This window comes from Campylobacter sp. CFSAN093229, from assembly GCF_011068225.1.
In the GTDB taxonomy this organism is placed as follows: domain Bacteria; phylum Campylobacterota; class Campylobacteria; order Campylobacterales; family Campylobacteraceae; genus Campylobacter_D; species Campylobacter_D jejuni.
Genome location: NZ_JAAMXB010000002.1, coordinates 56,285 through 113,955, shown reverse-complemented (window position 1 = coordinate 113,955; position 57,671 = coordinate 56,285). Strand labels below are relative to the sequence as shown.

General features: G+C 30.4%; 57 protein-coding genes and 2 pseudogenes (2 of these 59 running past the window's edge). 30 read left to right on the top strand and 29 right to left on the bottom strand.

Annotation, left to right across the window (positions count from 1 at the left end):
* The 6 genes from FBE93_RS00915 to FBE93_RS00890 form a co-directional block, all read left to right on the top strand.
* Positions 1–645 carry the 3' portion of a hypothetical protein gene (locus FBE93_RS00915; protein WP_165434081.1) on the top strand. The gene continues 354 nt to the left of window position 1, outside the view, so the window shows 645 of its 999 coding nt (coding positions 355–999); its start codon lies beyond the left edge, outside the window; it ends in the stop codon at positions 643–645.
* A complete protein-coding gene (locus tag FBE93_RS00910) occupies positions 642–932 on the top strand; it encodes a hypothetical protein (RefSeq protein ID WP_002854689.1) in 291 nt (96 codons plus the stop codon). Before FBE93_RS00915 ends, FBE93_RS00910 begins: the two co-directional genes overlap by 4 nt.
* Entirely contained in the window at positions 919–1,548 is a 630-nt protein-coding gene (locus FBE93_RS00905; protein WP_002933106.1) for a type III pantothenate kinase, read from the top strand. The genes FBE93_RS00910 and FBE93_RS00905 overlap by 14 nt, the downstream gene beginning before the upstream one ends.
* A gap of 118 nt (positions 1,549–1,666) precedes the next feature.
* A complete protein-coding gene (locus tag FBE93_RS00900) occupies positions 1,667–3,013 on the top strand; it encodes an FAD-dependent oxidoreductase (protein ID WP_165434080.1) in 1,347 nt (448 codons plus the stop codon).
* A gap of 48 nt (positions 3,014–3,061) precedes the next feature.
* Positions 3,062–4,504 (top strand): pyruvate kinase, encoded by a 1,443-nt coding sequence (gene pyk, locus FBE93_RS00895; RefSeq protein ID WP_002933104.1) that lies wholly within the window; start codon positions 3,062–3,064, stop codon positions 4,502–4,504.
* 97 nt (positions 4,505–4,601) lie between these two features.
* Entirely contained in the window at positions 4,602–5,237 is a 636-nt protein-coding gene (locus FBE93_RS00890; protein ID WP_002860276.1) for a hypothetical protein, read from the top strand.
* A gap of 30 nt (positions 5,238–5,267) precedes the next feature.
* Here the strand turns inward: FBE93_RS00890 and pflB are convergent, their stop codons facing one another.
* Genes pflB through der form a run of 5 tightly spaced genes read right to left on the bottom strand, consistent with a single transcriptional unit; the run spans position 5,268 to position 11,808 of the window.
* The gene (gene pflB / locus FBE93_RS00885; protein ID WP_002933949.1) at positions 5,268–7,730 is read right to left on the bottom strand and encodes a motility protein PflB; all 2,463 of its coding nucleotides are present in this window, start codon (positions 7,728–7,730) and stop codon (positions 5,268–5,270) included.
* A 9-nt stretch (positions 7,731–7,739) separates the two neighbouring features.
* Positions 7,740–8,975 carry a serine--tRNA ligase gene (gene serS, locus FBE93_RS00880; RefSeq protein ID WP_002933950.1) on the bottom strand — a complete coding sequence of 412 codons (1,236 nt, stop codon included), beginning with the start codon at positions 8,973–8,975 and terminating at the stop codon, positions 7,740–7,742.
* A gap of 10 nt (positions 8,976–8,985) precedes the next feature.
* The gene (trpS, locus tag FBE93_RS00875) at positions 8,986–9,945 is read right to left on the bottom strand and encodes a tryptophan--tRNA ligase (RefSeq protein ID WP_002933952.1); all 960 of its coding nucleotides are present in this window, start codon (positions 9,943–9,945) and stop codon (positions 8,986–8,988) included.
* Positions 9,942–10,439, bottom strand: coding sequence for a shikimate kinase (locus tag FBE93_RS00870; protein WP_072225852.1), 498 nt, complete (start codon positions 10,437–10,439; stop codon positions 9,942–9,944). Before FBE93_RS00870 ends, trpS begins: the two co-directional genes overlap by 4 nt.
* Positions 10,426–11,808, bottom strand: coding sequence for a ribosome biogenesis GTPase Der (gene der, locus FBE93_RS00865; RefSeq protein WP_002933956.1), 1,383 nt, complete (start codon positions 11,806–11,808; stop codon positions 10,426–10,428). The genes FBE93_RS00870 and der overlap by 14 nt, the downstream gene beginning before the upstream one ends.
* Before the next feature lie 101 nt (positions 11,809–11,909).
* Here der and FBE93_RS00860 point away from each other — a divergent pair, with 101 nt between their 5' ends.
* The 7 genes and pseudogenes from FBE93_RS00860 (at position 11,910) to FBE93_RS00830 (ending at position 16,710) form a co-directional block, all read left to right on the top strand.
* The gene (locus FBE93_RS00860; RefSeq protein WP_002933958.1) at positions 11,910–12,842 is read left to right on the top strand and encodes an EamA family transporter; all 933 of its coding nucleotides are present in this window, start codon (positions 11,910–11,912) and stop codon (positions 12,840–12,842) included.
* Entirely contained in the window at positions 12,839–13,654 is an 816-nt protein-coding gene (kdsA, locus tag FBE93_RS00855) for a 3-deoxy-8-phosphooctulonate synthase (protein WP_002933960.1), read from the top strand. The genes FBE93_RS00860 and kdsA overlap by 4 nt, the downstream gene beginning before the upstream one ends.
* Entirely contained in the window at positions 13,651–14,115 is a 465-nt protein-coding gene (gene ribE / locus FBE93_RS00850) for a 6,7-dimethyl-8-ribityllumazine synthase (protein ID WP_165434079.1), read from the top strand. The genes kdsA and ribE overlap by 4 nt, the downstream gene beginning before the upstream one ends.
* Positions 14,115–14,513 carry a transcription antitermination factor NusB gene (gene nusB, locus FBE93_RS00845; RefSeq protein ID WP_002854405.1) on the top strand — a complete coding sequence of 133 codons (399 nt, stop codon included), beginning with the start codon at positions 14,115–14,117 and terminating at the stop codon, positions 14,511–14,513. The genes ribE and nusB overlap by 1 nt, the downstream gene beginning before the upstream one ends.
* Positions 14,510–15,187 (top strand): annotated as a pseudogene (pyrF, locus tag FBE93_RS00840) (orotidine-5'-phosphate decarboxylase); the annotation flags it as partial. The gene nusB and the pseudogene pyrF, both read left to right, overlap by 4 nt.
* A gap of 57 nt (positions 15,188–15,244) precedes the next feature.
* Positions 15,245–16,138 (top strand): protein-methionine-sulfoxide reductase catalytic subunit MsrP, encoded by an 894-nt coding sequence (gene msrP / locus FBE93_RS00835; protein WP_002857634.1) that lies wholly within the window; start codon positions 15,245–15,247, stop codon positions 16,136–16,138.
* The gene (locus FBE93_RS00830) at positions 16,138–16,710 is read left to right on the top strand and encodes a sulfite oxidase heme-binding subunit YedZ (protein ID WP_002857273.1); all 573 of its coding nucleotides are present in this window, start codon (positions 16,138–16,140) and stop codon (positions 16,708–16,710) included. Before msrP ends, FBE93_RS00830 begins: the two co-directional genes overlap by 1 nt.
* Here the strand turns inward: FBE93_RS00830 and FBE93_RS00825 are convergent.
* The 8 genes from FBE93_RS00825 to rpsU all read right to left on the bottom strand — a co-directional run bounded on the left by FBE93_RS00825 (position 16,675) and on the right by rpsU (position 23,245).
* Complete coding sequence (locus FBE93_RS00825; RefSeq protein ID WP_002933965.1) at positions 16,675–18,387, bottom strand: ATP-binding protein; 1,713 nt, start codon at positions 18,385–18,387, stop codon at positions 16,675–16,677. The two genes, FBE93_RS00830 and FBE93_RS00825, sit on opposite strands and share 36 nt — an antisense overlap.
* Positions 18,387–19,211, bottom strand: coding sequence for a hypothetical protein (locus FBE93_RS00820; RefSeq protein ID WP_002933966.1), 825 nt, complete (start codon positions 19,209–19,211; stop codon positions 18,387–18,389). Before FBE93_RS00820 ends, FBE93_RS00825 begins: the two co-directional genes overlap by 1 nt.
* Positions 19,212–19,221: 10 nt before the next feature.
* Positions 19,222–19,698, bottom strand: coding sequence for a hypothetical protein (locus FBE93_RS00815; protein ID WP_002933969.1), 477 nt, complete (start codon positions 19,696–19,698; stop codon positions 19,222–19,224).
* Between the two features lie 8 nt (positions 19,699–19,706).
* Positions 19,707–20,198 carry a YajQ family cyclic di-GMP-binding protein gene (locus tag FBE93_RS00810; protein ID WP_002933971.1) on the bottom strand — a complete coding sequence of 164 codons (492 nt, stop codon included), beginning with the start codon at positions 20,196–20,198 and terminating at the stop codon, positions 19,707–19,709.
* Positions 20,188–21,123, bottom strand: a complete 936-nt coding sequence (locus FBE93_RS00805) for a D-2-hydroxyacid dehydrogenase (RefSeq protein WP_002933972.1) — start codon at positions 21,121–21,123, stop codon at positions 20,188–20,190. Before FBE93_RS00805 ends, FBE93_RS00810 begins: the two co-directional genes overlap by 11 nt.
* A 3-nt stretch (positions 21,124–21,126) precedes the next feature.
* Positions 21,127–22,296 (bottom strand): glutathionylspermidine synthase family protein, encoded by a 1,170-nt coding sequence (locus tag FBE93_RS00800; protein WP_002933974.1) that lies wholly within the window; start codon positions 22,294–22,296, stop codon positions 21,127–21,129.
* A gap of 9 nt (positions 22,297–22,305) precedes the next feature.
* Entirely contained in the window at positions 22,306–22,911 is a 606-nt protein-coding gene (locus FBE93_RS00795; RefSeq protein WP_002933987.1) for a UPF0323 family lipoprotein, read from the bottom strand.
* A 121-nt stretch (positions 22,912–23,032) separates the two neighbouring features.
* Positions 23,033–23,245, bottom strand: coding sequence for a 30S ribosomal protein S21 (gene rpsU, locus FBE93_RS00790; RefSeq protein WP_002780697.1), 213 nt, complete (start codon positions 23,243–23,245; stop codon positions 23,033–23,035).
* A 159-nt stretch (positions 23,246–23,404) separates the two neighbouring features.
* Between rpsU and ccoG the strand changes: the two genes are divergently transcribed.
* From ccoG to cmeC, 5 genes are all read left to right on the top strand, one after another.
* Positions 23,405–24,781 carry a cytochrome c oxidase accessory protein CcoG gene (gene ccoG, locus FBE93_RS00785; RefSeq protein ID WP_002922530.1) on the top strand — a complete coding sequence of 459 codons (1,377 nt, stop codon included), beginning with the start codon at positions 23,405–23,407 and terminating at the stop codon, positions 24,779–24,781.
* Positions 24,768–25,400, top strand: a complete 633-nt coding sequence (gene cmeR, locus FBE93_RS00780; RefSeq protein WP_002933995.1) for a multidrug efflux system transcriptional regulator CmeR — start codon at positions 24,768–24,770, stop codon at positions 25,398–25,400. Before ccoG ends, cmeR begins: the two co-directional genes overlap by 14 nt.
* Positions 25,401–25,493: 93 nt before the next feature.
* Positions 25,494–26,597, top strand: coding sequence for a multidrug efflux RND transporter periplasmic adaptor subunit CmeA (gene cmeA, locus FBE93_RS00775; RefSeq protein ID WP_002922538.1), 1,104 nt, complete (start codon positions 25,494–25,496; stop codon positions 26,595–26,597).
* Positions 26,597–29,719 carry a multidrug efflux RND transporter permease subunit CmeB gene (gene cmeB / locus FBE93_RS00770; RefSeq protein ID WP_165434078.1) on the top strand — a complete coding sequence of 1,041 codons (3,123 nt, stop codon included), beginning with the start codon at positions 26,597–26,599 and terminating at the stop codon, positions 29,717–29,719. The genes cmeA and cmeB overlap by 1 nt, the downstream gene beginning before the upstream one ends.
* Positions 29,712–31,190, top strand: coding sequence for a multidrug efflux transporter outer membrane subunit CmeC (gene cmeC, locus FBE93_RS00765; protein WP_002933998.1), 1,479 nt, complete (start codon positions 29,712–29,714; stop codon positions 31,188–31,190). The genes cmeB and cmeC overlap by 8 nt, the downstream gene beginning before the upstream one ends.
* Before the next feature lie 22 nt (positions 31,191–31,212).
* On the opposite strand, the gene cmeU is transcribed toward cmeC, so the two are convergent.
* Entirely contained in the window at positions 31,213–31,464 is a 252-nt protein-coding gene (gene cmeU, locus FBE93_RS00760) for a CmeU family protein (RefSeq protein WP_002857293.1), read from the bottom strand.
* Between the two features lie 128 nt (positions 31,465–31,592).
* On the opposite strand from cmeU, the gene FBE93_RS00755 reads away from it, so the two are divergent.
* Entirely contained in the window at positions 31,593–32,939 is a 1,347-nt protein-coding gene (locus FBE93_RS00755) for a coproporphyrinogen III oxidase family protein (RefSeq protein ID WP_002933999.1), read from the top strand.
* On the opposite strand, the gene hemJ is transcribed toward FBE93_RS00755, so the two are convergent.
* The 4 genes from hemJ to FBE93_RS00735 form a co-directional block, all read right to left on the bottom strand.
* Positions 32,936–33,388, bottom strand: coding sequence for a protoporphyrinogen oxidase HemJ (hemJ, locus tag FBE93_RS00750; RefSeq protein ID WP_002857597.1), 453 nt, complete (start codon positions 33,386–33,388; stop codon positions 32,936–32,938). The two genes, FBE93_RS00755 and hemJ, sit on opposite strands and share 4 nt — an antisense overlap.
* Entirely contained in the window at positions 33,372–33,842 is a 471-nt protein-coding gene (lspA, locus tag FBE93_RS00745; RefSeq protein WP_002934000.1) for a signal peptidase II, read from the bottom strand. The genes hemJ and lspA overlap by 17 nt, the downstream gene beginning before the upstream one ends.
* The gene (gene glmM / locus FBE93_RS00740; RefSeq protein WP_002934001.1) at positions 33,835–35,172 is read right to left on the bottom strand and encodes a phosphoglucosamine mutase; all 1,338 of its coding nucleotides are present in this window, start codon (positions 35,170–35,172) and stop codon (positions 33,835–33,837) included. The genes lspA and glmM overlap by 8 nt, the downstream gene beginning before the upstream one ends.
* A gap of 93 nt (positions 35,173–35,265) precedes the next feature.
* A complete protein-coding gene (locus FBE93_RS00735) occupies positions 35,266–36,291 on the bottom strand; it encodes a cytochrome-c peroxidase (protein ID WP_002934002.1) in 1,026 nt (341 codons plus the stop codon).
* Positions 36,292–36,492: 201 nt separating this feature from the next.
* Here FBE93_RS00735 and plsY point away from each other — a divergent pair, with 201 nt between their 5' ends.
* From plsY to FBE93_RS00710, 5 genes are all read left to right on the top strand, one after another.
* On the top strand, positions 36,493–37,101 hold the full coding sequence (plsY, locus tag FBE93_RS00730) for a glycerol-3-phosphate 1-O-acyltransferase PlsY (RefSeq protein ID WP_002921511.1): 609 nt from the start codon (positions 36,493–36,495) through the stop codon (positions 37,099–37,101).
* On the top strand, positions 37,086–37,403 hold the full coding sequence (locus FBE93_RS00725; protein WP_002934003.1) for a dihydroneopterin aldolase: 318 nt from the start codon (positions 37,086–37,088) through the stop codon (positions 37,401–37,403). The genes plsY and FBE93_RS00725 overlap by 16 nt, the downstream gene beginning before the upstream one ends.
* 78 nt (positions 37,404–37,481) lie before the next feature.
* The gene (gene hsrA, locus FBE93_RS00720) at positions 37,482–38,153 is read left to right on the top strand and encodes a homeostatic response regulator transcription factor HsrA (RefSeq protein ID WP_002857553.1); all 672 of its coding nucleotides are present in this window, start codon (positions 37,482–37,484) and stop codon (positions 38,151–38,153) included.
* A 112-nt stretch (positions 38,154–38,265) separates the two neighbouring features.
* Positions 38,266–38,511: a YfhL family 4Fe-4S dicluster ferredoxin gene (locus tag FBE93_RS00715; RefSeq protein WP_002854647.1), complete on the top strand. Its 246-nt coding sequence runs from the start codon at positions 38,266–38,268 to the stop codon at positions 38,509–38,511.
* Positions 38,511–39,971 carry a Ppx/GppA phosphatase family protein gene (locus FBE93_RS00710; protein WP_070233653.1) on the top strand — a complete coding sequence of 487 codons (1,461 nt, stop codon included), beginning with the start codon at positions 38,511–38,513 and terminating at the stop codon, positions 39,969–39,971. The genes FBE93_RS00715 and FBE93_RS00710 overlap by 1 nt, the downstream gene beginning before the upstream one ends.
* Here FBE93_RS00710 and FBE93_RS00705 read toward each other — a convergent pair.
* The 9 genes and pseudogenes from FBE93_RS00705 to FBE93_RS08395 form a co-directional block, all read right to left on the bottom strand.
* Positions 39,968–40,765, bottom strand: a complete 798-nt coding sequence (locus FBE93_RS00705; protein ID WP_002868919.1) for a hypothetical protein — start codon at positions 40,763–40,765, stop codon at positions 39,968–39,970. The genes FBE93_RS00710 and FBE93_RS00705 overlap by 4 nt on opposite strands.
* Complete coding sequence (fliN, locus tag FBE93_RS00700) at positions 40,766–41,074, bottom strand: flagellar motor switch protein FliN (protein ID WP_002824739.1); 309 nt, start codon at positions 41,072–41,074, stop codon at positions 40,766–40,768.
* Positions 41,074–41,496 carry a chemotaxis protein CheX gene (locus tag FBE93_RS00695; protein ID WP_002934004.1) on the bottom strand — a complete coding sequence of 141 codons (423 nt, stop codon included), beginning with the start codon at positions 41,494–41,496 and terminating at the stop codon, positions 41,074–41,076. Before FBE93_RS00695 ends, fliN begins: the two co-directional genes overlap by 1 nt.
* 70 nt (positions 41,497–41,566) lie before the next feature.
* Positions 41,567–42,316 carry a tryptophan synthase subunit alpha gene (gene trpA, locus FBE93_RS00690; RefSeq protein ID WP_002934005.1) on the bottom strand — a complete coding sequence of 250 codons (750 nt, stop codon included), beginning with the start codon at positions 42,314–42,316 and terminating at the stop codon, positions 41,567–41,569.
* Complete coding sequence (gene trpB, locus FBE93_RS00685) at positions 42,309–43,487, bottom strand: tryptophan synthase subunit beta (RefSeq protein ID WP_002934006.1); 1,179 nt, start codon at positions 43,485–43,487, stop codon at positions 42,309–42,311. The genes trpA and trpB overlap by 8 nt, the downstream gene beginning before the upstream one ends.
* Positions 43,484–44,083 (bottom strand): N-(5'-phosphoribosyl)anthranilate isomerase, encoded by a 600-nt coding sequence (locus FBE93_RS00680; protein WP_002934007.1) that lies wholly within the window; start codon positions 44,081–44,083, stop codon positions 43,484–43,486. The genes trpB and FBE93_RS00680 overlap by 4 nt, the downstream gene beginning before the upstream one ends.
* Complete coding sequence (trpD, locus tag FBE93_RS00675) at positions 44,070–45,671, bottom strand: anthranilate phosphoribosyltransferase (RefSeq protein WP_002934009.1); 1,602 nt, start codon at positions 45,669–45,671, stop codon at positions 44,070–44,072. Before trpD ends, FBE93_RS00680 begins: the two co-directional genes overlap by 14 nt.
* Positions 45,668–46,918 carry an anthranilate synthase component I family protein gene (locus FBE93_RS00670; protein ID WP_002921530.1) on the bottom strand — a complete coding sequence of 417 codons (1,251 nt, stop codon included), beginning with the start codon at positions 46,916–46,918 and terminating at the stop codon, positions 45,668–45,670. The genes trpD and FBE93_RS00670 overlap by 4 nt, the downstream gene beginning before the upstream one ends.
* A 163-nt stretch (positions 46,919–47,081) precedes the next feature.
* A pseudogene (locus FBE93_RS08395) lies at positions 47,082–47,207 on the bottom strand (hypothetical protein).
* 121 nt (positions 47,208–47,328) lie between these two features.
* Here FBE93_RS08395 and FBE93_RS00665 point away from each other — a divergent pair.
* From FBE93_RS00665 to FBE93_RS00655, 3 genes are all read left to right on the top strand, one after another.
* Positions 47,329–48,114, top strand: a complete 786-nt coding sequence (locus FBE93_RS00665; RefSeq protein WP_165434077.1) for a sulfite exporter TauE/SafE family protein — start codon at positions 47,329–47,331, stop codon at positions 48,112–48,114.
* A gap of 72 nt (positions 48,115–48,186) precedes the next feature.
* A complete protein-coding gene (uvrA, locus tag FBE93_RS00660; RefSeq protein ID WP_002934017.1) occupies positions 48,187–51,012 on the top strand; it encodes an excinuclease ABC subunit UvrA in 2,826 nt (941 codons plus the stop codon).
* A gap of 4 nt (positions 51,013–51,016) precedes the next feature.
* Complete coding sequence (locus FBE93_RS00655) at positions 51,017–51,460, top strand: YqaA family protein (RefSeq protein ID WP_002880488.1); 444 nt, start codon at positions 51,017–51,019, stop codon at positions 51,458–51,460.
* Here FBE93_RS00655 and FBE93_RS00650 read toward each other — a convergent pair.
* Both FBE93_RS00650 and FBE93_RS00645 read right to left on the bottom strand, forming a co-directional pair.
* Positions 51,416–52,423, bottom strand: coding sequence for a nucleoside hydrolase (locus FBE93_RS00650; protein WP_002934019.1), 1,008 nt, complete (start codon positions 52,421–52,423; stop codon positions 51,416–51,418). The genes FBE93_RS00655 and FBE93_RS00650 overlap by 45 nt on opposite strands.
* Positions 52,420–53,781, bottom strand: coding sequence for an MFS transporter (locus FBE93_RS00645; protein ID WP_059110892.1), 1,362 nt, complete (start codon positions 53,779–53,781; stop codon positions 52,420–52,422). Before FBE93_RS00645 ends, FBE93_RS00650 begins: the two co-directional genes overlap by 4 nt.
* A gap of 161 nt (positions 53,782–53,942) precedes the next feature.
* Between FBE93_RS00645 and polA the strand changes: the two genes are divergently transcribed.
* The 3 genes in view from polA to motB are tightly spaced (at most 15 nt apart) and all read left to right on the top strand, a layout consistent with a single transcriptional unit that may run on beyond the window.
* The gene (polA, locus tag FBE93_RS00640; RefSeq protein WP_002934029.1) at positions 53,943–56,582 is read left to right on the top strand and encodes a DNA polymerase I; all 2,640 of its coding nucleotides are present in this window, start codon (positions 53,943–53,945) and stop codon (positions 56,580–56,582) included.
* Between the two features lie 15 nt (positions 56,583–56,597).
* Entirely contained in the window at positions 56,598–57,374 is a 777-nt protein-coding gene (gene motA / locus FBE93_RS00635) for a flagellar motor stator protein MotA (protein WP_002854170.1), read from the top strand.
* Positions 57,375–57,376: 2 nt separating this feature from the next.
* Positions 57,377–57,671 carry the 5' end (the start) of a flagellar motor protein MotB gene (motB, locus tag FBE93_RS00630; RefSeq protein ID WP_002934031.1) on the top strand. 449 nt of this gene lie beyond the right edge of the window, so 295 of the gene's 744 nt are visible here — the first part of the coding sequence; it begins with the start codon at positions 57,377–57,379; the stop codon falls past the right edge of the window.

Below are 57,671 nucleotides of genomic sequence, written 5' to 3'. Positions count from 1 at the left end.
AATGGAGATGATTTAGCCCTTGTACTTGCAAACAATACTATAGTTCTTGCAAATCGTTCTTTGGGTATTAAATTCAGTCAAACCCTAACCTCAGCTCCAGCCCAAGACAGTCGTACCGCTAATCCTATATTTTTAGACAATATCATCGTTTATCCAACACTAGATGGTAAAATTTTAATTCTTTCAAGAAACAATCTTCAAATCATTAAAGATGTGGTTATTTCAGCAGAAAATTTTTTCAACAATGTAATCCATCTAAGTGTAATCGGAGATAAACTTATAGCAGCAACAGCTAAAAAAATCATTGTTGTAAGCCCTGCTAGAACTCTTTATCTTGACGCTGACATAAAAGATATTGCACTTAGCGATGATGGTATTTTTATACTAGAAAAAGATGGCACTATTATTAAAACTGATTATAACTTAAGAAAAATTGCGGAAAAAAAATTTGAATTTGCTATTTTTGTAAAAAGCAATATATACAATAATTATTTATATATTTTTGAAAAAACAGGCTATCTTATCAAAATGAATCTGAATTTAGATAATGCACAAGTATTTAAACTTTCAGAAGCTGTTGATAAAATTTCTTTCATGGGAAATGGTAAATTTTACTACGGAGATAAAATTTTAGATTTGCTATGATAAAAATTTTAGAACAAACAATAAAGGCTTTAAAATTAAATTTAAAGCCCTATGACTTAAGTATGTTGACTAGAAAAAAAAGTTATATTTGCGCTAAAGATCAAAATAACATTCTTTTTATGTATACAGGAAAAACAAAATTTTTAATGAAAGATGCCTTATTTTTAGAAAATCTAGCACAGCAAATTAACATAAATAACAAATATTTTTTTAGCATGGCTTCTCTTTGCTCTAAAGCAAAAAATCATCTAGAAATGAAAGGATTTAATATCTATGCTGCTCTGTGATATTGGGAATTCAAATGCTAATTTCCTAGATGATAACAAATATTTTACTCTTAGTATAGATCAGTTTTTAGAATTTAAAAATGAACAAAAAATTTTTTATATCAATGTCAATGAACATCTCAAAGAATATTTAAAAAATCAAAAAAATTTTATCAATCTTGAACCTTATTTTTTATTTGATACAATTTATCAAGGATTAGGAATCGATCGCATAGCAGCTTGTTATACTATTGAAGATGGAGTTGTTGTAGATGCAGGTAGTGCTATTACAATTGATATTATTTCTAATTCTATACATCTTGGTGGTTTTATCTTGCCAGGTATTGCAAATTATAAAAAAATTTATAGCCATATTTCACCACGATTAAAAAGTGAATTTAACACTCAAGTTAGTCTTGATGCATTCCCACAAAAAACCATGGATGCTTTAAGTTATGGTGTTTTTAAAGGAATTTACCTACTGATAAAAGATGCCGCTCAAAATAAAAAGCTTTATTTCACTGGTGGAGATGGGCAATTTTTAGCAAATTATTTCGATCACGCAATTTATGATAAACTTTTAATCTTTCGAGGAATGAAAAAAATTATAAAAGAAAATCCCAATTTACTTTATTAAAAATGTTACAAAAATTCTCATTGATATCAAACCTTAATGAAATTTAACTTTTTGTAAAACAAATTCAATTAAACTTCTATTTAGAAAAAAGTTTATTAAAATAAAAAAAGGAAAAACAATGAGTCAACAAGAATTTGATGTGCTTGTCATCGGAGCTGGAATTTCAGGAGCAGCATTATTTTACGAGCTTGCAAGATATACAAATATTAAAAATATTGCTTTGATAGAAAAATATAATACAGCTGCAACATTAAATTCTAAGGGAACGAGTAATTCTCAAACCATTCATTGTGGAGATATTGAAACCAATTATACTTTAGAAAAAGCGCGAAAAGTAAAAAGAACAGCTGATATGATAGTTAAATATGGACTCATGCAAAATGCGCAAAATAATTTCATGTTTTCTCATCAAAAAATGGCTCTAGCTGTTGGAGATATAGAATGTGATTATATGAAAAAACGCTATGAAGAATTTAAAGAACTTTATCCTTATATAAAATTTTTCGATAAAGCAAAAATCAAACAAATTGAACCCAAGGTTGTTTTAGGAGAAGATTGCAATCAAGATAGACCTGAAAATATCTGCGCCATGGGTGTTGAAAGCGGCGAGGTTTTTACAACTGTAGATTTTGGGAAAATGAGTATAAATCTAATAGAACAAGCCCAAAAACAAAATAAAAATACTTTCGTTGCCTTTAATCAAGAAATTATTCACATAGAAAAAAAGGATGATATTTTTATATTAAAAACCTCAAATCATCAAGAATACCATGCCAAAAGCGTAGTTGTCAATGCTGGAGCACACTCTTTATATTTAGCACATAAAATGAACTTAGGTATGGATAAGTCTTGTTGGCCTGTTGCAGGAAGTTTTTATTTAACCAAACAAAAACTTTTAAATGGTAAGGTTTATATGGTGCAAAATCCTAAACTTCCATTTGCAGCTCTTCATGGAGATCCTGATTTGCTTGCTGATATGAACACTCGCTTTGGACCTACCGCACTTGTTATTCCAAAACTAGAACGTTATCATGGTCTAAAATCAGTTCCAGAATTTTTTGAAGCGCTAAAACTTGATAAAACTGTTTTAAAAGTAACTTTTAATATGTTTAAAGATGCAACAATTAGAAATTACATCTTTTATAATTATCTTTTTGAACTACCTTTTGTTAATAAAAGCTTATTTGTTAAAGATGCCAAAAAAATAGTCCCAAGTCTTAAAGCAAGCGATATTTATTATGCGAAAGGTTTTGGAGGCGTAAGACCGCAAGTTATTGATAAAACTAAAGGAGAATTAATGCTAGGTGAAGCAAGCATCACAGAAACCCCTGGTATTATTTTCAATATGACTCCAAGCCCTGGAGCAACAAGTTGTTTAGGAAATGCCGAAAGAGATGCAAAGCTTGTATGTAATTACCTAGGAATGGAATTTAACGAAGATAAATTTTCTTCAGAATTATTGTAATCATTTTGTTTCTATTTTTAGCTACAATAATTTCAAAAGGAGTTTACCATGCTTAAAAAAACAAAAATTGTAGCCACAGTAGGTCCAGCAAGTGAAAAGGAAGAAATTCTACGCCAAATGATTATCAATGGTGTAAATGTTTTCCGTTTAAACTTTTCTCATGGAACACATGAGTATCATAAAAAAAACTTAGATACCATAAGAAGAGTAGCTAAAGAATTGCATACTCGTATTGGAATTTTACAAGACATTAGTGGTCCTAAAATTCGTACAGGTGAACTTAAAGAACCATTTGAATTAAAAAAGGGTGATAGACTTGATTTTTATCGTGAAACAATTTTAGGGGAGAAGATTGCTCAAAATCATTATAAAATCAGCATCAATCAAAAATCCATTTTAGATATGTTAAAAATTGATGAATATATTTATCTATATGATGGATCAATTCGTGCTAAAGTAGTAAGCATAGATGATCAAAAAATTGAAACCATTATAGAAAATGATGGTTTTTTAAACTCAAATAAAGGTATTAATTTTCCGAATACTAAAATCAATATTGATGTTATTACACAAAAAGATAAAAATGATTTACTTTGGGGTATAAAAAATGAAGTAGATTTTTTAGCAATATCTTTCGTACAAAATGCGCACGATATTGATGAAGTTCGTGAAATTTTAGCACAAAATAACGCAAAAATATCTATTTTTGCAAAAATTGAAAAATTTGATGCAGTAGAAAATATTGATGAGATTATTAAATCTAGCGATGGTATAATGGTTGCAAGAGGAGACTTAGGTATTGAGGTACCTTATTATAAAGTTCCTAATATCCAAAAAGAAATTATACAAAAAGCAAACAATGCCTCTAAGCCTGTTATTACTGCGACTCAGATGCTTTTTTCATTAGCCAAAAGCAAAACCGCCACAAGAGCTGAAATTTCAGATGTTGCAAATGCTGTTTTAGATGGAACAGATGCAGTAATGCTAAGTGAAGAAAGCGCCGTTGGTATAGATCCTGCAAACGCTGTTGATATAATGTGCCAAACTATAATAGAAACAGAAAAACGCTATCCATATAACAAATTTAATGATTTTAATGATTTAGACAATACAGATAAAATCATGCGTTCTTCAGCTCATCTTGCAACAGATCTTAATGCTAATGCTATTTTTTCTTTAACAAGTAGCGGAAAATCTGCTATTAAGATTGCAAGATATCGTCCAAATATAGAAATCATAGCAGTAGGGCATTCTGAAAAAACCTTAAACTCTTTAAGTATAGTTTGGGGAGTTAATCCTGCGATCTTGGTTAACAAAAGTAATGAACTTACAGAATTATTAAAAGACTCTGTAAGATCAAGTGTTGAAAAAGGTTTTATGGATGAAGACAAATGCTATCTTCTAACTGCAGGCTTTCCAACAGGAGTAGAAGGTACTAGCAATCTTATCCGCATTCTCAATAAAGAGCAAGTTGCTTATTATCTACAATAAAACATTAAATTCCTTTGAAAATAAGGAATTTAATGTCCTTATAAATTTTTTAAGTCAAAAGTCGATATAAATTAAAGCCTCACACAAAGGAGCAAATATGCAAGTGAATACTTTTTCAAATATCGCTAGCATGGCACAAACACAAGTTAGCAATAAGAAGGCAGATGATGCTAAGGAAAACACAAAAGACAAAAATGTTCAAAGTGCTAATTCTAGCAAGGATGTAGATAAAAATACCCTTGAAAAATTAAATGCACTTGGTGGAAAGGGCATTACACAAATTTACCTAGTTCAGTTTCAACAGCAAACAATGAATGCTGTAATAGGTTCGAGCAATGCCCAAACTGGACTAGATAGTCTTTTAAATGGTGCCAATTTAGATACTGCGAAATCTATACTTACAAATATTGATTTTGCATCCTTAGGCTACAGTGGCAAAAATCCACTTGATATGAATACAGATGAACTTCAACAACTTGTAAGTGAAGATGGTTTTTTTGGAGTGGAAAATACAGCCAATCGCATCGCGGATTTTGTTATTAAAGGCGGTGGCGACGATGTTGAAAAATTGAAAAAAGGTCTTGAAGGTATGAAAAAAGGATTTGAGCAAGCAGAAAAAATGTGGGGTGGAGAACTTCCTCAAATCAGTCAAGATACAATAGATGCGGCACTTAAAAAAGTTAGCGATCGCATTGATGAACTAGGCGGAAAAACTCTAGATCTTCAAGCTTAACTAAAAATGCTTAGAAATTTCTAAGCATTTTTAGTTGTTATTAATATCAAAAGTAAAAAATTCACTCTTAAAATTATTAGGTAAAGTTTTATACTGAGATATCGCAGCTTCATAGTTCTTTACTTCCTGATACAACATACCAAGAGCTGCTTTACTTTCTTTGTTATTTTTATCTGTAAGTTTAGAAAGCTGCAAAAGCGCTATAGCTGAATTTGGATTATTTGCGCCTACGGCTGCTACGGCTGCTAAAAATAAAGTTTTAGTATCTTTAGCTCCATAATCATCAATCAAAGAATTGTAAAGCGCATAAGCCTCCTCGTATTGCTGTGCAAAAATATCCAAATAAGCTAAAGTTTGCAAAATACCCTCATCTTTTGCTCCTGAAACATTAATCAACTCTTTAAATTTCTGTCTTTCTAAATTTAAAAGCCCTGCAATATGCATTAAATTAACATAAAATTCCCTAGCGATACTTGGCCCACCAAAAACACTACGATAATCAAGTTTTAAATTTTTAAAATGAATTTGAGCATTTTGAGCATATTCTTTAATATTTAAATTTGAATTTAAAGAATTAAAATACAAAATATTTGCCAAAATATCTTCAGGCAACTCTGAACGCAATTTAGCAATTTTCACATCTACTTGATTATTAAGGTTATTATTTTTAGCAACAATAGCTTCAAAAATCAAACTCAAAGGCGTGTCTTTTTTTGTTTCATCTAAATAAGGAAGCATAGAAATATAATTATTATTAACTAAAAATAACATACTTTTTTGCATATTAGCTTTAAAATTAGAATCAGCAGCTATATTATCAAGAATTTCATTGTAAAGTTTAGTTGTATCAATATCAATTAATTTTGCACAAAACATAGCAAAAGCACCTGCTAAGTAATTTTTAGGATTAAGATGATATGAACTTGAAAAATGCTTATAAGCAAGTTCATAATTTTGCATTTGGGCATAAGTTAAAGCCAAATTATAATGTAAAATACTATGTTCTGGATAATCCTTGATAAGTTTTTGAAATTCTTGGTTAGCAAGGCGTAACTTCTGATTTAATGCATAGTTAATAATATTGGCAATTTTTACATTGGTAGATGAAAGAGCTTTGCTTATATTAAGATAAATTCCCGCATCAGTACTATCATCTACGAAATCTGCAACATTAGCTTTTTTAATATACAAAGCAGCCTGCTTACTATCAAACACTTGATAAGGTGCAAAATAAAAAAGCAAATCGAATTGATCTTTTTGTTTTTTTAACAAATCTTTTGAAAAAGAATTTTGAGCAACTGCTATATTAAAAAGATCCTTATTTAAACGAACTTGAATTTTATAAGCATCTAAAATCTTATATCTATCTTTATCATTATCATAAGAATTTTGCAAGCGCGCTAACATATCTTGATAATTTCCTGTTTTAATATCAACCAATGTTAAAGCCGCCAAACTCTGATTAAAATCTCTTTCAATTTTCATCGCTGTACTTAAAGCGACTTTAGCTTTAGCATATTCTCCTATTCTAGCGTATAAAAGACCTAAAGATAAACTAGATTCAAAATTGCCTTGAGAATTTAATTGCTGTATAGCCTTGGAATCAAAGTCCATTTTTGCATAAATTTTAGCAGACAAATACTTTGCAACATCAGAATACGGCTCCACATCTGTTCTTTGTAACATTTGTAAAGCCTCAGGGTAATATCCTTTGTAATAATTAATCAAGCTTAAATAATAATCATATAATTTTGATTTTCCTTCTTTTGGAAGATACACTTGAGCTAAATCAATATAATATCTAAATTTTTCCTTATCATTAAGCTTTAAAGCACAAACAGCAGCATTGATAGCAGCTACACTTTGATTTTCTCCATTGGCTATAGCTTTCTTGAAGCTTTCAAAAGCTTCTTGGAATTTATTCTCATTCATTTGAGAAACGCCTAAATTATAATTAGATAAAGATTCATTATATACGGCAACTTGCTCATAAACTTTTAAAGCCTGTTCAACCTCACCCTTTAAATATAAAGCATTTGCTTTTTGGATCATACCATCAATTCTTTGCATATCATTGTATTTATATGATTCATCAGGCATAACAACAGGTTGTTCTAAAGGCTTAGAAGCTATAATATCTGGTTTAATTTTTCCTTCACTAAAAGTTAAATAAAAAAGTGTAAAAACTAAAATACAAATAATCCCCAAAGATAAACCCACAAGAGACATAAACTTACGATCTTTATACCAAGGCGTAGGCTCTTGACTTTCAACTTCTTCAAAAGTTGATACATCTTCAGGCGCACTTTCTCTTGTAAATTTAAAACCACTTTCACTATTTTCTTGAGGTAATTCTTCTGGCAATGATGCAAATTCTTCATCTTCTGGAGCTTGCCCCTCTTGCCCCTTAAATCCCTCTAAACTCTCATCAAGCCTTGGTTGATTTAAGCCATCTTCGGGTTTTTCTAGTATTATATCTTCTTGCTCAGCCATTTATACTCTTTAAAAATATTTTTTCAAAGCATCAGGAATATGAATTTTTCCTTCTTTATCTTGATAATTTTCCATAATCGCTACCAAAGTTCTTCCTACTGCCAAAGATGAGCCATTAAGAGTGTGAACGAGCTCATTTTTTCCTTGTTCATTTTTATAGCGAATTTTAGCACGTCTTGCTTGAAAATCACGACAATTTGAAACCGAGCTGATCTCACGATATTTATTTTGTCCTGGAAGCCACACTTCAAGATCCACAGTTTTTGCTGCACTAAAACCCAAATCTCCAGTGCAAAGCATCAAATGTCTATGCGCTAAACCTAAAGAACTCAGCAAATCACTTGCACACTCAAGCATTTCATTAAACACGCTATCACTTTGCTCAGGTTTAGTAATACTTACAAGCTCTACTTTTTCAAACTGGTGTTGTCTTATAATACCTCTTGTATCACGCCCTGCACTGCCTGCTTCTTTTCTAAAACAAGCGCTATAACAAGTCATTTTTATCGGTAAAGTTTCACTCGCTAAAATTTCTCCACTATAAAGATTGGTTACTGGAATTTCAGAAGTTGAGATCAAATACAAATCCTCATCATCTACCTTATACATATCTTCTTTAAATTTTGGCAACTGACCTGTCCCAAACATAGTAGCACCATTTACCAAAAAAGGCACATTAACAAATTCAAATCCACGACTTCTATTAAAATCTATCATATAATTTACCAAAGCGCGGCTTAATAAAGCTCCTTCGTTTTTAAGCACACAAAAACGACTTTGTGAAATTTTTACCCCACGCACAAAATCAAGCCAATTTAAACTCTCACCTAATTCAAAATGTTCTTTTAGAGTAAAATCAAAGCTAGGTGGATTTAAAACTTTTTTAAGCTCCACATTTTCATCTTCGTCTTCACCCACAGGCACACATTCATCAGGGATATTTGGGATGGCATGAGCGATTTCTTCAAGCTCATTTTCTAAAGCATTTACTTTAGCGCTTTGCTCATTAATTTTACTTTTATTTTCGCTTAATTTTGCTTTTAAACTTTCTTTATCTTCGGCTGTAGCAAGTTCTTTACTGAATTTATTTTGAAAAGCTTGAAATTCTTCTAAAGCTGTTTTTTCTTTTTTTAAACTTGCAAAAAGTTCAGCAAGTTTTTTTAAGATATTTTCATCAACTTTTTTATTTTTTAACTTTTTAGCCACTTCATCAAAATTATTTTGCAAATTTTTTAAATCTAGCATTTTCTACTCCTTAAAGTCCGATTTTTTCATAAATTTTTTGCATTTTTTCTTGGGCGATTTTTCTTGCTTTTGTCGCACCAAAATCCAAAATTTCTTTCAAATGCGAAGGCTTTTCTAAAAGCTCATTATATTTTTCTCTTGCTTCTTTAAAATAAGCATTTACAAGCTCGTTTAAATACATTTTAAAATGTCCATAACCCTCACCACCTTTTTCATAGCGTATTTGTAATTCTTTTTGCCCTGATTCATCTAAAAAAAGCTTTGCGATTTTAAAAATATTGCAGTTTTCATGATCTTTTGGATCTTCTAAAGCGGTGCTATCTGTAACTATGGAAGAAATTTGTTTTTTTAAGGTTTTTTCACTGCTAAAAATATCTATAGTATTTTGATAAGATTTACTCATTTTTGTCCCATCGGTGCCTACAACTACAGCTACTTCTTCATTAACTTTAGCCTCTGGAAGGGTAAAAATTTCACCCCATTCATTATTAACTTTTAAAGCAATATCACGTGCGATTTCAACATGTTGGATTTGATCTTTTCCCACAGGAACAATTTGTGTATCAAAAAGTAAAATATCAGCTGTCATTAAAACAGGATAAGAAAAAAGCCCATGTGAAGCACTAAGCCCCTTAGCAACTTTATCCTTGTAACTATGCGCACGCTCTAATAAACCCATAGGAGTAAATTGCGATAAAATCCAATAAAGCTCCATAACTTCCTTAACATCACTTTGCAACCAAAAAACGCTCTTTTGCGGATCTATACCAAGGCTTAAAAAAGCCGCAGCAGCTTTTAAGGAATTTTGTTTAAGTTTTTCTCCATCTTGAGAAGAAGTCATGGCATGATAATTAGCAATAAACATAAACATTTGGCTTTTTTCTTGTGCATCTACCATTTGCTTAATCGCACCAAAATAATTACCTATATGCAAATCACCACTTGGCTGAAGGCCTGTTAATACTCTCATTTTATCACCTTTTTAATCTCGCTTAAAAGCTTGTCTATATTTTTATTTTCTATATTTAAAACAAAATTTGCCTTTTGTTCATACTTGCTTAAACGCTCATTATATAATTTTTTTGCTTTAATTTCATCATAAAACAAAGGTCTTTTAGAAATTTCATTTTCATCTAAACGCTTTTTTAAATATTCAAAATCTGCTTTTAAATAAATACAAAAACCTACTTTTTCTAAATTTGAAACATTAACAAAACCCCCGCCTGTAGCAATACAAGTTTTCTCACAAGAACTAAAAAAATCAGCCATTTTTTGCTCTTGTTCTCTAAAAAAAATCTCGCCTTTTTGTGCGAAAATTTCACTGATTTTTTGATTAAATTTTTGTTCTATTAAAAAATCACTATCTAAAAAAACAAGATCTAAATCCTTAGCCAAAGCTCTTGCTAAAGTACTTTTTCCAGAACCCATAAATCCTATAAAAACAATATTTTTAGCTTTCATCATTTTCTTTACTGCCCTTTTTACGCGAAGCAATCACTAAAGGCACACCTTCAAAATTAAATTCTTTTCTGATTTGATTTTGCAAATAACGCTTGTAACTAAAATGCAAAGCCTTAGGACGATTCATGATAAGCGCAATTTTTGGCGGTGCTAAGTCATATTGTACTGTATAATAAATTTTAACCAATTTCCCATAATCATGCGGCAAAGGATGTGCTCTTGTGGCATTTTCTATCAACGTATTAAGCTTAGAAGTTTGGATTTTTTGAGTGAAATTTTCAAAAATTTGCAAAATTTTATCGAGTAAAACATGCACCCTTTTTCCACTTAAAGCTGATACACTAATCACGGGTGCGTAAGCTAGAAATTTAAAACGATCAAGACGCAATTCTTTTACAGTCTTATCAAAATCCATCTCACTTTTATCCCATTTATTTAAAACAATAATCACACCCAAATAATGCTTAGCCACAAGCCCAGCAATGCGTTCATCAAGCTCGTTAAAGCCCTCATGCGCATCTAAAACCAAAAGTGCTATTTGAGAATGAGATAAAATTTTTTCCGTGCGATTTAGGGCAAAGCGTTCGAGTCCTTGAATTTTACCCCTTTTTCTAATACCTGCAGTATCAACAAATTCTATCACTTTATCTTTATGAACTACACTTTCATTAACAGGATCTATAGTAGTTCCTGCGATAGAACTTACAACACTGCGTTCTTGTTTAACCAAAGCATTTAAAAGACTTGATTTTCCAACATTTACACGCCCTACAATACCCACTCTGATATGATTTTGATCGACTTCTTTAAATTGAAATTCTTTTCCTTCTTCATAATGCTCTAAAAAATCTTCTAAATTTTCTTCTTCATCGGGGATTAAAAACTCTTCATGTAAAAATTTTTCAAGCCATTCATAAAGTTCATCTAAGCCTACATTATGGGTTACTGAAAGATTAAAGATTTCCTTTACGCCAAAATTTGCAAACTCCCAAACCCTTTCTTCATCTTTTTTATTATCTACTTTATTAATCACTAAGGCTATAGGTTTTCCAAGTTTTTTTAAAGAATAAAAAAACTGTCTATCCTCATCATCAGGCGCTAATTTTCCATCAACTAGATAAAGTATGATATCGCTTTCTTTGGCTACTTTTAAAGTGTTTTTTTTCACATTTTTAAAAAGTTCATCACTTTCATCAAGCCCTCCACTATCAATAAGCATGGCTTTTTTTGAATGAATATGAATTTGCGTTTTATTTGTATCTCTAGTTGTACCTGAAATATCACTTGTAATAGCTATTCTTTGTCTTGCCATTCTATTAAAAAGACTTGATTTACCAACATTTGGCTTGCCTATAAGTATGATGCTTTGCATTTTTTTCCTAGAAAATTATATTTTTAAAATTATATAAAATTTGGCTTAATATTAAGCAAAAAAAGACTAGAATTAACCCAGATTTTAGTCAAGGAAAAAAAATGCTAAAAGTAATCAAGCATAATTTAGGAATTTATTTCATGATTTTAGCATGTTTGGATTTTGCACTTATGGGAGCTTGTGCAAAAATTCTTAGCAAGGAAATGAGTTCTATAGAAATTATGTTTTTTAGAAATATCATAGGAATTTTTTTCATAGTCTATCTTTTAAAACGATCTAAGGCACATAAAGAAGGGGGACATTTTTGGCTCTTGGTATTTCGTGGAGTAGTAGGCACGCTTTCACTATATATGTTTTTCTATAATGTTTCAAATATTACACTAGGTGGAGCTTTTGCTTTTCAAAAAACTGCTCCTATTTTTATTACTTTAATAGCTTTTGTTGTTTTTAAAGAAAATATTGGCATCAAAGGCTGGATAGGAATTTTAATAGCATTTGGTGGAGTGCTTTTAATCGCTCAGCCTTGGGCTCATAATTTAAATCATTCAGGCTTTGATTTAAAAAATTCAGTTATAGGTATCACGAGTGGATTTTTAGCTGCTTTAGCTCTTACAAGTGTAAGAGAACTTAGAAAATCTTACACTACAGAACAAATTGCCTTTTCTTTTATCCTTTTAGGAACCTTAATGCCTTTAATTTCTATGATCAGTGCTGAATTTTTTGAACCACAGCATCTTGATTCGTTACATTTAGATTTCATTCTAGCACCTTTTGCGATGCCAAGTCTTACAGCTTGGCTTATCATTGCCATTATGGGAACTTTAGGCACCATTTATCAAATTCATGTCACTAAAGCTTATGGTATCGCTAAACAAGCAGGAATAGTTGCTGGAGTTAGTTATCTTGATGTAGTATTTAGTATGATAGTTGGGATAATTTTAGGAGATAATTTACCAAGTACTATGGTTTTTTTAGGTATAATAGGCATTATTTTTGGTGGATTAATTTTAGTTAAGAACAAAGGAAAAAAATGAAAAAAATGATACTCATTGCTGGTCCTTGCGTGATAGAAAGCAAAGATTTGATTTTTAAAGTTGCTGAACAGTTAAAAAACTTTAATGAAAATCCAAATATAGAATTTTATTTCAAATCAAGTTTTGATAAGGCCAATCGCACAAGTATTAATTCTTTTCGAGGTCCTGGTCTTGAAGAAGGATTAAAAATTTTACAAAGCGTAAAAGATGAATTTGGTATGAAAATCTTAACCGATATACACGAAAGCAATCAAGCAAACCCTGTAAGTGAAGTAGCTGATGTCTTGCAAATTCCTGCTTTTTTATGTCGTCAAACCGATTTACTTGTAGCCGCAGCAAAAACTAAGGCAAAAGTTAATATCAAAAAAGGACAATTTTTAAACCCAAGCGATATCAAATACAGCGTTAAAAAAGTTCTACAAACCCGTGGCATAGAAGATGAAGGCTATGAAGCTGCTCAAAAAAATGGTGTTTTTGTAGCTGAAAGAGGATCTAGCTTTGGCTATGGAAATCTAGTAGTAGATATGCGTTCTTTAGTTATTATGCGTGAATTTGCTCCAGTTATTTTTGATGCTACCCATAGTGTACAAATGCCAGGGGCTGCAGGTGGAAGTAGCGGAGGGAAAAGCGAATTTGTAGAACCTTTAGCAAGAGCGGCAGCAGCCGTAGGCATAGATGGCTTTTTCTTTGAAACACATATTAATCCTTGCGAGGCTTTATGCGATGGACCTAATATGCTTAATCTTACACGCCTTAAAAATTGCGTTAATACATTACTAGAAATACAAAATATCATAAAGGAAAACAAATGAACATTGTTGAAGGAAAATTATATTTAGACTCAAATACAAAAATTGCTATCATTAATGCAAGATTTAATCATATCATCACAGATCGCCTTGTAGAAGGAGCAAAAGATGCTTTTTTAAGACACGGAGGCAAAGAGGAAAATCTAAGCCTTATACTTGTTCCTGGTGCTTTTGAACTTCCGTATGCGTTAAAAAAAGCTATAGAAAGCAAAAAATTTGATGCAATTTGTTGCGTAGGCGCAGTAATTCGTGGCTCAACTCCGCATTTTGACTATGTTTCAGCAGAAACCACCAAAGGCATAGCCAATGTGAGTTTAAATCATAATATCCCTGTAAGCTTTGGTGTTTTAACTACAGATACAATAGAACAAGCCATAGAAAGAGCTGGAAGCAAAGCAGGCAATAAAGGCTTTGAAGCTATGACAACTGTAATCGAGATGTTAAATTTAAGCAAGGAGCTTTAATGGCAACGCGTCATCAAGTTCGCCAAAGCGTCATCTCCTTGCTTTATGCTTTTGAATTAAATTCTCAAAACAACGTTTTTGTAGATGAAATTTTAGATGAAAAAAAAATACGCAATGAACAAAAAAATTTTACTTTAAATTTATATCATGGAATTTTAGACAATTTAAACAATATTGATGAAACCTTAAATTCATTTCTAAATGATAATCAAATTACAGCTTTAGGACATGTAGAAAGAGCTATACTAAGACTTGGAGCTTATGAGTTACTTTTTACCGATACTCCTAGCGCCATTGTTATCAATGAGGCTATAGAACTTGCCAAAGAACTTGCTAATGATAATTCTCCAAAATTTATAAATGGAGTTTTAGATGCCTTGATAAAGGCTAAAAAATGAAGCTTTGTGTCGCACTTGATCTTTCTACAAAAGAAGAATGCTTGCAACTTGCTAAAGAATTAAAAAATTTAGACATATGGTTAAAAGTAGGTTTAAGAGCATATTTAAGAGATGGTTTTAAATTCATAGAAGAACTTAAAAAAGTTGATGATTTTAAAATATTTCTTGATCTTAAAATTCATGATATTCCCAACACTATGGCAGATGCTTGCGAAGAAATATCAAAACTTGGTGTTGATATGATCAATATCCACGCAAGTGCTGGAAAAATAGCTATGCAAGAAGTTATGACACGGCTTAGCAAATTTTCAAAAAGACCTTTAGTTTTAGCAGTTTCTGCTCTTACGAGTTTTGATGAAGAAAATTTCTTTAGTATTTATAGACAAAAAATCGAAGAAGCTGTAATTAATTTTTCAAAAATATCCTATGAAAATGGACTTGATGGTATGGTATGCTCTGTTTTTGAAAGTAAAATCATCAAAGAACACACTCAAAGAAATTTCCTAACTCTCACTCCAGGAATTCGTCCATTTGGAGAGAAAAATGATGATCAAAAACGCGTCGCTAATTTAACAATGGCTAGAGAAAATTTAAGCGATTTTATAGTAGTTGGACGCCCTATTTATAAAGATAATAACCCTAGAAAAATTTGCGAAAAAATTCTACAAGAAATTTAATAATCATTATCCTTGTTATGTTTTAATAATAAAAATTTTTAACAAGGAAAAATTATGATTATAACCCCTGAGAATTTATATAAAAAAAGAAGAGATTTTTTAAAACTTGGAGCAGGTGCTTTAATAAGTTCAAGCGTGCTTGCTTCTAAATTATCTGCTTTAAATTTCACAAGCGATACTAATCCAAACAAACTTGAAATCAGCGATGAAGAACTGGCTACAAATTATGTCAATTTTTATGAATTTTCAACAGATAAAAAAAAGGCTGTATCATTGGCACAAAATTTCAATACTCAAAATTGGAAAATCGATATCAGTGGAGAAATAGAAAAACCTTTAACTTTAAGCATGGAAGATATTTTAAAATTCCCACTAGAAGAAAGAATTTATCGTTTTCGCTGTGTTGAAACTTGGTCTATGGTGGTACCTTGGGTAGGCTTTGAATTGCGTCGTTTGATTGAAATGGCAAAACCTACAAGCGAGGCAAAATTTGTTAAATTCACCACTCTTTTAGATAAGAGTCAATTTCCCGATCAAGACGCTTTATTTCCAACTATAGACTATCCTTATGTAGAAGGACTTCGCATGGATGAAGCTATGCATCCTCTTACCTTGCTTGCAGTAGGAATGTATAAAAAAGCCTTAAAGCCTCAAAATGGCGCTCCAATACGCCTTGTTGTTCCTTGGAAATATGGCTTTAAAAGTATTAAATCCATAGTTAAAATAGAATTTACCAAAGAACAGCCTAAATCCACTTGGGAAAGTTACGCTCCAAGTGAATATGGTTTTTATGCTAATGTCAATCCTAATGTTTCTCATCCTAGATGGTCTCAAGCAAACGAAAGGGCTTTAGGAGACTTCTTTACCAAGCCTACTTTAATGTTTAATGGTTATGAAAAAGAAGTGGCAAGTTTATATAAAAACATGGACTTGAAAGTGAATTTTTAATGCAGACAAAATACTTTAAATTTCTTGCTTATTTTAGCTTTATCATAAGTTTAATCTATGGCTTTTATCATATCATAAAAGCCTTTGATTTTGTAAAAGAAGCCTACATTTACACTGGAATATTTGCTTTAATCTTTTTAAATTTAAGTCTTTTATTTTCTTTACTTAAATTTAAAAAAACAAAAAATTATCCTAAAATTTTAGGTATTTTTGCAGCTTTTTGGGCGATTTTGCATTTTTTAAATTATTTTATTTTTGATAGAAATGCTCAAATTTTAAGGCTTTTCGATGATATTTCACATCGTTTATTAGAAGCAAGTGGATTTATCGCATTTTTAATCATATTTTTAATGCTTTTAAGTTCTTTTAAAATCTTTAAAAAACTTAGTAAAATCAGAAAACTAGGATATTTATGCTTAGTTTTGGCAAGTTATCATTATTTTTTAACTCCAAAAATTCCTATGTTTTGGGAATGGAGTGCTTTAATTATAGCTTTGTTTTATTTTATAGTTCGCTATACAAAAACATTAAAAAAGTTAAAATCCAACAATCTTACTTTTATCAAAACTTGAATTTAATTCTTTTTGTATGCTTTCTATAAAATCTTGCATTTTAAAAACCCCATCTTTTGATACAGCTACTTTCAAAGCTGTATTCTTCACCACCATTAAAATTTGTGCTCCACTTAATTCATAATTTGATAAAATATTTATATCAAAATCTTTTTCAAATAATGCTTTTTTAGGTAGAAATTTTTCCCAAATTTTAAGCCTATCTTTAAAATCAGGTTTTTTAAATTCTATCTTATAATCAAATCTTCTTGAAAATGCACTATCTAAGCTTTCTAAAAAATTTGTCGTAGCGATAATCACACCACTAAAACGCTCAATTTGTTCTAAGAATATATTTTGCATTTGATTATGCATTTTATCGCTACCACTACTTCCATCTACACGCGTACTTAAAAACTGATCGGCTTCATTGAGAAGTAAAATAGGACTTTGTTTACAAGTTTGCACGATATTTTTATAAGTATCAAAAATTTTTCTTACATTTTGCTCACTCTCTCCAACCCATTTGCTCAAAATTTTAGAACAGTCAAAACTAAGAACAGATTTTTTCATTGATTTAGCCATAGCTAAAGCTGACATAGTTTTTCCAGTACCAGCAGGACCATAAAAAATAATTTTAGCTTCTATATTTTTATTACTCTTTATACCCCAAGAATGAAGTCTTTCTAGGACTTTTTTATCTTGTTGTTTTAAAATATTTTCTAAAAGCTCTTTTGTATTTTCAGGCATAATAATATCATTAATGTCAGTGCTTGGTTCTATAAGTTCGAAAATATCTTGATCTTTTAAAACACTTTCAATTTTGATTTTTTTACTTTGTTTTGGTTCAAAATTTATAATTCTTTGTAAAATTTCATCGATAATAAAAAAACTTTTAGAAATATCTCCAAAAGCATTTAAATATTCATCATACTCGATTAAGTTTAAAAGAGGAGCATTTTCTTGTAATAGTTTTTTGTTTTTATGCCTTTCTAAATCATTTTCACTGATTAAAGAAAGTAAAGAATTCATTTCTCTAGAAATCGAACTTTCATTACTTAAGGCGTATTCTTCTTTTAAAAGTGCTAGAAAAATAATTTGTTCTTTATGTTCAAGATTGTATTCTTTAAAAATATCAGCCAATACATTATAAAATTTACTTTTTTTTAGTCTTTCTTTGATATGTTTTTCATAAAGTTTAATTTGATTTTTTATTTCACTATTATAAGCACTTTTTTGTATAAAACTTAATCTTTCGTATAATTGAATACGCGCAAATTCATCTTTTAAATATTCTAAATAATCTGCATAAGCCTCTTGTTTCTCAAAATTTAAACGAGGTTTTGCTTCTAAAAATTCTAAAAAATATTCACTTAGATTAAGCTCACTTTGCAATAAGGCAAGAGTTAATGTTTGAGTTTTATTATTTTCTAAACTTTTAAAAAAACTCGAATTTTGATTTACAAAACCTCTTTCGATAAGTTTTTTTAAATCCTCCAAAGCATCAAGATAAAGATACTTATCATTTCCAAAAATTGTCGATAATAAAGTAAAGGCATTGATAGAAGAAATAGAAACGACATAATTTCTACAAAGTTCTCTAAGAATCAAAGCCTCATTTTTAGCACACTTAAGCTCTTTATAAATTTGAGTATCTTCTATATTTTTCAAACTTAAAAAATTTTTTAATTTTTCCATTATTTTTTAAATTCCTTAAGCTCATCTTCGTTAAATTCTACGCAAATATTTTCATCTAAAAAATGACCTTCAAAAGGTAGATAACAAATTTTTAGTTTTCCATTATTAAGCAAAAAATTATTATTAAATTGTAAATTTTGCAGATCTTCAAAACACTCATCACATGTATTTTTAAGCTTCTCATGTAAAAGATTTTGAAATTTTTGATTTTCAGTATTATACAAATCATTTAGTTTTACAAATGCGTGAGCATTAATATCATAAACAAAATTATTTAACTCTAAAATAGCACGACTCATACCATCTTCATAAAAATAATACCATTCTTCAAAACTAATTTTTCCATCTTGTAAAAAAATAGGTTTTTGGCGAATTTGTTCAAAACTAAATACACCCTTATGAACAGGATGAAATTCTTTAAAATCATCATTAAAACCTATAAAATCAAGACTACGCTTTATACGAATGCCATCTTGCGTTTCAACAAGTTCTAAAGTAGTTGTTCCTAAATTTTCTCCTTGAAAATTTTTATTATCATATGTAAGCATTTTAGAAGAATTGATTTTATATTTTTTACGCTCATCCTGCCAAAAATCATTTGTCTTAACGAGCGGAATCTCTAAATTTCCATTTATATCATCAATAATTAAAAAACTAGAACTTGTTTGATTTTTATCCCTGTCAAAAAGTGGAGTCATAGGTGCATTATCATAAACTATGGCAAAAATTTCTTTATCCTGTAAATGATAAAAATACAATTCACCTTTATAAACTTGTGCTAAAGCTAGATTGACAAAGCAAAATACCAGTAAAAAAAATTTCAAACTCTATCCTTCAATTTTGAATATGCGTTAAGATAATTTTAGTATGTGAAATTTTATCAAAAAAACTTACTTTATTATCACAAACTTGATAAAAAATTTCATAATTTTTTGCTTTTAAATTTTGTTCAAAACCACAATCAGTTTTTTCTAAATTTCTACCCTGCCATAAAGCATTTGCCTTTAAAACATCACTTAAAATATCATCATAATATACATTTTTAAAAAATTTTTGATTAAACACTTTTTTATCATAACACACTGCATTGATGCAAATTTTATCCTTGATTTTGAGTTCAAAAAAAGCTTGCCCTAGTTTATAAACTTCTAAATTTAAAGCATTATTTTCTTTTTTTAAAAAAGCTGCATCATTGATTTTTATCATAGGAGAAGCAATCAAAACCATCAAGCTTTGACTTGAAAAATTTTGATTTTTCACACTACAAGCACAAAGAAAAAAAACAAAACATAGAGCTAAACAATGTTTCAAATTTAACCTTATTTGAGATTTTTAAAACTGACATTTAACTCTAAATCAAGCTCTTTTACAAGCTTCATCACAGCTTGTAAATCATCGATTTGTTTTGCTACAACACGAATTTCTTCACCACGAATCGAAGAGTTAACTTTAAGCTTGCTATCTTTAATAGCTTTATTGATTTTTTTAGCATTTTCACTATCAATAGCATCGTTTGCTTTCAAATTTAAACGAAACATTGCTCCACTTTCACGAGAAAGCTCTTTAATAGCATTAGGATTAATTCCTCTTTTGATAAGTTTAGAAATCACTATATCTTTTAGAACATCAAGTTTTCCTTCACTAGAAGAACTGAGTTTAAAAATACTCTCTTTTTCGCTTAAATCAATCTCACACTTAATTCCTTTTAAGTCATAACGACTATCAAGTTCTTTTTTAGCTTGTTCAAAAGCATTTTTTAACTCTTGCTTATCTAAAGCTGCTGAAATATCAAAACTATGTTCACTTGCCATTTTCTATCCATTCTTTTAAATTATTATAAACTATATCCATTAAAGCATTTAAAGCTTCCTTACTCGCCCATGCAACATGAGGGGTGATAATAAGATTTTCTTTATTTTTAATGCTTAAAAGCGGATGATTTTTCATCATAGGTTCAATTTCTAAAACATCGAGCCCTACACGAATATTTTTTTCATCTATGATTTTAGCTAAATCATTTTCATTGACAATCCCACCTCTTCCTACATTAATCAAAATCGCATTATCTTTTAAAATCTTTAATTCTTCAAAGGTGAGTAAATTTTTAGTTTTTTCATTTAAAGGTGCATGGATACTTATAATATCACAAGTTTTTAATAAATCTTTTAATTCTAAATGTATAAAATCTGCGTTTTTATTAGCTCCACTCGTAGAACAATAATAAATTTCAGCTCCAAAAGCCTTTGAAATTTTTGCCACTTCTTTACCTATAGTTCCTAAGCCTATAATACCATGTTTTTTACCGCTTAAGGTATTTAAAATTCTGCTATAATCTGTAAAAATAGGACTTTCACACCATTTACCCTCTTTACTCCATTTGTCATAATAAAGCACTTGATTTAAAAAAGCAAACATAAACGCAAAAGTATGTTGCACAACGCTCATAGTAGAATACCCAGCAGCATTTTTTACAATAATACCTTTTTCTTTAGCATACTCAATATCGATATTATTAACCCCTGTAGCAGTTTCTAAAATGAGTTTTAAATTTTTACAAGCATCAATCACATCTTTATCAATTACAACCTTGTTTGTCATGGCGACATTAGCATCTTTTAAACGCTCTATGGTTTGCTCTTTATTTGTTGTAGTATAAATTTGTAAAGAACCAAATTTTTCAAAAACACTTAAATCATAATCCCCTAAAGTTGCCGCATCTAAACAAACAATTTTCATTTTTCAATCCTTTATAATATGTCCTACAAATTTAGAATAATTATCAAGCACAAGACCGCCTTTTCTAAATCCTAAACCACACCCTTCATAGGCAAAGAAAACACCTGCTTGATAGTATTCGTTTTCACATGAATTAAATTCTACATATTCTTGATAAATAGCCTTATTATTCCCATAAGGACCTACATTTTCATGCAAAGTTTTTCCATCTTTAATTATACTGATATTTGCGCCTTCTCTACCAAAAACAGGTTTTTTAACATAGCTTTTACCCTCTAAAGGAGTATCTTTTGTTTCTAAAAGTAATGGATGATTTGGATAAAGTTCCCATAAAATTTTTAAAATTCCCTTAGATTGAAATAAAAGCGTATAAGCAGGATTTAAAATAATCGCTCTTTGATTACGCATGATTTGAGTTAAAAGCATGGCAAGTTCACCCTCTTCTATAGCTATATCTTCCCAAGGAATAAGCTTAAACCAATACTCATAATTTTCACCCTCTTTAAAAATTCCTTCTTCACTAAATTCTACCTCATCTACAAAGGAAAAATTAGTTTGAAAACCTGCTTCATTGGCTATATGAGAAAGTAATTTTGTAGTGATTTCTTCTTCTTTGCTTCCTGCAACACTTGAAAAAAGAATTTTCCATCCTTGATAATGCTCTTCAAACCCTTCAACACTTTCATCAAGGGTAATAAGTCTTTTAAAATTATCCATCAAACTTTCATAAATGCTGTTAAATTGTGCGCTTTCATCCATTCCATTTTGTTTTAAAAGTGCCCATTGTAAAATCGCACTTTCAAAAAGAGCAGTAGGGGTATCAGCATTAAATTCTATAAGTTTTATAGGCTTACCATCAAGTCCACCCGCTAAATCAAAACGCCCATATAAATGCCAATGAACCTCATTTTCCCAACTCATCTTAATCACATCAATAAGATTAAAAGGAATTCCAAGCTCATTAAAACGATCATTATCAATCACTTCTTGCGCTGCAGCAATAAACATATCATAAAGCTCATTTACCGCTTCATAATAAGCATTAGCTTCACTTTCCTTAACACAAACTAACTTATTGCTAATATAATCACTTCCATCTTCATCTGTATGCCAAGAAAAACCTATATTTTCTAAATAATCTTTTTGAAGTTTGTCTACTTGTAGTAATTGCATTAATTATCCTTAAGAGCCAAAAGAAGAACTAGAACTTGTGGCTTTAGAGCCTCCACCAAAAAAACCTGATTTTTTAGCACTTGAAGTAGAGCTTGTTGTGCCTGCTTTATTAAAACTATTAACACTCCTTTGATAAGCACTTTGATTTGAAAAAGCACCGCGTTGTTGATTAGCAAAATTTTGATTATTGAAAAGTTTTGAACCTATCCAACTTCCCAAAATAGCACCTGCAGCACTTGCGAGTAAAGTTTCTCCTAAACTCAATCCCCCACTACTGATTTGCCCATTGTCTTTAGTTAAATTTGAAGTTCCATTGTCAATTTTAGCTGCTTCTTCTTTAATCAAAGCATCCATTTCTTCTTTGGATAAAATTCTTTCTGTACCATTAAGATCTTTTAAAACTACCCTTGTTTCATCACTTGGATATTGATCTTTGATTTTATACTGCCCTGGAGCTGTTTCTTCGATAATTACAAAAGCTCCTTGAGCATTAGCTGCTTGATTTAAAGTATCTGCATTGTCATTATTACTTCCACAACCTGCTAAAGCACCCCCAGCAACAGCTGCTAAACCACCTATCATACCAATTTGAATGATTTTTTTGATTTTTTTCATAGAGTTTATCCTAAAAACAGAAAATTTAAATTAGAAATTTTAACAAAAAATAATAAATACTTTTTAATTTAATACCAAATGAAGTTCGTAGATATAAAAAAAGCCCTTTCGGGCTTTTGGGTTAGAGTCTTGACTCGTAGCGTCTAAGCATATAAAGTCTTTTAAGCATTTTTTTGCGTGCTGAAATTTTTTGTTTTTTGCGAATTTCAGTCATAGGCTCGAAAAATCTTCTTGCTCTTACTTCAGTTACAACTAGATTTCTATCTACTTGTTTTTTGAATTTACGATACGCTTCATCAAAAGACTCGTTAGGATGCACCTTGATTCCTGGCACAGTCCTCACCACCTTTCTGTGTAAATTTTTGTTGTGAAATATAATTATAAAACACTTCTTATTAATTCTAACTTAGAAAGCATTTAAAAATTGTTTTAGTTTTTATCGGTTATAATCCTTAATTACAAAGTGCTAAAAAATTATAATTAAGGTCTAAAAATGCAAGGACACATTACAAACTATACAAAAAAACGATATTTTGTATATTTAATTGCAAGTATTATCATATTTGCCCTACCTTTCATAAGAATTAATGAGAATCATTTTTTTCTTTTAAGTTTTGATCATTCTAAATTAAACCTATTTTTTATTTCTTTTTCAACACAAGAATTTTATCTCATGCCTTTTGTTCTTATATTTCTTTTTTTATTTATTTTTTTTATTACAACTTTAGGTGGAAGAATTTGGTGTGCTTGGAGTTGTCCACAAACGATTTTTAGAGTTATATATAGAGATATCATACAAACTAAATTTCTTAAAATTCGCAAAAATATCAATAACAAACAAAAAGAATATGAGGGGCAATATTTTAAAAAATTTCTTGGAGTAATAATTTTTTATTTTATATCTTTAGTTGCTGTTAGTAATTTACTTTGGTACTTTATTCCTCCTGAAGATTTTTTCAATTATATTCAAAATCCTGGCGAGCATCTACTTTTACTTGGAATTTTATTTTGTGCTAGCTTACTTTTTACTTTGGATATTACCTACTTACAAGAAAAATTTTGTGTTTATGTCTGTCCTTATGCAAGAATACAATCTGTAATGTTCGATCATGATACAATGCAAGTGATCTACGATGAAAAACGCGGGGGCTTGATCTATGATGGACACACCAAACTTCATAAAAAACCGCCTGAGGGAGAATGCATAGGTTGTGAAGCCTGTGTTAGCATCTGTCCAACTCATATTGACATACGCAAAGGAATGCAACTTGAATGTATTAATTGTCTTGAATGTGCCGATGCTTGCTCTAAGGTACAAAGCAAATTTAATCGTCCAAGTTTGATCAATTGGACAAGTGCAAAAGCTATTGAAACGCGTTCTAAGGTTCATTATTTAAGATTTAGAACGATAGCATATTTTATAGTTCTTTTAATTGCTTTATTGGCTTTAATCATCATGGGAAGCAAAAAAGAAAGCATGCTTTTAAACATCAATCGTAGTAGCGAATTATATAATATTTCAAATATTAAAGGTGAATTAGTCATTTCAAATGCTTATACCTTTTTGTTTCAAAATACAGATTCTAAACCTCATGAATATTATTTTACAGCAAATTTAGAAGGAATAAATGATGGAATTGAAATCATAAGACCAAACAAACCTTTTAAATTAAAAGCAGGAGAACAAGTCAAAAAAATAGTTGTTATCAGGGCTACAAAAAATTTAGCAAATAATGATAAAAAAGATGTAATCTTTCCTTTACATATAAAAGCTTACGCAAAGGATAATGAAAAAATTTCGGTTTTTAGAAAAAGTATATTTGTATACCCTAAAAGCACTCTTATAAAGGATAAAAATGAACTCAAATAGAACACCATCACAAAAAGTTTTAGCCAGACAAGAAAAAATCAAAGCAGTGGCCTTAGAGCTTTTTTTAACAAAAGGATACCAAGAAACAAGTTTGAGTGATATTATTAAATTATCCGGAGGATCTTATTCTAATATTTATGATGGTTTTAAAAGTAAAGAAGGGCTATTCTTTGAAATTTTAGATGACATATGTAAAAAACACTTTCATCTTATTTATTCCAAAACACAAGAAATTGAAAATGGCACTTTAAAAGAAATTTTAACTTCTTTTGGTTTAGCTTTTATAGAAATTTTCAATCAACCAGAAGCTGTAGCTTTTGGTAAAATTATCTATTCTCAAGTTTATGACAAAGATAGACATCTTGCCAATTGGATAGAAAATAATCAACAAAATTTTTCCTATAACATACTTATGGATTTTTTCAAGCAACAAAATAATTCTTATATGAAAAAAAATGCAGAAAAACTTGCTGTTCTTTTTTGTACTATGTTAAAAGAACCTTATCATTATCTTAATGTTTTAATTAATGCTCCTTTGAAAAATAAAAAAGAACAAAAAGAACATGTTGAATTTGTTGTAAACGTTTTTCTAAATGGGATCAATGGCTCCAAAGCTTAAAAATAATTTTATTAACCAAAATTAAGATATAATTAGCCAAAAATTTTTGTAATAAATATTACAATTTTTAATTTAATTTTTCAAGGCAAAACCATGAAATTATTTCAAAAAAATACTATTTTAGCTTTAGGTGTTGTGCTTTTACTCACTGCTTGCAGCAAAGAAGAAGCACCAAAAATACAAATGCCGCCTCAACCTGTAACAACCATGAGTGCTAAATCTGAAGATTTACCACTTAGTTTTACTTACCCTGCTAAACTTGTCAGCGATTATGATGTTATTATAAAACCTCAAGTTAGTGGCGTAATAGTAAATAAACTTTTTAAAGCTGGGGATAAGGTAAAAAAAGGACAAACACTATTTGTTATAGAGCAAGATAAATTTAAAGCTAGTGTTGATTCAGCTTACGGACAAGCTTTAATGGCTAGAGCAACTTTCGAAAATGCAAGCAAGGATTTTAATCGTTCTAAAGCTCTTTTTAGTAAAAGTGCAATCTCTCAAAAGGAATACGACTCTTCTCTTGCTACATTTAACAATTCAAAAGCTAGTCTAGCAAGTGCTAGAGCACAACTTGCAAATGCAAAAATTGATCTAGATCATACCGAAATAAAAGCTCCTTTTGATGGTACTGTAGGAGATGCTTTAGTTAATATAGGAGATTATGTAAGTGCTTCAACAACTGAACTAGTTAGAATTACAAATTTAAATCCTATTTACGCAGATTTCTTTATTTCAGATACAGATAAACTAAATTTAGTCCGCAATACTCAAAGTGGAAAATGGGACTTAGACAGCATTCATGCAAATTTAAATCTTAATGGAGAAACCGTTCAAGGCAAACTTTATTTTATTGATTCGGTTATAGATGCTAATAGTGGAACAGTAAAAGCCAAAGCCGTATTTGATAACAATAACTCAACACTTTTACCAGGTGCTTTTGCAACAATTACTTCAGAAGGTTTTATACAAAAAAATGGCTTTAAAGTGCCTCAAATAGCTGTTAAACAAGATCAAAATGATGTTTATGTTCTTCTTGTTAAAAATGGAAAAGTAGAAAAATCTTCTGTACATATAAGCTACCAAAACAATGAATACGCTATTATTGACAAAGGATTGCAAAATGGCGATAAAATCATTTTAGATAACTTTAAAAAAATTCAAGTTGGTAGCGAAGTTAAAGAAATTGGAGCACAATAATGTTTTCTAAATTTTTTATCGAAAGACCTGTTTTTGCTTCAGTTGTTGCAATTATCATTTCTTTAGCTGGAGTCATAAGTCTTACAAATTTACCTATAGAACAATATCCTTCTTTAACTCCTCCTACAGTTAAAGTAAGTGCAACTTACACAGGAGCTGATGCACAAACCATTGCTTCAACAGTTGCAAGTCCTATCGAAGATGCAATCAATGGCGCGGATAATATGATTTACATGGATTCAACTTCAAGTTCTTCAGGAACTATGAGTTTGACTGTCTATTTTGATATCGGTACAGATCCTGATCAAGCCACCATAGATGTTAATAATAGAATTTCAGCCGCAACTGCAAAAATGCCAGATGCAGTTAAAAAACTTGGAGTAACAGTTAGAAAAACTTCCTCAACAACACTTGCTGCAATTTCTATGTATTCAAGCGATGGTTCAATGAGTGCAGTAGATGTATATAACTATATCACTTTAAATGTGTTAGATGAGTTAAAAAGGGTTCCAGGAGTTGGAGATGCAAATGCTATAGGAAATCGTAATTATTCTTTAAGAATTTGGCTCAAGCCTGATTTATTAAATAAATTTGGAATCACAGCTACTGATGTAATTTCTGCGGTTAATGACCAAAATGCCCAATACGCAACTGGTAAAATTGGCGAAGAACCTGTAACCCAAAAATCCCCTTATGTTTATTCAATCACTATGCAAGGAAGACTACAAAATCCTAGTGAATTTGAAAACATTATTTTAAGAACAAATGATGATGGATCATTTTTAAGACTTAAAGATGTAGCTGATGTGGAAATAGGATCACAACAATACAGCTCACAAGGACGATTAAATGGCAATGATGCAGTTCCGATTATGATCAATCTTCAATCAGGGGCAAACGCATTGCATACAGCAGAACTTGTTCAAGCTAAAATGCAAGAACTTTCAAAAAATTTCCCAAAAGGTTTAACATATAAAATTCCTTACGATACAACAAAATTTGTAATAGAATCAATCAAAGAAGTTGTTAAAACTTTTGTTGAAGCTCTAATTTTAGTTATCATTGTTATGTATATGTTCTTAAAGAATTTCCGTGCAACACTTATTCCTATGATAGCTGTACCTGTTTCATTGTTAGGAACTTTTGCTGGACTTTATGTTTTAGGTTTTAGTATTAACTTGCTTACGCTTTTTGCTTTGGTTTTAGCCATAGGGATCGTTGTAGATGATGCGATCATAGTTGTAGAAAATATCGATAGGATTTTATATGAAAATGAACAAATAAGCGTAAAAGATGCTGCTATCCAAGCGATGCAAGAAGTTAGTTCTCCGGTTATTTCAATTGTTCTTGTGCTTTGTGCTGTTTTTGTACCAGTTTCTTTTATATCAGGTTTTGTTGGAGAAATTCAAAGACAATTTGCTCTTACCTTAGCTATATCTGTAACTATATCAGGTTTTGTTGCTCTTACCTTAACACCTTCTTTATGTGCACTCTTTTTGCGACGTAATGAAGGAGAGCCATTTAAATTTGTAAAGAAATTTAATGATTTTTTTGATTGGAGCACCTCTGTATTTAGCGCAGGAGTAGCATATATTCTAAAAAGAACCATTCGTTTTGTTTTAATTTTTTGTATTATGCTTGGAGCGATTTTTTATCTTAATAAAGCTGTGCCAAATTCTTTAGTTCCTGAAGAAGATCAAGGTTTAATGATTAGTATTATCAACCTTCCTTCAGCTTCAGCACTCCATAGAACAATTTCAGAAGTTGATCACATAAGCCAAGAAGTTTTAAAAACTAATGGAGTTAAAGATGCAATGGCTATGATAGGATTTGATCTTTTTACAAGTTCACTCAAAGAAAATGCCGCTGCAATGTTTATAGGTTTGCAAGACTGGAAAGATAGAAATGTAAGTGCTGATCAAATTATAGCCGAACTTAATAAAAAATTTGCTTTTGATCGCAATGCTTCAAGTGTATTTATAGGCTTACCTCCTATACCTGGATTAAGTATCACAGGCGGTTTTGAAATGTATGTTCAAAACAAAAGCGGAAAAAGCTATGATGAAATACAAAAAGATGTAAATAAACTTGTTGCTGCAGCCAACCAAAGAAAGGAACTATCAAGAGTAAGAACAACCCTTGATACAACTTTCCCTCAATACAAGCTTATAATTGATAGAGATAAATTAAAACACTACAATCTTAACATGCAAGATGTTTTTAACACGATGAATGCAACTATAGGCACTTATTATGTTAATGATTTTTCTATGCTAGGTAAAAACTTCCAAGTAAATATCCGCGCAAAAGGTGATTTTAGAAATACACAAGATGCATTAAAAAATATTTTTGTAAGATCAAATGATGGAAAAATGATACCACTTGATTCTTTCTTAACTTTACAAAGAAGTTCAGGGCCTGATGATGTAAAACGATTCAACCTTTTCCCAGCGGCACAAGTTCAAGGTCAACCCGCACCAGGTTATACTTCAGGTCAAGCTATAGAAGCGATTGCTCAAGTAGCAAAAGAAACTTTAGGGGATGATTATTCTATAGCTTGGAGTGGATCAGCTTATCAAGAAGTTTCTAGTAAAGGAACAGCAAGTTATGCTTTTGCTTTAGGTATGATATTTGTCTTCTTAATTCTAGCTGCCCAATATGAAAGATGGCTTATACCTTTAGCAGTTGTAACAGCTGTACCTTTTGCGGTATTTGGATCATTTTTATTGGTATATTTAAGGGGATTTAGCAATGACATATATTTTCAAACAGGACTTTTGCTCTTGATTGGACTTTCAGCTAAAAATGCTATCTTAATCGTAGAATTTGCAATGGAAGAGCGCTTTAAAAAAGGCAAAGGAGTTTTTGAAGCAGCTGTTGCAGCAGCAAAACTTCGTTTTCGTCCTATCATAATGACTTCTTTGGCATTTACTTTTGGGGTCTTGCCAATGATTTTCGCAACAGGAGCAGGAAGTGCTTCAAGACACTCTTTAGGAACAGGGCTTATTGGTGGAATGATCGCAGCATCAACTTTAGCGATATTCTTTGTGCCTTTATTTTTCTATCTTTTAGAAAATTTTAATGAATGGCTAGATAAAAAAAGAGGTAAGGTTCATGAATAAAATAATTTCAATTAGTGCTATAGCAAGTTTTACTCTTTTGATTTCAGCTTGCTCTTTAAGTCCAAATTTAAATATTCCCGAAGCAAACTATAGCATTGATAATAAGCTTGGAGCCTTATCTTGGGAAAAAGAAAACAATAGCTCTATCACAAAAAATTGGTGGAAAGACTTTGATGATGAAAATTTAAATAAAGTAGTTGATTTAGCACTTAAAAATAATAATGATTTAAAACTTGCCTTCATACACATGGAACAAGCTGCTGCTCAATTAGGTATAGATTTTAGCAGTTTGTTGCCAAAATTTGATGGTAGCGCAAGCGGTAGTCGTGCAAAAACAGCTATAAATGCTCCAAGCAATCGAACCGGGGAAGTAAGTTACGGTAATGATTTTAAAATGGGGCTTAATTTAAGCTATGAAATCGATCTTTGGGGAAAATATCGCGATGCATATCGCGCCTCAAAATCAAGCTTTAAAGCAAGTGAGTATGATTATGAAGCTGCAAGACTTTCTGTTATTTCAAATACAGTTCAAACTTATTTTAATCTTGTAAATGCTTATGAAAATGAAAATGCTCTTAAAGAAGCCTATGAATCTGCAAAAGAAATTTATAGGATCAATGATGAAAAATTTCAAGTTGGCGCTGTAGGTGAATATGAACTTGCTCAAGCAAGAGCCAACTTAGAAAGTATGGCTTTGCAATATAATGAAGCAAAATTAAATAAAGAAAATTACCTTAAAGCTTTAAAAATTTTAACTTCAAATGATTTAAATGACATACTTTACAAAAATCAAAGCTATCAAGTTTTTAATCTTAAAGAATTTGACATTCCAACTGGAATTTCAAGCACCATCTTGCTTCAACGTCCAGATATTGGCTCTTCTTTAGAAAAATTAACTCAGCAAAATTATCTTGTTGGAGTAGCTCGCACGGCTTTCTTACCTAGCCTTTCTTTAACAGGATTATTGGGATTTGAAAGTGGGGATTTAGATACCTTGGTTAAAGGAGGTTCTAAGACTTGGAATATAGGTGGAAACTTTACTCTGCCTATTTTTCATTGGGGTGAAATTTACCAAAATGTAAATTTAGCTAAGCTTAATAAAGATGAAGCTTTTGTAAATTATCAAAATACTTTGATTACTGCTTTTGGAGAAATTCGCTATGCTTTAGTAGCTAGAAAAACTATACGCTTACAATACGATAACGCACAAGCAAGCGAACAATCTTATAAAAGAATCTATGAAATTGCTAAAGAACGCTATGATATAGGAGAAATGTCTTTGCAAGATTATTTAGAGGCACGTCAAAATTGGCTTAATGCTGCGGTTGCTTTTAATAATACTAAATATTCTTATGCCAATTCCATAGTAGATGTAATCAAAGCATTTGGTGGAGGATTTGAGCAAAGTGAAGATACGAGTAAAAATATAAAAGAAGAATCAAAAAATTTAGATATGTCTTTTAGAGAATAGTTCGTTCTATTCTCTAAATAAATTAAAAATCTTTGTCTAAATCTGCATCTGTAATTTCATAAGCCTTGTAAATAGCAGGCAATAATTTTCTTATAGCATAATCAAAATGATAAAATTGCTTATATACCTCTTCTGGATTTAAATTTTTAGCATTCTTAAAATCAAATACTTCAGTATTATTGATTTTGGCAATATTTTCATCAAAATAAGAGTAAAACTCTGCTCTTTGTTTAAACAAAGCATTTAAATTTTGAACAATTTTGGCTTTATCCATTTTTATATCCTTTTTAAATAATTTAAAAACTTAATCCCATTTTTTATTTAAGAAATAAAAAATTTACTCCTATTTTAGCTAAAAATTGATAAAGTTATGTCTTAAATATTTTAATATATAGGCCACTTATGAATTTATTTCAAAATTTAGCTTTAAAATACTCTCATACTATGATGGAAAAATCCCTACAAAAAGGTTTCAATGTCGAACTTTTAAAACAACCCAAAGAAAAAATTCCAAAACAAGATAAAAGCTATATGCTTTATGCTCATGTACCTTTTTGTCATACTTTTTGTCCTTATTGTAGTTTTCATAAATACTATTATGATGAAAATTTAGCCAAAGTGTATTTTCAAAATCTTAGAGAAGAAATTAAAATTATGAAAGATAAAGGTTTTGATTTTACCTCCATGTATGTGGGTGGTGGTACAACACTGATTAATGAAGAGGAATTATTAAAAACTTTAGAACTTTGTAAAAAGTTATTTAATATAAAAGAAATTTCATGTGAAAGCGATCCAAATCATATTGATCCAAACAAGCTTTCTATGTTTAAAGGTATAATTGATCGTTTAAGTTGCGGGATTCAAAGTTTTGATGATGAAACTTTAAAAAAAGTGGCAAGATATAATAAATTTGGTTCATCTAAAGAACTTCAAGAAAAAATTTCAAAAGCTTTAGGAATTTTACCTATTTTTAGTATAGATCTTATTTTCAATCTTCCAGGACAAAGTGAAAAACAACTTTTAAATGACTTAGAAATTGCTAAAAATTTAGCCCCACAACAAATCACAACCTATCCTTTAATGAAATCAAATCTCACCAAAGATAATATCGCCAAAAGTTTAGGAGTAAGTATTAAAGATAATGAATTTACTTATTATCAAATCATATGCGAATTTTTTAAAGACTATACCCAAAACAATGGTTGGAGTTTTTCTTTAGAAAAAAACAAGCTTAATGATGAATATGTCAGTTCTCATCATGAATACCTAGGAGTGGGCAGCGGGGCTTTTAGCTTTTTAGATGGGGAGCTTTTAATTAATGCATTTAATCTAAATGATTATGCTAAATTTATACAAGAAAAACAAAATGCTAATATAGCCAAAGCTTGTTTTGATAAAAAAGAAATTATCAAATATGTCTTTTTAACTGAAATTTTTTCAGGGAAAATAGAAATTGATAAATTCAACAAAACTCTAAATTGCAACCTCGAAAAAGAACTTTTCATAGAACTTTTAGGGCTTAAAACAAGTGGTGCCATCATAAAAGATCAAAATGCTTTAATCGCAACTGAATTTGGTCAATATCTTTTTGTGGTTTTAATGAAAGATTTTTACACAGGAATGGATCTTGTGCGTGCAGTATTTAGAGATGATAAGCGTCTTAAAAATAAAGATTATATCGATATCATGAAAGAAAATATTGATCCACTTAACTCCGCTAGTATGGAATTTAAAGCGGAGACAAACTAAAAGGGACGAACAACCATCATTAAAGCGATAATAATAAACATTATAGTTGGAAATTCATTATAAATTCTAAAGTATTTCCCACTTTTAGTAGAAGTATCATTTGCTAAAGCTTTTAAACAATAATAATTATGTATATGAAAAATAATCAAAAGTGTAACACAGGTAAGTTTAACATGCATAAAACCCGCACCTACCATTAAAACTTCCTTATGAGCATGCAACATTAAACTTCCTGTGATTAAAGTCACAATCATTGCAGGAGTTTGTATATAAAAATAAAGTTTTCTTTCTTGAATTTTTACAATCTCGACAAAACCTTTATTGTCTTTATGTTCAGCATGATACACAAAAAGACGAGGTAAATAAAAAAGTCCAGCCATCCAAGAAACAAATGCCAAATAATGCACCCATTTAATCCAAAAATAATAATCATTAATCCATTCTGTCATCTTTTTTCCTTTTTTTAAATATTTCTTGTATTAAAATCAAAGCCACACTTATATTTATCATGACATCTGCAACATTAAAAATAGCAAAATTAAACCATTTATGCCAAAAAAACATATCCACTACACCTCCGTATATAAAACGATCCAATAAATTTGAAACGCCAGCACCAAGCATCATTCCAAAAGCTATGCTATGAGTTTTTAAAAGTGTTTTTTGCCAAAAAAGATAAATAAAAAGCACTCCAATTAAAGCAAGATGTAAATATTTTAAATTATGTTCTAAAAAACTCAACATTGAAAAAGCTACGCCTGTATTTAGAGCATAAGTTAAATCTAAGTATTCACTCTGCCATCTAAGTCCTGCTAAAGTTAAGGATTTCACCCATTGATCAAGGACAAAAACCAAAACAAAGGCACCCCAAAAATAAAAAATAAATTTAAAAGTTTTAGCCATTTAAAGCTTTCTTAAAAAACTCCACAACATTTTTCATTTCTTTTTCTAAGAGCTTAATATCTTTGGCTTCTAGTAAAAGTCTTATCAAATTTTCAGTTCCAGAATAGCGAAATAAGGTATTGATATTTTTATTTTCTAAATCTTTTTTTAATTCTTTTAAACCTTTAATTTTATCCAAATCTTTTTTTTCTGCAATTTTAAGATTGGTTAAAAGCTGAGGATAAGGCTTAACTTGACTCAAAATAGAACTTGCAGATTTTTTCTTAGAAAGCATTAAAGCACTAAATTGCAAAGCAGCTATTAAGCCATCTCCAGTTTTTGCATAATCGCTAAAAATAATATGCCCACTTTGCTCTCCACCAAAATTTCCACCATTAGCTTTTAATTTTTCAAGCACATATTTATCGCCCACATTACAAGTATCAAGTTCTATACCATGTTTATTTAAAAATTCTTTTAAAGCACCATTACTCATTATAGTGGCTACAACACTTGATTGTAATTTACATTGTTCTTTAAGATAAAGCGCTAATACACCCAATAAACTATCTCCATTAGCCACTTCGCCTTTTTCATCTACAACCACCAAACGATCCGCATCACCATCAAAAGCAAAGCCCACATCTGCACGCAAACGCTTTACTTCAGCAGCTAAGTTTGCAGGATGCAAAGCTCCACAATTTTCATTGATATTAAGTCCATTGGGTTTATCACTCATTACTATAACTTCAGCACCTAATTCCTTAAAAACAGTAGGTGCTACCTTATAAGCTGCTCCATGAGCCACATCTAAAACTACACGCAAAGACTTTAAAGTAAGATCTTTTGGAAAAGAATTTTTAATAGAAACAATATATCTTCCTATAACATCATCAATTCTTTTTGCTTGACCAATTTTTTCCATATCCACCTTAGAGGCTTGTATAAGCTTATCATCAAAATAAATTTCTTCTATTTTTTTCTCTATATCTTCACTAAGTTTGTTTCCATGAGAATCGAAAAATTTAATACCATTATCATAATAAGGATTGTGAGAAGCTGAAATCATAATCCCTGCATCACAACGCATATCTTCAGTCAAGAATGCAATCGCAGGAGTTGGCATAGGACCAATTTGTATAACATTATATCCTATAGAAGTAAGCCCTGAAACAATAGCATTTTCTATCATATAGCCGCTTCTTCTTGTATCTTTTCCTACTAAGATATTATTAGTAATACTTTTATCTTTAAAATAAATACCCGCAGCCATTGCTAAACGCATAGCCAAAAAACTATCTAAAAATTCACCCGCTTTTCCACGAACTCCATCAGTTCCAAAAAGTCTCATTGCAAACCTTTCTAGCAAAATTTAAAGACAATTATAACAAAGCTAAGATAAAGAAATTTAAACAAGCTCTAAAAATAGAGCTTGTTTGGAGCCTTATAGTTCAGGTTTAGGAGTTTTTTCAGTAGAAATAGGAAGTTGTGGATAAACAATTGCTGGTTTTGTTCCTGTTAAAGATTTTAAGAAAGTTTCAATACTTTTTGCTTCTTTATCAGAAATTTTAATGCCAAGTTGGACACTACCCATTTCCTTAATAGCATCTTTTAGATTCCAAATAGCGCCATTATGAAAATATGGAGCAGTTTCAGCAACATTTCTTAAAGTTGGAGTTTTTACCATACCATTTGCATCACCTTTAAAATCACCTAAATTTGCAAATTTATATTTACCAGCAACTTCAAACGCTTGCATATTGCCACCTAAATTCACACCATTATGACAAGCTACACAACCCTTGTCTATAAAAAGCTTTAAGCCTTTTTGTTCTTCTTTTGTTAAAGCTTTTTCATCGCCTTCTAAAAATTTATCAAAACGAGATGGGGTGATCAAAGTTCTTTCAAAATTTGCAATTGCATCAGCAATATTGTCAAAATTTACACCGCTTTTACCATAGATTTTTTTAAACTCACTAACATATTCAGGCAATGATGAAATTTTTTCTACCGCGAGTTTAGCAGGAGTTGCCATTTCAGGATCAGATTGGATTGGACCTTTAGCTTGATCGGCTAATGTTCCTGCACGACCATCCCAAAATTGAGTATTATTTAAAACCGCATTATAAACTGTTGGTGAATTTAAATGATGGGGATTTGCTGTCCATTTATGACCTATTGCAGTACTGATTCCATCTGTTCCACCAAGTCCTACATTATGACAGGTATTACAAGAAATGATACCACTTTTTGAAAGACGTGGTTCAAAATAGAGCTTTTTGCCAAGCTCTGCTTTTTCAAGAGTAAATTCACTAGCCTTTACTCCATTTTGTTTTAAAATTTCATCAACGCCTTTTTGATCTTTTGGCAAGGCAACAAGACCTGAATTTTTAGCTTCATCTATAAGACTTACAGCGTTTAAGCTTGAAAAAGCAACTAAGGATGCGATTAGCAATGATTTTACTTTCATTGTATAAACTCCTATTAGAAGATAAATTAAAATAAAATAATAATCATTTAGAACTTAAATAAAGATAAATATTGTTAAAAAATATTTACAATTAATTAATACTATTTTTATCTTAAAAATTATTTTTTTGTTTATTTATTTTCATAAGATATAATTTTTAGTTATAAAACTTAGATTTTAAGATAATTTGAAAAGGATATTATGGAAAATTTAATAATTTACGCTTTTATATATCTTTTAGGTTCAATCCCTTTTGGACTAATCCTAGCTAAATTTTTTGCTAAAACTGATATCAAAAAAGAAGGTTCAAAAAGTATAGGAGCAACCAATGTTTTAAGAGTAGTAAAAGAAAAAAATCCCAAACTAGCAAAAAAACTTGCCATTGCTACAATAATTTTAGATTTTGCGAAAGCAGCTATTCCTTTACTAATCTTAAAATTTCTTCATTATGATCAAGCTTTGCTTTGGAGCGTCGCAGTTTTGGCTATTTTTGGACACTGTTTTTCAATTTACTTGTTATTTGAAGGAGGAAAAGGCATAGCAACAGGAGCAGGCGCTATGATAGTTTTACTTCCATTGGAAGTGCTTACAGCATTTATTGTGTGGGTAGTTATTGGAAAAATTTTTAAAATATCTTCGCTAGCTTCTTTAGCAGCGTTACTTGCTTTTGTTGTAAGTTCTTTTATATTTAATTATGACTTAGAAATTCATACACATGCACCCGTTTTCATTATCGCTTTTATTATAGTATATAAACATCTACCTAATATTAAAAGATTGATTTTTAAAGAAGAATGCAAAGTCATATAAAAATAAAATTTCACTTTAAGTGTATCATCGGTATATTAGATTTCGAAAGAAGGAAAAAACAAAAAATTATTATCAAGCTTAAAGCTAAAGCAAATGAATTTTTAAATTATGCAGAGGTAATTACCAAAATTAAAAAATGGTATAAAAAAGAAGAATTTTACACCCTTGAAGAGTCTTTAAACTTTGTAAGCTTAAATTTAAAAAAAGATTTTCCTAATTTAACCAATCTTAACATAAAAATTTTCAAACCCAATATAATAAAAAATGCTACAGTTGGGGTTAAATTGAAAAAAAAATATTAATTTTTTTTTAAAGATATCTAAACATTTACTTAAGCTATGATATAATTCTTTAAATTTTTCTTAATAAGGATAGAACAAATGAGAATTTTAGTTATAGAAGATGAGATTAGCCTAAATAAAACAATTATAGACAATCTTAATGAATTTGGTTATCAAACCGATTCTTCTGAAAATTTTAAAGATGGAGAATACTTTATCGGCATTAGACATTATGATTTAGTTTTAGCAAACTGGACTTTACCTGATGGAGATGGAGCAGAACTTGTTAATACCATTAAACATAAATCTCCAAGAACTTCAGTTATGATTATGTCTTCAAAAACAGACAAAGAAACAGAAATCAAAGCTTTGAAAGCTGGAGCTGATGATTTTGTTAAAAAACCTTTAGATTTTGATATTCTACTCGCAAGAATTGAAGCAAGACTAAGACTTGGTGGAACCAATGTTATTAAAATTGAAGACTTAGTTATTGATCCAGATGAGGAAAAAATTACTTATAAAGGTCAAGATATAGAACTTAAAGGAAAACCTTTTGAAGTTTTAACGCACTTAGCAAGACATTCGGATCAAATTGTATCCAAAGAACAACTTTTAGATGCCATCTGGGAAGAACCTGAGCTAGTAACTCCAAATGTTATCGAAGTAGCTATCAATCAAATTCGTCAAAAAATGGATAAACCATTAAATATATCTACCATAGAAACAGTTCGTCGTAGAGGATACCGTTTCTGCTTCCCTAAAAAATCTTAACAATTTTGCACCTTCGGTGCAAAAAATTTATCTTTATTTCTATTTTTATATTTTATTTAAGTTTGGTTATTGTATAAACTAAAATTATTTTTTAAATTTTTGAAAGGTTATGATGTCTCTTTTAATTACAAAAGACTGCGTATGTTGTGATGCTTGCAGAGAAGAATGTCCTGATGAAGCTATTTATGAAAATAGTCCAATTTATGTAATAGACCCTGATCTTTGTTCAGAGTGCGTTAATGATTTTTCAGAGCCTGCCTGTATTGTTGCTTGCCCATATGAATGTATCATTCCTGATCCTGATAATGTAGAAACTATAGAAGAATTAAAACTCAAACATAGAGATAGAGAATTTTAATGGCAAAAAAAACAGCCGTTGTTGATCTTGGCTCAAACTCCATTAGAATGGTGATTTTTGAAAAAACTTCTAGATATGGTTTTTATACAACTTGCGAATACAAACGCAAAATAAGACTTGGAGAAAATGCTTATAATAATGGCAAAATTCTCCAAGAAGAAGCCATGCAAAGAGCCGAAGATGCCTTAGCTTTTTTCAAACAATGCGCTTTAAAGCATAAGTGCAAAAAAATATTTATAGTAGGCACATCAGCCTTAAGAGATGCCCCAAATTCAAAAAATTTCATTAAAAGAATCAAAGATAATCTGTCTTTAAATATACGCTGTATAGATGGAAAAAGCGAAAGTTACTTAGGTGGTCTTGCGGCTTTAAATTTATTAAGTCCTTTTAAGGATGGAACCACTTTAGACATAGGTGGTGGTTCTAGTGAATTGTGTTTAATAAAAAATAATAGAATTATTTCTTGCATATCTCTTGATATTGGCACTGTTAGGCTAAAAGAATTGTTCTATGATACTGGAAAAATGGATTCTTTAGAAGAATTTATAAAACCAATTTTAGAACAAATTCCTAAAGAATTTTGCAATCAAAACCTTATTGCAATAGGTGGAAGCTTAAGAGCAATATCTAATTCCATCATGCAAAAAAATTCCTATCCACTGAAAAATTTACATGATTTTCGCTATATGCTAGATGAAGAAAAAGGACATATTTTAAAAATTTTTAATTCAAACTTAGACTCTTTAATCAATTTTGGCATAAAAAAGGATCGTTTTGATACCATTAAAGAGGGTATATTTATTTTTTTAAAGATTGCGGAAAAAATAAAAGCCAAACAAGTTATCACGAGTGGGGTTGGAATCAGAGAAGGAGTTTATTTGCAAGATTTACTTCGTCCTAAAATCACTTTTCCACCAAATTTCAATCCTAGTTTAAAATGTTTACAAGATAAATTTTTACAATCAAAACAAAAAAATAAAACTCCACATTTTGCTCTGCAAATTTTTACAACCCTTAAAAATCTTCATAAACTTAATGATAACTATAAGCATACTTTACTAAATGCTGCCAAATTATGCCATATTGGAGAATATTTAAATTTCTATTTTGCTAATGAACACTCTGCTCATTTTGTACTAGGTGGATTAAATTATGGATTTTCACATAAAGAAAAAGCTTTAATTGCTAGCATTATTAAGCTTAATGGAAAAAAAGTTAATCCTTATAATCTTGAACCCTATAAGCAACTTTTACCCAATATTCATACCATTTCATGGCTTAATTTTATTTTGTGCCTAGCTAAAACTTTAAGCACAAATGAAGATAAGATTGATTTTGCTTTTGCAAACAATACTCTTTATATATATCAAGAAAACAAAATTCTTAATTTACCTAAAGATGAGCTCAAAAAAATTGCAAAACCAGCTACCATAGCATTAGCAATCAATCAAAAAATTTAAGATTTTTTACCTTTTTGACGCTGCTCTATAAGATTTTGAATTCTTTTTTTATTCTCTTCAAAAAAAGAATCAAAATTTTTCTCTGTTTTTTCTGTATGTTTTATTGTTTGTTCCTCTGGAATTTCAACACTTTCTAAAAGCACATTGGAATTACCTATTATCATTGTATAACGTTTATTAGCGTGATCAAAAACAACAAGTTGATTATTTTTATCTAAAAATCTTTGGAAAATCATAGTAAAATCTCTAGAAACATTGTTATTTTTATAAACCATAGTCTTTTTAAACCACCAAAGCACTATTAACAAAATAACTAAAATCAGCATTACTAAGATATAATTTGTATAATCATACCCTTCTAAACTTGTACTTTTTGGTTTAGGCATTAATTCTTGAGAATTATTCGCAGTTGTTGTAGGTACAGATTCGATATTTGCTTTCCCTTGCTCTATAGCTCGTATCCTTACTCCAAATTTATCATTGATAGAGCTAAGTTCTAAATTAATATTTTGTTTGTTTTGTAGCATAATATAGGTATTATTATTTTTAGAACTAATACTAATTTTATCTACAAGTTGAGAGTTAAGTTCTTTTAATTCATCTTTAGAATACGTTAAATCACTAAAAGTTAAAAGAGTTAAATTTTTTTCTTTTTTTTGAGAAATCTTGCCATTATAAGCATTATCAAAAGAAAGCATTAAATCTACTCGGTCATTTCTATCGTAGATATTATAACTAATCAACTCAACACTATATAAAGGTAAAATTAAAAAAAATAATACTAGCAATCTCATTTAAATTTCTTTTTTAAAATATTGAAGCACAGTCTTAGAATCCAAAATTTCATTAATTCTTATAGCGAGATTTTTTTCATAAACCATAACCTCGCCTTTGCCAAAAATTCTTTTATTGATATAAAGCTCAACGCTTTCTCCAGCAGGCTTTTCAAGATCAATAACCGAGCCTACTTCAAGTTTTAAAAGCTCCGCTACACTCATATTTGTAGTTCCAAGCTCGCTTACAAAATCTACTGTAATATCTAAGATATCTTCATAAGATTGTAAAAGCCCATGATGAATGTTAAACTCTATATCATCGCTCATTATTTGCAATATCCTATTCTAAAATAACAATTTTCAAATTTATAAGTTAAAGCTTCATCTAGAACTATTTCAGAAAAATCAACTTTTCCTAAATATTCCGGAATTCCGAGTTTATACTCGTCATCACCCTTGGCATCATTTAACAAATTTTTAGCATAACCTATAATCTGATTGGCACATTCTTTAGTTAAATCGCACCAGTCATCTTCTTTAAATTTTTCATCATTAATTAAAATTTCTGCAATTTTTTTTAAAAATTCTTTTGGAAAAAATAAATAAAAATTACTTTCTCCTTCGCTTTTGCCCATGATAGGAATACTCGCTCCATAAAGTTCACCGCTTATATCTTGAGCTGCTTCAATGCGAAGTCTTAAGATATGCTCGCAAAAATGAGTGATGGAATACTCAAGAATCTTTAACATAGCTACCACCTTTATAAAAAACTTAATTTAAAATTATAGTAAATATAAAATAAAAATATGTTTTAAAATTTTATTTTTTGAAAATTTCTTCAATATCTTTCATTATTATATCCAAATTTCCTTGTTTAAAACACTTTACTATGCTAGTTCCCACAATCACTCCATCAGCAACTTTTCTCATTCTTTTTGCATCTTGATTATTTTGAATGCCAAAACCTACAAAAATAGGCAAATTTGTAAAAGATCTGATTTCTTTTACTTTATCTTGTAAGATTGCTTCTTCGACACTTTTAGTACCTGTAATACCTATGCTTGCTAATAAATAAATAAAACCTTTAGCATGTTTTACTAACTTTTTAACCCTTTCTTTAGGGGTTGTAACACTTACAAGTGTAATTAAAGCTATATTATATTTTTCACACTCTTTAATTAAATCATCACTTTCTTCAAAACTTAATTCAGGTATAATCAAAGCACAAATCCCTAAAGATTTTGCTTTTTTCACAAATTTTTCCAAACCATAAGAAAAAATTAAATTATAATAAACCATAAAAACCAAAGCTTTTTTAGTTTTTACCCTAGCTAAAAGCTCAAAAACATTGTAAATATCTACACCTTGATCAAGAGCTATTTTTGCCGCATCTGCAATAATCTCACCATCGGCAATAGGATCACTATAAGCAACACCAAGTTCTAAAATATCAATAGGGCTTTGATCCAATCTTTGCAAAAAAGCTTCACTTGTTTGAAGATTTGGATAACCTAAAACCGTATAAGCCACATTTGCATTTTCTTTATAAAATTTTCTAAAATCAACCATAAATCACCCCTTTTTTATAATCTCTAATCATTTGCATATCTTTATCTCCCCTGCCTGAAAGATTTACTAGTATCACGCTTTTCTTTTTTAAAGTTGGACAAAGTTTTTCTAAAAACGCTAAAGCATGCGAACTTTCAATCGCTGCAATAATACCTTCTTCTTTGCAAAGTAATTTTAAAGCTTGCATACATTCTTCATCACTTATAGCATGATATTGCGCTCTTTTACTTTCAAATAAAAAAGCATGCAAAGGGCCAATTCCTGGATAATCAAGCCCTGCAGAAACACTATGTACAGGCAAGATATTGCCTAAATCATCTTGTAAAACCTTGGTTTTCATACCGTGAATAATGCCTGTTTTTCCCTTATTTAAAGTCGCTGCATGATAAGGCGTATCAATGCCAAGCCCTCCTGCTTCAATACCTATAAGTTTAACATTTTCATCTTTGATAAAATCATAAAAAATCCCAGCTGCATTGCTTCCACCCCCAACAGCTGCGATAATATAATCTACTTTTTTATTGAGTTTTTGAAGTTGCATTTTGCATTCTTTTCCTATAATGCTTTGAAAATGGGTTACCATTTTAGGATAAGGATAAGGACCTACCGCACTTCCAACCACATAAAAAATATTTTTAATATCTCCAACCCAAGCTTGAATAGCCGCAGTAGTAGCTTCTTTTAGAGTTTTAAGCCCACTTTGTACTGCATGAATTTTAGCACCCAAAAGCTCCATTTTATAAACATTTAAAGCCTGTCTTTGCACATCGGTTGCCCCCATATAAATTTCACATTCAAGTCCTAAAAGTGCTGCTGCAGTGGCTGTTGCAAGTCCGTGTTGACCTGCTCCTGTTTCTGCTATGATTTTTTTCTTTCCCATTTTTTTTGCTAAAAGGGCTTGAGCGATGGCATTATTGATTTTATGTGCTCCAGTATGATTTAAATCCTCGCGTTTTAAATAAATTTCATGCTGATATTTTTTGCTTAAATTTCTAGCAAAATAAAGCGGAGTAGGACGCCCCACATAAGTTTTTAGAAGCTCGTTTAATTCTTTTTTAAAGAGTTTATCTTTAGAAAATTTCAAAAAAGCACTTTCTAGCTCATTTAAAGCAAACATTGCACTTTCAGGCAAAAACTGCCCCCCAAAATCCCCATAATACGCTTTTTTCATTTTTTCAGCTCCTTTAAAATTTGTTTTATTTTGTTGATATCTTTTAAGCCTTTTTCATCTTCAAGTTTTGAATTAAGATCTAAAATTTTAGCTCCTGTTTTTACGGCCTTATGAATATTATCCAAACCTATGCCTCCAGCTAATGCAAAATCTTTAGTATAAGAACTTAATAAAGTCCAATTAAAACTTATTCCATTACCGCCCTTTAAAATTCCCTTAGCATCAAAAAGCACTAAATCAGCAAAAATTTCACTTTTTAAATCTAAACTATTTTCCACACTTATCACCTGCCAAACAAAAACATTTTGCACCTTTAAAATTTCAAATTCTTCTTTGGTAATAGTGCGATAAATTTGTATCCCATCAAGCTTAACTTCTTTAATACATCTTAAAATTTGTTCCAAATTTTCATCTACAAAAACACCGACAACTTTTTTATCTTTCTCATGAAAAATTGCACTTAAATTTCTTGCTTGATTTAAACTCACTCTTCTTGGACTTTTAGCAAAAATAAGTCCAAAAAAATCAATATTTAAAAAAGCTAAATCTTTAGCATTTTTTTCATCTTTAATGCCACAAATTTTAAGCTTTAGCATAAGCTTGATACTCCTTAAAATACTCTATAACTTTACCTGAATAAATGGCTTCTAAAATCATATCTTTAGCCACTAAAGGCGAACTTGCTTTATTGGCTGTATAAAGTGCAAACATAGCATTTAAAACTACCAAATCAAATTTTGCCCCTTGCATTTTACCACTTAAAATATCTTTTAAATCCTTAGCGTTTTCATATGCACTAGACCCTATGATTTCACTATGAAAAGCTCTTTTAAAACCAAATTGTTCAGGACAGATAGAATACTCTAAAATTTCTCCCTCGCAAAGCTCATAAATTTTACTTTCATCGCAAATACTAAGCTCATCCATACCATCATTTCCTCTTACCACTAAAGCTTTTTTGCGTCCTAAATTTTTTAAAACCTCTATCAAAAGCCTATGCACAGGTGCGTGATAATTTCCCATAAGTTGATATTTTAACTTTAAATTAGGGTGCAATAAAGGACCTAAAACATTAAAAACCGTTCTTACTCCAAGTCTTGATCTGATCTCTTTAAGTTCTCCTACTAAAGGATGAAAAAATGGAGCATGTAAAAAACTAAGCCCTTGATTATTTAGTTGTTTTAAAACTGATTCTAAAGTGTTTGGAGTAGTTATATTTAAAGCTTCTAACACATCTGTACTTCCGCTAGAACTTGAAATGGCACGATTTCCGTGTTTGGCTACTTTTACTCCTAAAGCTGCTAAAATAAAAGCACTAGTCGTAGAAACATTAATACTTTTAAAACCATCTCCACCTGTTCCACAAATATCAATCATCTCACTCTCATCACTAAAAGTTTGAGAATATCTTAAAATTTGTCTTACAAAAGCACTTAAAGATTTTTCGTTTAAAGACTTTTCAGTGATTAAAATCAACAAAGCCGCTACTTGTAAAATTTCATAATCTTTAGACATAATAATCTTACAAATTTGCTCAAAATCATCGCTTTGTAAAAAATGATTTTCACTCATTTTTTGCAAATAAAAACTTAAAGGATTTTCTTGTTTTTGTGATTTTTTTATATCTTGTTTTAAAAAATTAGAAAAAAGTTGTAAGCCATATTCACTAAAATAGCTTTCAGGATGAAATTGCACACCATAATAAGGTAAATTTTTATGTCCCAAAGCCATAATCACACCCTTTTCATCAAGGGCTAAAATTTCAAGCTCATCACTAAGCTGTTTAACCTCTAAAGAATGATAACGCATCACACTAAAATTTAAAGGTAAATTAGAAAATAATTCATTTTCCCTGCACTGTTTTATCAAAGAATTTTTTGCATGCATAGGCTCTTGCATCTTAACCACTAAAGAATCAAAAGCTAAAGCTAAAGCTTGATGTCCTAAGCAAATGCCCAAAACAGGGATATTAAGCCTTGCTTTAAAAATTTCAAGACAAATCCCACTTTGACTTGGATGCTTTGGACCAGGACTTAAAATAATATGAGTAGGATTTAAATTTTTAATTTCACTCAGAGAAATTTCATCATTTCTTCTTACTAAAATTTCATCATTGCTGAGTTGCTCTAACATGCTTTTAACATTAAAAACAAAAGAATCATAATTATCAATTAAAAGTATCATTGATTTTCCTTTTTTAAATTTTCAAAAGCTACCAAAAGCGCCTTGCGTTTAGCACAAATTTCTGCATATTCTTTTTGACTCTCACTTTGCAAAACAATACCCGCCCCACTTGCCAAATAAGCCTTATCTTGAGTAAAAAAAGCGCAACGAATTAAAATCGCTAAAGTTATGTCTTCGTTAAAATTTAAAAATCCTACCGCACCACCATAAATTCCACGATCGCAATCTTCAAGCTCACTAATGATCTCTAAAGCTCTTATTTTAGGAGCTCCGCTTAAAGTTCCCGCTGGAAAAACTGCTTCAATCACATCAAAAATACTCGCATCTTCTTTCATATTGGCATACACTTCACTCACTATGTGCATTACAAATTTATTTTTAATAATAGAAAAAAGATTTTCCACTCTTGTTTGAGTGCCAAATTTAGAAGCATCATTTCTTGCTAAATCTACAAGCATCTTATGTTCACTAAGTTCTTTTTCATCACTTAAAAGATCTTTTTCTAAAGCTAAAAGATCACAGTTATTTTCCAAATTTCTAGTTCCAGCAATAGGGGCTAAATAAATCTCTCTTTTTTTAATTTTCAATAAAAACTCTGGAGAAGAACCCAAAACAACACCATATTTACTTGGAAAATAAAACATATAAGCGCTTGGATTTAAAGCACTTAAACTCTCATAGTAGTCAAAAGCATTTACTTGATGTTTAATACAAAGTTGCTTACTTAAGACCACTTGAAAAATATCTCCACTTAAAAGATATTCTTTGGCTTTTTCGCACATTTTTAAAAAATCATTTTTTTCATCTTCTAAAGAATTTAAAATTTCAAAATCATTTTTTTGTTTCTTTTTCATTGGTTCAATATCATCTTTTAAATATTCAAAATATTTTGAAGCGCCAAATTTAAAAAACATCTTGCTATTTTTCTCATAAATCAAATAAGCTTTAGCATTGGCAAACAAAAATAAAGGAAAATCATAATTTTTCTTAGAAGAAAGTGGAATTTTTTCAAAAAAAGATACAAAATTTGCACTAAAAACTCCAAAAAATCCAGCAAAGTCGCAAATTTTATTCTTGCTTAAAGCTTCATAATATTTTGCCTTAAACTCGCTAAAGGATAATTCATTAGCATCTAAATAATCACAATCAATCCCTATAATTACCTTAGTCAAATCCTCTGCAAAATAAGAATTTTCAAATTTTTCAAGGATTTGTCTGTAATAAAAATTTACATTTTTAACAAACATAATAAACCTTTTTTAAAAAATAAATTAAAATAATATTAAAGAAAAAATTTAGATAAAAAGAAGTTTAGAAACACCAAGAGCGAAGAGTGTGTGTAAGTTTTAAAATCAAAGAATTACTAAAAAAATCATTTTCACTCATCTTTTACCTTTCTTATAAAATATTTCAAAAATTAAGACTTTTATGAAAATTTTTAAAGTCTAAATTAATTTTAATCAATAAATATAAATTTTACTTTAAATTTAAAATAAATATTATAAAATCTTTATATTTTATAATATTTTGAAACATTTTTACGATGCTTAAAGTTACCAAAAAATATTCTATTGTTATAAAAAACTAAGATAATACTTAGCTTAATAAGATAAAATTATTCCGTATTTGAAATATTTAATATTTTTTAGGAAAAGCTATGGAAATCACAGATTTACCTTATCTAATCATAGGAATCATTTCAGGTATTGCTTCTGGACTTTTTGGCATTGGTGGAGGTATGATTATCGTTCCTTCTATGTTCGCACTTGGAGCAAGTGCTCACCATGCTATCGGAATTTCAGTATTGCAAATGATTTTTGCAGCAGTTTTTGGCTCTTATATTAATTATAAGAAAAAAAATCTAAATCTTAAAGATGGTATTATGATAGGTTTTGGAGGGCTCATAGGGGCAAGCTTTAGCGGAATGCTTTTAAAAGCTTTAAGTGATGTAGCTCTTACTGGCGTATTTTTAGCGGTAAGTTGTATATTTTTTATCAAATATGCTTTTGGAATTAAAGAAAACATTGTGCAAAATCAAAGAAGCGTTTGGGTAAAGAATGTCATTTTATTTATTGCTGGAGCTTTTACTGGTATTTTTGCTATTTCTTTGGGAATTGGTGGCGGACTTTTAATTGCTCCGATTTTAGCTTATTTTTTAGGCTATGATAGTAAAAAAGTTGTTTCTTTATCCTTGTTTTTTGTTATTTTTGCTTCAGTCTCTGGTATTATATCTTTTTCAAATTCTGGAGTTATAGACTCTGAAGTTATTCATAAAGGAATACTAGTAGGTATAGCTTCTATGGTTGGAGTTTTTATAGGAATTAAAATCATAGAAAAAATGCATATTTCAGCTCATAGAAAAATTTTACTTTGCATATATGCCTTATCAATACTTGGAACCACCCACTCTTTACTTAATAAGCTAAATCTTATAAATTTTTAACTTGGATTTATCCAAGTTCTTTTAATATTATTATGCTAAAATCTTAAATTTATTTAATGTTTAGGAAAGACTATGAACGATACCATAAAAATCATTGGTGCAAGAGAAAATAACCTAAAAAATATCCACCTTGAAATTCCCAAAAACAAACTCATTGTTTTTACAGGACTGAGTGGGAGTGGAAAATCAACCCTTGCTTTTGGCACTCTTTATGCCGAAGGACAACGCCGTTACATAGAAAGTTTAAGTGCTTATGCCAGACAATTTTTAGATAAGGTGGGCAAACCTGATGTCGATAAAATCGAAGGTTTAACTCCAGCCATTGCCATAGATCAAAAAACCACTTCTAAAAATCCACGCTCGACCGTGGGAACCATCACTGAAATTTATGATTATCTAAGACTTTTATATGCAAGAGTGGGTATTCAACATTGTCATCAATGCGGACAAAAAATCTCATCTATGAGTGCAAGTGATATAGTCAGTGAAATTTTAAAATTTCCAAAAGGTGCAAAAATCATCATCTACGCCCCACTCATACGAGAAAAAAAAGGAACTTATGCAGATTTGCTTGAAAATTTACGCAACAAAGGCTATGTAAGAGCTCAAATCGATGGAGTTTTGGTAAGACTTGATGAAGAAATTGAACTGGCCAAAACCAAAAAACACACCATTAAACTTGTCATAGATAGGCTTGAAATTCAAGAAGATTTACTCTCTCGTCTTGCAAGCGATATAGAAAAAGGCTTACAAGAAAGCTTTGGAGAAATAGAAATAGAAGTTTTAAATCATGAGGAAATAAACCTTAATAAACATTATCATTTTAGCGAACATTCAGCTTGTTTTGATTGTAAAATTTCTTTTGTTCCACTCGAGCCTTTAAGCTTTTCTTTTAATTCTCCAAAAGGAGCATGTGAAGCTTGTGATGGACTTGGAATTCGTTATACTTTAGATATGAAAAAAATCATCGATGAAAATTTAAGCCTCGAAAATGGTGCTGTTAAAATCATGTATGGTTTTAATAAAAGTTATTATTATAAATTCCTAATCGCCTTTTGCGAACAAAATGAAATTCCTATCAAAATACCTTTTATGCAATTAAGCGAAGAACAAAAACGCCTTGTATTGTATGGTAATGCCAAAACTATAGAATTTCTTTGGAAAAGAAATCGTCTAAAACGCACCTTTGAAGGCGTAGTTAAAATGGCTTATGAAATGCTAAAAGATGAAAAAGATTTAGCCGAATATATGAGTGAAAAAATTTGTAAAGACTGCGGTGGGCATCGTTTAAAACCCGAAAGTTTAGCCGTGAAAGTAGCCAAAAAAGGCTTGGGTGAAATTTTAGATATGAGCATAGAAGATAGTACGGCCTTTTTTGCAGATGAGAAAAATTTTTCTTATTTAAGCGAGCAACAAAAACTTATTTCTAAACCTATCCTAAAAGAAATCAACGAAAGATTGTTTTTCTTGTATGATGTGGGACTAGGTTATCTTTCCTTAGGGCGCGATGCAAGAACGATTAGTGGGGGTGAAGCACAAAGAATCCGCATAGCTTCACAAATTGGCAGTGGTTTAAGTGGAGTGATGTATGTCTTAGATGAGCCTAGCATAGGACTTCATGAAAGAGATACTGCAAAACTGATTAAAACTTTAAGAAATTTACAACAAAAGGGCAATACCCTAATTGTCGTAGAGCATGATAAAATGACTATAGAAGAAGCAGATTTTATTGTAGATATTGGCCCAAAAGCAGGAAAATTTGGAGGTGAGGTTGTATTTAGTGGAACTTATAAAGAACTTTTAAAAAGCAAAAGCGAAACTGCACTTTATATGAATGGTAAAAAACAAATTTCACAACTTCAAAACAGAGCACAAAAAGAATGGCTTGAACTTAAAAATGTAAATATTAACAATATCCAAGATTTAAGCGTAAAATTTCCTTTACAAAATTTAGTCGCTATAACAGGAGTTTCAGGTTCTGGAAAAAGTTCTTTGATACTTCAAACCCTACTTCCTTTTGCACAAGAGGAATTAAACCGCGCTAAAAAAGTTAAAAAACTTGGTGGAGTGCAAATAGAAGGACTTGAAAAACTTGATAAAGTCATTTATCTTGATCAAAGCCCAATTGGGCGCACACCACGATCAAATCCTGCCACCTATACAGGCGCTATGGATGAAATCAGAAATCTTTTTGCCGCCACTAAAGAAGCCAAAATGCGTGGTTATAAAGCAGGACGCTTTTCTTTTAATGTCAAGGGTGGAAGATGTGAGAAATGTAGCGGAGATGGAGAAATCAAAATAGAGATGCATTTTTTACCTGATGTTATGGTAGTTTGTGATACTTGCGGGGGCAAACGCTACAATGATGCCACGCTAGAAATCAAATATAAAGGCAAAAATATCAGTGAAATTTTAAATATGAGTGTTTTAGAAGCGAGTGAATTTTTTACAGCTGTTCCCAAAATCAAACAAAAATTAGATACTCTAGTAAAAGTGGGTTTAGATTATCTAACTCTAGGACAAAATGCCACCACCTTAAGTGGAGGTGAAGCACAAAGAATCAAACTTGCTAAAGAACTAAGCCGTAGCGATACAGGAAAAACGCTTTATATACTTGATGAACCTACAACAGGACTGCATTTTGAAGATGTCAATAAACTCATCTTAGTTTTACAACATTTGGTTGATCTTAAAAATTCGGTTTTTGTAATAGAGCATAATTTAGATGTGATTAAAAATGCTGATTATATTATCGATATGGGGCCTGAAGGAGGAATTAAGGGGGGCAAGGTTATTAGCACAGGAGGCGTAGAAAAAGTCGCTAAAGAACACAAAAAAACCCGTTCTTACACAGGATATTATCTAGACTTAGAGCTTAAAAATACACAAAAATCATAATTTTATGTTTGATTTTTTATATAATGATATAAGTTATTTAGGACTTTTTATAGTGTGTTTTCTTTCAAGCACACTATTACCTTTAGCAAGTGAAGCCTTTGTTTTAGGCTTTATAAAACTTGATTTTAATCCAAATTTGATACTTATCGTAGCCACTTTGGGTAATACCTTAGGAAGTTTAAGTACTTATGCTTTAGCGTATTTTGGAAAAGAAAAAATTTTAGAAAAATACTTTAGCAAATCCTTAAAAAAATTAGAAAATTTCAATGCTAATTTTGCTAAATTTGGAAGTATATTTGCTTTTTTTACTTTTTTACCTTTAGTGGGAGATCTTTTTGCCTTAGGACTTGGTTTTGCGAAATATTCTTTTTTAAAAACTATATTTTTTATCTTACTTGGAAAATTAAGTCGTTATGCTTTCATAATTTTCATAGCAAACTCCTTTTAAAAGCCTCTCTTTTATAAGTTTTAAAAGCTTTGTATTATCTACATTTTTTAAAATTTTAACACAATTTTTAGTGCTTAAATCCACTCCCATACTCATTTTTGGCTCTTTAAAACAACGCCAACTCATACCTCTTGCCAAAGAACTATCGCAAATAACATCAGCATAACACTCATCAAAATCTGCAATACTAGAATCTAATGCATAAGCTATCGTTAAAGCATCATGTATCCAAGTTCCCTTTGTACCACGTGTTTTAGAAGCATAATCAATCCAAACGCTTAAAGTTTCAACGATAAAATCGCATAAAATATTCTTAGCTTGCAACTCTTTTAAATCCTCATGTGTTAGTAAAGTCTGCATGGTTGCATTATAAGGTACGAGTGTAATTTTAGCTCTTGAATTTAACACTATACTAGCCGCCTCAGGATCAAAACCAAAATTTGTATCCTTAGTGTAATAAGGCATATCAAAACTGCCGCCCATAATAAAAAGCTCTTTAAGATTTATATCAAAATCTTTAAAAATTTTCATAGCCATAGCGATATTTGTCAAAGGTCCTATAGCACAAATAGAAATTTCTTTAGGATTTTTACTCACCAACTCACCCATTTTAAAAATCGCATCGGGATTTATATTTTCTAAAATTTCAGGACTTTTTATATTTTCCCAAAGATATTCAAGCTTAAAATTTTTTACACTTTCATCAAGTCTTTGACGCCAAGCTTTACTTGGTTCTTTTAAGGCTTCATTCGCTCCTAAATAAACGGGAATGTTTAATTTTAAACGTTTAAATAAATCCTTAGCCACGCTATAGGCAACAAGGCCTGGAACATTACCACAAACCGTGCTTAGCATTTCAAGTTTGATTTCTTTAGATGACAAAATCAAAGCAAGCGCTAAACCATCATCGGTATTTGATCCCGCAATAGCATTGCCTATATCCGTGTCTAAGATAAGTCTCATATCGCATCTTCTATTTTATTTAAATCTCTACCTCTAGTTTCTGGCGCAAAAAATGTAGTCACAAAACCTATACCTGCAGTTAATACAAAATATGTCGCAATAGGCCACCAAGTGCCATAATACGCAAGCAAAGCAGAAGCCACCATAGGCGCTGTTCCTCCTGAAAGAATAGAACCTAGCTCCTTAGCAAAAGCCATTTTTGTATAACGGTTTTTTACCCCAAAAAGTTCTACACCCCAAGCCGCTTGTACACCAAAAATCCCTAAAGATGCTAAAGACATACCTACAATAATAGTTAAAATCACAATAATTTCATTTTTACTATCTAAAAGCATAAAAGCAGGAAAAGCATAAATCATCAAAAGCAAACAAAACATTCTATAAGTAATACGTCTTCCAAATCTATCACTTAAATAACCTGCCAAAGGAATAACCAAAAAACCTACCAATGAAGCTATCATTACTGCTGTAGTGGCAACTGATTTGTCTAAAAGTAAAATTTTAGTCACATAACCTACAATAAAACCTTGCGCAAGATAAGAAGGTCCATTTTCGCCTATTCTTAAGCCCACCATAGTCCAAAAAGCACGACTTCTTTGCCAAAAACTTCTTTCATCTTTTTTCATATGCTTTTCGTTATTAAGACGCAATTTCATCATTTCATTTTTTTGCTTTTCAAAAACAGGGGTTTCTTTGACATGAAAACGAATATATACAGCAAAAAGAGCGATTAAAATACTTCCCATAAAAGGAACTCTCCAGCCCCATTCTTTAAAACTTGCTTCATCCATTTGTACCATCAAAAGCCATACAAAAGACGCAAGCAAAGTTCCGCTATTTGATCCTAAGGCAATCACAGAAGAAACAAGCCCTCTTCTCTTGCTAGGAGCATATTCTCCAAGCATAACTGTTCCACCTGAAAGTTCAGCTCCTGCACCAAAACCCTGCATAAAACGTAATATAACCAAACAAATAGGCGCCCAAACACCAATTACTGCATAACTTGGGATAAAACCTATAAGAGTAGTTGAAATTCCCATTAAAGCTATTGTAGCCATCATAACATTTTTTCTTCCATGTTTATCGCCTAAATAACCAAAAAACAAAGCCCCAATAGGTCTTGCAATAAAACCTATGCCATAAGTTACAAAACTAAGCAAAAGTGCAATTACTGGAGTTTGCTCAGGAAAAAACACTTCTGAAAAAATTGTTGCAGCTGCTAAACCATAAAGTGCAAAATCTGCATATTCCATAGCAGTTCCCAACCAGCAAGAAAAAACTGCCTTTTTAAAAACTTTCCTACCTTCAGGTGTGTTAAAATTCTTATCCGCAATTCCATCAATTTGCTGATTTGTCATTACATTATCCTTATATTTTAATATATTTTTTTATAAATAATTTGTAATTATGGCTAAAAATTGCAGTGTTTTTGCTTAAAGATCTTAAATTGTAGACATTTTAAGCAAAATTTTGAAATAATACAACTTAAAAATATATTTTATCAAAAGAAGAAATTATTATGAAAACTTTAACTATTATCGATACTTTTGGATTTTTTTTCAGACTTTACTACGCATTAAAAGGTTTTAAAAATTCACAAGGACAAGCTAGTGGAATGATTAGCGGTTTTGCAAATTTTATTTATAGCTTAAAAAATGAACATAAAAGTGATTATATTGTTTTTGCATTAGACTCCAAAGGAAAAACTTTTCGTAGCGAAATTGATCCAAACTATAAACAAAATCGCACTCCACCACCACCTGAACTTCTAGAACAAATTCCAATTTGCATAGAGATGATAGAAAAAATGGGTTTTATAAGCGTTTCTCAAGAAGGTTATGAAGCCGATGATATCATCGCTTCTTTTGTAAAAACTTGTGAAGATAGGGATATTTTTGTACGCATTATCACTCAAGATAAAGATCTTTATCAACTCATAAAAGATGGTAAAACAAGCATTTACAGTCCTATTTCTAAAAACGACTATGATGAAGCAGCGTGTTTAGAAAAATACGGAGTAAAACCTCATCAAATCAGAGATTTTTTAGCTCTTTGCGGAGATAGTTCTGATAATATTCCAGGCGTTAAAGGTATAGGTGCAAAAGGGGCTAAAACCTTACTTGATGAATTTGGTAGCATAGAAGGAATTTATGAAAATTTAACTCTAATACGCAATGAAAGAAGTCGTAACTTGCTTTTAGAGGGTAAGGAAAATGCATTTTTAAGCAAAAAATTAGCCTCTTTGTATGAAAATTTAGAAGTGCAAGATCTTATAGAAAAAGCAACTTATCCTGATGAAGAACCTCTTTTAAAAATACTTGAAATTTTAGAACATTACGAACTTAATACTTTACTTAAAAAACTGCGTCAAAATCCTGATAATAAAGATAAAAATTTAGGTTTTAAAGCCATTTTAATACAAGATGAAAACAAACTTTTTGAAATTTTAAATACCCTTGATAAAGAAAGTATTATTGCTTTTGATACCGAAACCACAGGACTTGATACAAAAGAAGCAAAAATTGTTGGTTTTAGTTTTTGCATGAGTGAAAATGAAGCTTTTTACGTGCCTTTAACCCATAATTATCTTGGAGTAGGTGAGCAAATCTCATTGCAAAGCGCCAAAAAAGCTATAGAAGTAATCTTTAATCATTTTGTTATAGGACACAATCTCAAATATGATTTTAAAATCATTCAAAATAATTTTGGATTAAATTTACCTCAAAAATACGCAGATACAATGATTTTAGCATGGCTTAAAAATCCTTCTTTAAGAGTAAATATGGATGATTTAGCTTTAAGATTTTTTAATTATGAAACCTTACATTTTGAAAGCCTTGTTAAAAAAGGAGAAAATTTTGCAAGTGTAGAGCTTGAAAAAGCTTGCAAATATGCTGCGGAAGATGCTTATATCACTTTAAGATTTTATCTTTATTTTTTAAAAAATCTTGAAACTCCTTTATTAGAACTTGCTAAAAACTGCGAATTTGATTTCATTAAAATCATTATGACGATGGAAGAAAATGGGATAAAACTTAACACAAATGCACTTGAAATCCTTATGAAAAAATTTGAAAATGAAATCAAAAATTTAAGTGAAGAAATTTATACTCTTTGTGAGGATAGATTTAACCTAAATTCACCTAAACAAGTAGGTGATATACTTTTTGAAAAACTTAAACTTCCAAGTGGAAAAAAAGGAAAAACAGGATATTCTACCGATGAAAAAGTTTTAAATGCACTTTTAGATAAACATCCTATAATTGCTAAAATTTTAGATTATAGAGAACTTGCCAAACTTTATTCCACTTATTGCGAACCTTTGTTAAAACTAGCGTTAAAAGATAAAAATTCACGCATTTATTCAAGTTTTTTACAGACTGGAACCGCTACAGGACGCCTTTCATCTAAAGATCCAAATTTGCAAAATATTCCTGCACACGGACAATACGCAAAAGATTATAAATCTTGCTTTGTAGCTAAAGATGGATTTAGTTTTATCTCTCTTGATTATTCTCAAATCGAACTGAGAATGCTTGCGCATTTTAGCGAAGATGAAAAACTTTTAAATGCTTTTGCTAACGATGAAGATATACATGCAAGAACAGCTATAATGATTTTTGGAGAAAGCAATTATGAAACCAGAAGTGTTGCAAAAAGTATAAATTTTGGACTTATTTATGGCATGGGCTATAAAACTTTAAGTCAAAATTTAAAAATAGAAGCTCATTTAGCCAAATCTTACATAGAAAAATATTTTGAAAATTTTACTAGTATTAAGAAATATTTTGAAACAGTTAAAAACAAAGCTAAACAAAATGGTTTTATCACTACTTTAAGCGGTCGCAAGCGTTATTTTGATTTTGAAAACGCAAAACCTATGCAAATTACCATGTATGAAAGAGAAAGCATTAATTCAATCTTACAAGGCTCAGCAGCTGATGTAATCAAACTTGCAATGCTAGAAATCAATAAAGAATTAAATGAAGACAAAAAGCTTATTTTGCAAATTCACGATGAATTAATTTTTGAAGTAAAAGATGATTTATGTGAAAATTTTGTAAAAAAAACTAGAGATATTATGGAAAATATAGTAAAATTAAAAGTAAAATTAAAAACAAGCTCAAGTATCGCCAAAAATTGGGGCGATTTAAAATAATCAAGGAGATATTTAATGGATCTTTCAACCATACTGGGAATGGTGCTTGCAGTTACTAGTATTTCAGTAGGAGATATACTAGAAGGTGGTAATCCTTTACATGTTGTGCATCTTTCTTCCTTTCTTATAGTTATGCCAACGGCTGCATTTTGTGCAATGACTTCTACACATAAAAAAATCGTAAAAGCAGCTTATAAAGAACTCAAAGTTGTCTTTAAAGGTTCTGGAGTAAATCTACCTGAAAGGATAGCCCAGTTAATAGAATTTGCCATTATTGCAAGAAGAGATGGTCTTTTAGCATTAGAATCAAGAACCAATGAGATTGAAAATGAATTTTTAAAAAATGCTATGATGATGCTTGTAGATGGTAAAAGCTTTGAAGAAATTCACGAAAGCATGGAAATACAAACCGAACAACTTGAAGAGCATTATAAAGAATGTGCAGAATATTGGATAGTATTTGGAGAAACTTGCCCTACCATGGGACTTGTTGGAGCGGTTTTTGGTCTTATTCTAGCTCTTAAATTGCTAGACAATCCTCAAGCAATGGCAGCGGGTATTTCAGGTGCTTTTACAGCTACGGTTACTGGGATTTTTGGTGCTTATGCGCTTTTTGCACCTTGGGGAAGAAAAATGAAAGCTAATGGAATGGATCTTGTAAAAGAGCAAATTGTCATCACTGAAGCCATAAAAGGAATTGCAGAAGGTGCGAATCCTAGAGATTTGGAAGCTAAGCTTTTTAATTTCTTAAGTCACGATGATCCAAAAATTTCACAATTTGACAAAGGTTAAAAATGGCCAAGAAACATAAATGTCCAGAATGTCCTGCAGGTGAAAAATGGGCTGTACCTTATGCAGACTTTCTAAGTTTGCTTTTGGCGCTTTTTATTGCTCTTTGGGCAATTTCTAAAACAAATCCTGCTAAAGTAGAGGCTTTAAAAACCGAATTTGTTAAAATCTTTGATTATACCTCTACTCAAACAGTCAAAGAAGAGAGTAAAACTCAAGAAAAATATAAGGGTGCAGCAAAAGAAGAAAGTGATGAACTCAAATCGTTAAAACAAATGACTATGACACAGCAAGAAACCA

Coding starts and splice junctions, on each gene's coding strand:
- FBE93_RS00910 (WP_002854689.1), top strand. CDS start 642: ATGATAAAAATTTTAGAACAAACAATAAAGGCTTTAAAATTAAATTTA.
- FBE93_RS00905 (WP_002933106.1), top strand. CDS start 919: ATGCTGCTCTGTGATATTGGGAATTCAAATGCTAATTTCCTAGATGAT.
- FBE93_RS00900 (WP_165434080.1), top strand. CDS start 1,667: ATGAGTCAACAAGAATTTGATGTGCTTGTCATCGGAGCTGGAATTTCA.
- pyk (WP_002933104.1), top strand. CDS start 3,062: ATGCTTAAAAAAACAAAAATTGTAGCCACAGTAGGTCCAGCAAGTGAA.
- FBE93_RS00890 (WP_002860276.1), top strand. CDS start 4,602: ATGCAAGTGAATACTTTTTCAAATATCGCTAGCATGGCACAAACACAA.
- pflB (WP_002933949.1), bottom strand. CDS start 7,730: ATGGCTGAGCAAGAAGATATAATACTAGAAAAACCCGAAGATGGCTTA.
- serS (WP_002933950.1), bottom strand. CDS start 8,975: ATGCTAGATTTAAAAAATTTGCAAAATAATTTTGATGAAGTGGCTAAA.
- trpS (WP_002933952.1), bottom strand. CDS start 9,945: ATGAGAGTATTAACAGGCCTTCAGCCAAGTGGTGATTTGCATATAGGT.
- FBE93_RS00870 (WP_072225852.1), bottom strand. CDS start 10,439: ATGATGAAAGCTAAAAATATTGTTTTTATAGGATTTATGGGTTCTGGA.
- der (WP_002933956.1), bottom strand. CDS start 11,808: ATGCAAAGCATCATACTTATAGGCAAGCCAAATGTTGGTAAATCAAGT.
- FBE93_RS00860 (WP_002933958.1), top strand. CDS start 11,910: ATGCTAAAAGTAATCAAGCATAATTTAGGAATTTATTTCATGATTTTA.
- kdsA (WP_002933960.1), top strand. CDS start 12,839: ATGAAAAAAATGATACTCATTGCTGGTCCTTGCGTGATAGAAAGCAAA.
- ribE (WP_165434079.1), top strand. CDS start 13,651: ATGAACATTGTTGAAGGAAAATTATATTTAGACTCAAATACAAAAATT.
- nusB (WP_002854405.1), top strand. CDS start 14,115: ATGGCAACGCGTCATCAAGTTCGCCAAAGCGTCATCTCCTTGCTTTAT.
- msrP (WP_002857634.1), top strand. CDS start 15,245: ATGATTATAACCCCTGAGAATTTATATAAAAAAAGAAGAGATTTTTTA.
- FBE93_RS00830 (WP_002857273.1), top strand. CDS start 16,138: ATGCAGACAAAATACTTTAAATTTCTTGCTTATTTTAGCTTTATCATA.
- FBE93_RS00825 (WP_002933965.1), bottom strand. CDS start 18,387: ATGGAAAAATTAAAAAATTTTTTAAGTTTGAAAAATATAGAAGATACT.
- FBE93_RS00810 (WP_002933971.1), bottom strand. CDS start 20,198: ATGGCAAGTGAACATAGTTTTGATATTTCAGCAGCTTTAGATAAGCAA.
- FBE93_RS00805 (WP_002933972.1), bottom strand. CDS start 21,123: ATGAAAATTGTTTGTTTAGATGCGGCAACTTTAGGGGATTATGATTTA.
- FBE93_RS00800 (WP_002933974.1), bottom strand. CDS start 22,296: ATGCAATTACTACAAGTAGACAAACTTCAAAAAGATTATTTAGAAAAT.
- FBE93_RS00795 (WP_002933987.1), bottom strand. CDS start 22,911: ATGAAAAAAATCAAAAAAATCATTCAAATTGGTATGATAGGTGGTTTA.
- ccoG (WP_002922530.1), top strand. CDS start 23,405: ATGCAAGGACACATTACAAACTATACAAAAAAACGATATTTTGTATAT.
- cmeR (WP_002933995.1), top strand. CDS start 24,768: ATGAACTCAAATAGAACACCATCACAAAAAGTTTTAGCCAGACAAGAA.
- cmeA (WP_002922538.1), top strand. CDS start 25,494: ATGAAATTATTTCAAAAAAATACTATTTTAGCTTTAGGTGTTGTGCTT.
- cmeB (WP_165434078.1), top strand. CDS start 26,597: ATGTTTTCTAAATTTTTTATCGAAAGACCTGTTTTTGCTTCAGTTGTT.
- cmeC (WP_002933998.1), top strand. CDS start 29,712: ATGAATAAAATAATTTCAATTAGTGCTATAGCAAGTTTTACTCTTTTG.
- cmeU (WP_002857293.1), bottom strand. CDS start 31,464: ATGGATAAAGCCAAAATTGTTCAAAATTTAAATGCTTTGTTTAAACAA.
- FBE93_RS00755 (WP_002933999.1), top strand. CDS start 31,593: ATGAATTTATTTCAAAATTTAGCTTTAAAATACTCTCATACTATGATG.
- hemJ (WP_002857597.1), bottom strand. CDS start 33,388: ATGACAGAATGGATTAATGATTATTATTTTTGGATTAAATGGGTGCAT.
- lspA (WP_002934000.1), bottom strand. CDS start 33,842: ATGGCTAAAACTTTTAAATTTATTTTTTATTTTTGGGGTGCCTTTGTT.
- glmM (WP_002934001.1), bottom strand. CDS start 35,172: ATGAGACTTTTTGGAACTGATGGAGTTCGTGGAAAAGCGGGTGAATTT.
- FBE93_RS00735 (WP_002934002.1), bottom strand. CDS start 36,291: ATGAAAGTAAAATCATTGCTAATCGCATCCTTAGTTGCTTTTTCAAGC.
- plsY (WP_002921511.1), top strand. CDS start 36,493: ATGGAAAATTTAATAATTTACGCTTTTATATATCTTTTAGGTTCAATC.
- FBE93_RS00725 (WP_002934003.1), top strand. CDS start 37,086: ATGCAAAGTCATATAAAAATAAAATTTCACTTTAAGTGTATCATCGGT.
- hsrA (WP_002857553.1), top strand. CDS start 37,482: ATGAGAATTTTAGTTATAGAAGATGAGATTAGCCTAAATAAAACAATT.
- FBE93_RS00715 (WP_002854647.1), top strand. CDS start 38,266: ATGTCTCTTTTAATTACAAAAGACTGCGTATGTTGTGATGCTTGCAGA.
- FBE93_RS00710 (WP_070233653.1), top strand. CDS start 38,511: ATGGCAAAAAAAACAGCCGTTGTTGATCTTGGCTCAAACTCCATTAGA.
- FBE93_RS00705 (WP_002868919.1), bottom strand. CDS start 40,765: ATGAGATTGCTAGTATTATTTTTTTTAATTTTACCTTTATATAGTGTT.
- fliN (WP_002824739.1), bottom strand. CDS start 41,074: ATGAGCGATGATATAGAGTTTAACATTCATCATGGGCTTTTACAATCT.
- FBE93_RS00695 (WP_002934004.1), bottom strand. CDS start 41,496: ATGTTAAAGATTCTTGAGTATTCCATCACTCATTTTTGCGAGCATATC.
- trpA (WP_002934005.1), bottom strand. CDS start 42,316: ATGGTTGATTTTAGAAAATTTTATAAAGAAAATGCAAATGTGGCTTAT.
- trpB (WP_002934006.1), bottom strand. CDS start 43,487: ATGAAAAAAGCGTATTATGGGGATTTTGGGGGGCAGTTTTTGCCTGAA.
- FBE93_RS00680 (WP_002934007.1), bottom strand. CDS start 44,083: ATGCTAAAGCTTAAAATTTGTGGCATTAAAGATGAAAAAAATGCTAAA.
- trpD (WP_002934009.1), bottom strand. CDS start 45,671: ATGATACTTTTAATTGATAATTATGATTCTTTTGTTTTTAATGTTAAA.
- FBE93_RS00670 (WP_002921530.1), bottom strand. CDS start 46,918: ATGTTTGTTAAAAATGTAAATTTTTATTACAGACAAATCCTTGAAAAA.
- FBE93_RS00665 (WP_165434077.1), top strand. CDS start 47,329: ATGGAAATCACAGATTTACCTTATCTAATCATAGGAATCATTTCAGGT.
- uvrA (WP_002934017.1), top strand. CDS start 48,187: ATGAACGATACCATAAAAATCATTGGTGCAAGAGAAAATAACCTAAAA.
- FBE93_RS00655 (WP_002880488.1), top strand. CDS start 51,017: ATGTTTGATTTTTTATATAATGATATAAGTTATTTAGGACTTTTTATA.
- FBE93_RS00650 (WP_002934019.1), bottom strand. CDS start 52,423: ATGAGACTTATCTTAGACACGGATATAGGCAATGCTATTGCGGGATCA.
- FBE93_RS00645 (WP_059110892.1), bottom strand. CDS start 53,781: ATGACAAATCAGCAAATTGATGGAATTGCGGATAAGAATTTTAACACA.
- polA (WP_002934029.1), top strand. CDS start 53,943: ATGAAAACTTTAACTATTATCGATACTTTTGGATTTTTTTTCAGACTT.
- motA (WP_002854170.1), top strand. CDS start 56,598: ATGGATCTTTCAACCATACTGGGAATGGTGCTTGCAGTTACTAGTATT.